This is a genomic window from Lysinibacter sp. HNR (assembly GCF_029760935.1).
Classification (GTDB): domain Bacteria; phylum Actinomycetota; class Actinomycetes; order Actinomycetales; family Microbacteriaceae; genus HNR.
Map to the genome: position 1 here is coordinate 2,592,173 of NZ_CP121684.1, position 57,671 is coordinate 2,649,843.

At 56.3% G+C, this 57,671-nt stretch carries 31 protein-coding genes and 3 rRNA genes (2 of these 34 running past the window's edge); 11 read left to right on the plus strand and 23 right to left on the minus strand.

The features are described 5' to 3' along the window. Positions 1 to 1,091: the 5' portion of an NtaA/DmoA family FMN-dependent monooxygenase gene (locus FrondiHNR_RS11790; protein WP_279352969.1), read on the minus strand. 274 nt of this gene lie to the left of the window's left edge; the window shows 1,091 of its 1,365 coding nt (coding positions 1–1,091); its start codon is at positions 1,089 to 1,091; the stop codon falls past the left edge of the window. Beyond that, positions 1,088 to 2,305, minus strand: a complete 1,218-nt coding sequence (locus FrondiHNR_RS11795; protein WP_279352970.1) for an LLM class flavin-dependent oxidoreductase — start codon at positions 2,303 to 2,305, stop codon at positions 1,088 to 1,090. The genes FrondiHNR_RS11790 and FrondiHNR_RS11795 overlap by 4 nt, the downstream gene beginning before the upstream one ends. Before the next feature lie 281 nt (positions 2,306 to 2,586). On the opposite strand from FrondiHNR_RS11795, the gene FrondiHNR_RS11800 reads away from it, so the two are divergent. The 7 genes from FrondiHNR_RS11800 (at position 2,587) to FrondiHNR_RS11830 (ending at position 11,543) form a co-directional block, all read left to right on the plus strand. Beyond that, the gene (locus FrondiHNR_RS11800) at positions 2,587 to 3,573 is read left to right on the plus strand and encodes a hypothetical protein (protein WP_279352971.1); all 987 of its coding nucleotides are present in this window, start codon (positions 2,587 to 2,589) and stop codon (positions 3,571 to 3,573) included. A 213-nt stretch (positions 3,574 to 3,786) separates the two neighbouring features. After that, positions 3,787 to 4,779 (plus strand): hypothetical protein, encoded by a 993-nt coding sequence (locus FrondiHNR_RS11805; RefSeq protein WP_279352972.1) that lies wholly within the window; start codon positions 3,787 to 3,789, stop codon positions 4,777 to 4,779. Between the two features lie 374 nt (positions 4,780 to 5,153). Beyond that, positions 5,154 to 6,146 carry a hypothetical protein gene (locus FrondiHNR_RS11810; protein ID WP_279352973.1) on the plus strand — a complete coding sequence of 331 codons (993 nt, stop codon included), beginning with the start codon at positions 5,154 to 5,156 and terminating at the stop codon, positions 6,144 to 6,146. 241 nt (positions 6,147 to 6,387) lie between these two features. Beyond that, complete coding sequence (locus FrondiHNR_RS11815; protein WP_279352974.1) at positions 6,388 to 7,992, plus strand: hypothetical protein; 1,605 nt, start codon at positions 6,388 to 6,390, stop codon at positions 7,990 to 7,992. Then, entirely contained in the window at positions 7,989 to 8,774 is a 786-nt protein-coding gene (locus FrondiHNR_RS11820; RefSeq protein WP_279352975.1) for an ABC transporter ATP-binding protein, read from the plus strand. Before FrondiHNR_RS11815 ends, FrondiHNR_RS11820 begins: the two co-directional genes overlap by 4 nt. Beyond that, positions 8,771 to 10,060 (plus strand): ABC transporter permease, encoded by a 1,290-nt coding sequence (locus FrondiHNR_RS11825; RefSeq protein WP_279352976.1) that lies wholly within the window; start codon positions 8,771 to 8,773, stop codon positions 10,058 to 10,060. Before FrondiHNR_RS11820 ends, FrondiHNR_RS11825 begins: the two co-directional genes overlap by 4 nt. Positions 10,061 to 10,202: 142 nt before the next feature. After that, the gene (locus FrondiHNR_RS11830) at positions 10,203 to 11,543 is read left to right on the plus strand and encodes an aminotransferase class V-fold PLP-dependent enzyme (protein WP_279352977.1); all 1,341 of its coding nucleotides are present in this window, start codon (positions 10,203 to 10,205) and stop codon (positions 11,541 to 11,543) included. A gap of 545 nt (positions 11,544 to 12,088) precedes the next feature. Here FrondiHNR_RS11830 and FrondiHNR_RS11835 read toward each other — a convergent pair. The 6 genes from FrondiHNR_RS11835 to nrdH form a co-directional block, all read right to left on the minus strand. Continuing rightward, on the minus strand, positions 12,089 to 13,075 hold the full coding sequence (locus FrondiHNR_RS11835) for an FKBP-type peptidyl-prolyl cis-trans isomerase (RefSeq protein WP_279352978.1): 987 nt from the start codon (positions 13,073 to 13,075) through the stop codon (positions 12,089 to 12,091). 73 nt (positions 13,076 to 13,148) lie between these two features. Further along, entirely contained in the window at positions 13,149 to 28,439 is a 15,291-nt protein-coding gene (locus FrondiHNR_RS11840; RefSeq protein ID WP_279352979.1) for a fibronectin type III domain-containing protein, read from the minus strand. 481 nt (positions 28,440 to 28,920) lie between these two features. Beyond that, positions 28,921 to 29,895 carry a class 1b ribonucleoside-diphosphate reductase subunit beta gene (nrdF, locus tag FrondiHNR_RS11845; protein ID WP_279352980.1) on the minus strand — a complete coding sequence of 325 codons (975 nt, stop codon included), beginning with the start codon at positions 29,893 to 29,895 and terminating at the stop codon, positions 28,921 to 28,923. A gap of 76 nt (positions 29,896 to 29,971) precedes the next feature. After that, the gene (gene nrdE, locus FrondiHNR_RS11850) at positions 29,972 to 32,077 is read right to left on the minus strand and encodes a class 1b ribonucleoside-diphosphate reductase subunit alpha (protein WP_279354554.1); all 2,106 of its coding nucleotides are present in this window, start codon (positions 32,075 to 32,077) and stop codon (positions 29,972 to 29,974) included. A gap of 23 nt (positions 32,078 to 32,100) precedes the next feature. Then, positions 32,101 to 32,502 (minus strand): class Ib ribonucleoside-diphosphate reductase assembly flavoprotein NrdI, encoded by a 402-nt coding sequence (gene nrdI / locus FrondiHNR_RS11855; protein ID WP_279352981.1) that lies wholly within the window; start codon positions 32,500 to 32,502, stop codon positions 32,101 to 32,103. Positions 32,503 to 32,518: 16 nt separating this feature from the next. Next, a complete protein-coding gene (gene nrdH, locus FrondiHNR_RS11860; protein ID WP_279352982.1) occupies positions 32,519 to 32,752 on the minus strand; it encodes a glutaredoxin-like protein NrdH in 234 nt (77 codons plus the stop codon). 581 nt (positions 32,753 to 33,333) lie between these two features. Between nrdH and FrondiHNR_RS11865 the strand changes: the two genes are divergently transcribed. Both FrondiHNR_RS11865 and FrondiHNR_RS11870 read left to right on the plus strand, forming a co-directional pair. Next, positions 33,334 to 34,953: an N-acetylmuramoyl-L-alanine amidase gene (locus FrondiHNR_RS11865; protein WP_279352983.1), complete on the plus strand. Its 1,620-nt coding sequence runs from the start codon at positions 33,334 to 33,336 to the stop codon at positions 34,951 to 34,953. 779 nt (positions 34,954 to 35,732) lie between these two features. Beyond that, on the plus strand, positions 35,733 to 36,404 hold the full coding sequence (locus tag FrondiHNR_RS11870; RefSeq protein WP_279352984.1) for a transporter substrate-binding domain-containing protein: 672 nt from the start codon (positions 35,733 to 35,735) through the stop codon (positions 36,402 to 36,404). 80 nt (positions 36,405 to 36,484) lie between these two features. Here the strand turns inward: FrondiHNR_RS11870 and rrf are convergent. The 3 genes from rrf to FrondiHNR_RS11885 all read right to left on the minus strand — a co-directional run bounded on the left by rrf (position 36,485) and on the right by FrondiHNR_RS11885 (position 42,041). Further along, positions 36,485 to 36,601 (minus strand): 5S ribosomal RNA (gene rrf / locus FrondiHNR_RS11875). A gap of 216 nt (positions 36,602 to 36,817) precedes the next feature. After that, positions 36,818 to 39,958, minus strand: a 23S ribosomal RNA gene (locus FrondiHNR_RS11880). A 560-nt stretch (positions 39,959 to 40,518) separates the two neighbouring features. After that, positions 40,519 to 42,041: ribosomal RNA gene (locus FrondiHNR_RS11885) — 16S ribosomal RNA — on the minus strand. Together the 16S, 23S and 5S rRNA genes form the textbook arrangement of a ribosomal RNA operon. Before the next feature lie 1,007 nt (positions 42,042 to 43,048). Here FrondiHNR_RS11885 and FrondiHNR_RS11890 point away from each other — a divergent pair. Next, positions 43,049 to 44,416 (plus strand): lytic polysaccharide monooxygenase, encoded by a 1,368-nt coding sequence (locus tag FrondiHNR_RS11890; RefSeq protein WP_279352985.1) that lies wholly within the window; start codon positions 43,049 to 43,051, stop codon positions 44,414 to 44,416. A gap of 171 nt (positions 44,417 to 44,587) precedes the next feature. Here FrondiHNR_RS11890 and FrondiHNR_RS11895 read toward each other — a convergent pair whose 3' ends face one another. The 9 genes from FrondiHNR_RS11895 to FrondiHNR_RS11935 all read right to left on the minus strand — a co-directional run bounded on the left by FrondiHNR_RS11895 (position 44,588) and on the right by FrondiHNR_RS11935 (position 54,005). Beyond that, positions 44,588 to 45,370 carry an ABC transporter ATP-binding protein gene (locus tag FrondiHNR_RS11895; RefSeq protein ID WP_279352986.1) on the minus strand — a complete coding sequence of 261 codons (783 nt, stop codon included), beginning with the start codon at positions 45,368 to 45,370 and terminating at the stop codon, positions 44,588 to 44,590. Beyond that, positions 45,363 to 46,328 (minus strand): ABC transporter ATP-binding protein, encoded by a 966-nt coding sequence (locus FrondiHNR_RS11900; RefSeq protein ID WP_279352987.1) that lies wholly within the window; start codon positions 46,326 to 46,328, stop codon positions 45,363 to 45,365. The genes FrondiHNR_RS11895 and FrondiHNR_RS11900 overlap by 8 nt, the downstream gene beginning before the upstream one ends. Next, the gene (locus FrondiHNR_RS11905) at positions 46,325 to 47,209 is read right to left on the minus strand and encodes an ABC transporter permease (protein ID WP_279352988.1); all 885 of its coding nucleotides are present in this window, start codon (positions 47,207 to 47,209) and stop codon (positions 46,325 to 46,327) included. Before FrondiHNR_RS11905 ends, FrondiHNR_RS11900 begins: the two co-directional genes overlap by 4 nt. Then, a complete protein-coding gene (locus tag FrondiHNR_RS11910) occupies positions 47,206 to 48,294 on the minus strand; it encodes an ABC transporter permease (protein WP_279352989.1) in 1,089 nt (362 codons plus the stop codon). The genes FrondiHNR_RS11905 and FrondiHNR_RS11910 overlap by 4 nt, the downstream gene beginning before the upstream one ends. Beyond that, positions 48,278 to 49,846, minus strand: coding sequence for an ABC transporter substrate-binding protein (locus tag FrondiHNR_RS11915; RefSeq protein ID WP_279352990.1), 1,569 nt, complete (start codon positions 49,844 to 49,846; stop codon positions 48,278 to 48,280). The genes FrondiHNR_RS11910 and FrondiHNR_RS11915 overlap by 17 nt, the downstream gene beginning before the upstream one ends. Before the next feature lie 216 nt (positions 49,847 to 50,062). After that, positions 50,063 to 50,455 (minus strand): hypothetical protein, encoded by a 393-nt coding sequence (locus FrondiHNR_RS11920; protein ID WP_279352991.1) that lies wholly within the window; start codon positions 50,453 to 50,455, stop codon positions 50,063 to 50,065. Between the two features lie 45 nt (positions 50,456 to 50,500). Then, on the minus strand, positions 50,501 to 51,859 hold the full coding sequence (locus tag FrondiHNR_RS11925; protein ID WP_279352992.1) for an FAD-dependent oxidoreductase: 1,359 nt from the start codon (positions 51,857 to 51,859) through the stop codon (positions 50,501 to 50,503). 73 nt (positions 51,860 to 51,932) lie between these two features. Then, positions 51,933 to 53,006, minus strand: coding sequence for a polyprenyl synthetase family protein (locus FrondiHNR_RS11930; RefSeq protein ID WP_279352993.1), 1,074 nt, complete (start codon positions 53,004 to 53,006; stop codon positions 51,933 to 51,935). Further along, positions 53,007 to 54,005, minus strand: coding sequence for a class I SAM-dependent methyltransferase (locus FrondiHNR_RS11935; RefSeq protein WP_279354555.1), 999 nt, complete (start codon positions 54,003 to 54,005; stop codon positions 53,007 to 53,009). Between the two features lie 135 nt (positions 54,006 to 54,140). On the opposite strand from FrondiHNR_RS11935, the gene FrondiHNR_RS11940 reads away from it, so the two are divergent. Beyond that, complete coding sequence (locus tag FrondiHNR_RS11940) at positions 54,141 to 55,400, plus strand: isochorismate synthase (protein WP_279352994.1); 1,260 nt, start codon at positions 54,141 to 54,143, stop codon at positions 55,398 to 55,400. Here the strand turns inward: FrondiHNR_RS11940 and FrondiHNR_RS11945 are convergent. The 3 genes in view from FrondiHNR_RS11945 to FrondiHNR_RS11955 are tightly spaced (at most 5 nt apart) and all read right to left on the minus strand, a layout consistent with a single transcriptional unit that may run on beyond the window. Continuing rightward, complete coding sequence (locus tag FrondiHNR_RS11945) at positions 55,397 to 56,353, minus strand: AsnC family transcriptional regulator (RefSeq protein WP_279352995.1); 957 nt, start codon at positions 56,351 to 56,353, stop codon at positions 55,397 to 55,399. The genes FrondiHNR_RS11940 and FrondiHNR_RS11945 overlap by 4 nt on opposite strands. 5 nt (positions 56,354 to 56,358) lie before the next feature. Beyond that, positions 56,359 to 57,525: a UDP-N-acetylmuramate dehydrogenase gene (locus tag FrondiHNR_RS11950; RefSeq protein WP_279352996.1), complete on the minus strand. Its 1,167-nt coding sequence runs from the start codon at positions 57,523 to 57,525 to the stop codon at positions 56,359 to 56,361. Further along, positions 57,522 to 57,671: the end of a MaoC family dehydratase gene (locus FrondiHNR_RS11955; protein ID WP_279352997.1), read on the minus strand. It continues 273 nt past the right edge of the window; 150 of the gene's 423 nt are visible here — the last part of the coding sequence; its start codon lies off the right edge, out of view; the stop codon is at positions 57,522 to 57,524. Before FrondiHNR_RS11955 ends, FrondiHNR_RS11950 begins: the two co-directional genes overlap by 4 nt.

Below are 57,671 nucleotides of genomic sequence, written 5' to 3' on the forward strand. Positions count from 1 at the left end.
AGGTTCTTCTCTTCGCTGAGCGCTCGCCACCCGGCAACGGTCTCCGCCGCCCTGTGACCGTGGAATCCGGTACCTCGTGTTTCGTTTGACTGTTCCTGCGCCGTGGGAATATCCGGCAGCGGACCGTCGGGGTCGTACTCGCTCAGGTCGCGGCCCCAGGTCTGCTCCACAAAAGCTATAGCCGTCTGGGGGGTAATCTGGCTCTCCCGCACCCAGCGTGCCTTGTCCTGAGCCTCGGCGTCTGTATCTGCCAGGATAAACTCCTGGGCCGGAAAAATCTTGAGATCGTCGGCGGGCCGTCCCGCTTTCAGGGTTCGTCGACGAATATCGGCAGAGAACTCGGAGGCGCGTTCAAAGAGTGAATGAGCGGAGAAGATAACGTCCGCGTTGCGGGCCGCAAAGTCCCGACCCTCGGCGGAGTCCCCCGCTTGGAAGAGAACGGGATGCTGTTGCGGGCTGCGCGGCACTCGGGAAACCGCATCCACTCGTGAATACGCGTCAGAGGTTGACACCGCAGCAGCACCATCCCTCTCGTATGAGTCCCACAGGGCTCGCACCGTGTTCACCACAAACTCGGCGTGGGTATAACGGTCGGCATGATCAAGATACCCTCCGCGGCGAAAGTTCTCTCCCGTCCAGGCATTATCGGTTGTCACGATGTTCCAGGCGGCGCGCCCCCCGCTAAGAAAGTCGAGCGACCCCAGCCGATGGGCTATAGCCGTCGGTTCATGGTAGGTCGTGTTCTGAGTTGCAACCAAACCGATCCGCTCGGTTACCGCGGCGAGCGCCGCCAGCTGAATCGCCGCGTCGGGACGGCCCGCAACGTCCAACTCGTGTAGGTGTCCCAGGTGTTCTCGAAGCCGCAGCCCCTCTCCAAGGAAAAACGCTGCAAAGAGGCCCCGCTCTGCGGTCTGGGCGATTCGTCGGAACGATTCAAAGTCGGTCTGCGACCCGCTCTCGGGAGAATTCCAGATGGTGGAGAAGTTTACCCCCTGGAAAAAGGCTCCCAATTGAATCTGGTGGCGCCGATTTTTTTGCCGCGATGCTGAGACGGGCGAAGCCGGTACCGAGGATGCGGATGTAACGCTCATGACTGTGTGACCTCTCGTTTATCGGTGCTGTCCAGTTGCTCTGAACCGCCGGAGCGCGGGGAAGCGTCCCTCTCACGTTCTTGCTGTTCACTCGCACGCACCTCAAAGGTGTTGGATGGACGGTGAAGTCCGAGGGTTTCGCGGAGCGTTTTACCCCTCACGGGAGAGGTAAAGGCCTCACGGCGACGCAGCCCGGGAAGCACAATATTCTCCAGCTCAGGAAGTTCCAAATCCAGAACCGCGGGCAGGAGGCGCACCCCGTCTACCCTGTCACTGGCGTCAATAAGGTAGTCGATGAGATCCGAGGGAGAACCCACAAAGCGGCTTCGGTGAGATTCCCAGGGAGAATGAGAGTCCAGGGCGGCCAATCGCCGCGCCGCTTTTTCGCCGCGAGAGTCGAGAATCACCTCAAGTTCAAGGATCACAGGGGTGCTGTCACCAGCTCGTTCTCGAATATCGATAACCCTTTTTTCCGTGCCCTCTCCGCTCACCAATACGGCATCCAGCTTCTCTAATTCCAGGTCACCGTCCCGACCAAAAACCACCGGGTGCCCTTGAGTCGGGCGCGGGTTGATCGCGGGTCCCGTCAACGAAAAGCGTGTTCCCTCGTAACGGACGTGGTACAGCCTCTCACGGTCGAAGTAGGCTCCCCGGGTGATGTCTCGCACAACCGCGTTATCTTGCCAGGAGTCCCAGAGAAGTCGCACAACTTCAACCACCTCGGAGGCCTCCGCGGGTATCTCATCGCCCGCAGCCGCAACAAAACTCACCGCTGCCGCGGCGAGGGCATCCTCTTGAGCGCGAACAACCCATCCGGCACGCCCCCCCGAGAGGATATCCAGGCTTGCCAATTGCCCCTGCAGGTGAAAAGGTTCGGCGTATACGACATCAGCCACGGGAACAAGGCCAATCGCGCCGGTGTGCGGAGCCAGGTATGCGGCCCTCACACCCGCGTCAAGACGGGCACCCGTACCATCGGGCGCGGTGGGGGCATCCTCAAGGGTGAGGTAGCTGAGTCCCGCACGATCCGCACAACGCCCCTGTTTGGCCAGGTAGTTAGAGCTCAGTGATTCTGACAGGGAAACTCCGGCCTGTGTCAGGGAGGCTGGGTGAGCTCCCGCCCCGTCAAGTTCAATTCCGAGAGAAAAGGGAAGTGATCGGGAGGGCTGTGGAACAGGCGAGGATCGGAGATTTTCAGATTTCACTGAGTACATGTATGGATGCTAGACGCTTCCTGCCGCCACGTCACGGAGAATGAAACATCACGTAATGTTCGTCACGCGACCCGAGCCCACCTCGTGAGCTTGATAACTGCCAAGAGTTTTCTTTTAAAAGACCGCATAAAACCACAAAAGGATGCTTTTTGATAGCGACTCAAGACAGTATCCGCTAACTTGTGAAAAGCCCCTCTCCCCCTTCTCCCACTCACCCTGAGCAATTGCTACGGGCAACACGTACACACGGGTGTGGTCGTCACACCGACAGAAGGAATACTATGCATCGCCACCGCTTTCTCACATCAATTGGTGCTGTCACCGCAGCGCTATTTCTTTTGGTCGGGTGTGGGACAGGTAATCACAACAAGAAAACCGCGCAGGATAGCCCGCTTCGCTCCTACATAGCGCAGGTTTTTGGCGATAATTTCTACCTATCCGATACTGATCTCGACAGGGGGGAGGAAGAGGTTCAAAACACCATCTCCTCCTGCATGGCCTCTCAGGGTTTTGAATACACCCCCTATATCGTGGAGAGTACCGTGAGTAGCGGCCGGCTACACGACGGCAGCGAGACCCTCGAGTGGGTTCAAGAAAACGGATACGGGTATACAGAGTCCAACAGTTCAGGTAGCAACTATCAGGGTGACCCTAATGAGGCATACGCATCGACCCTACCCGCGGCAGAGAAAAAAGCGTACTACTACGCACTCCACGGTGAGCAGTCCACGCTCGTACCCGGCAATGAAGATACCACTAATAAGGCGCACGAGGCCTGGGTTTATGACTGGACTAAGAGCGGCTGTCACGGTGCCGCGCGGCACGAGCACCAGGAGAGCTCCGTCGACCCCTACACTGACCCCGAGTATCAAGATCTTTTTAGCAAGATGAAGGCTCTCTACGGGCAGGCTCGTAGCGCGCAGCCCGTGGTCTTGGCCGCTGAGGAGTGGAGAGGCTGCATGGCGGATGCAGGATATCCCGACCTTCAAGAGCCCTCCGATGCCCTGCGTCTGGTATCGACAAGATACGCCTCTGCGCGCCACGATGGGAACCCCGCGGCCACGCCAGATCAGCAAGAAAAAAACTCCTCACAACCGGACGCACTCAAGAGTTACGAGGTTGAGGTTGCTGTTGCCGACTTCACCTGCAACGAAAAAACTCGGCTGCTACAAACCCAGCTTGAAGCTCAGTTTAAACTCGAGGACGAATTCATCGCGAAGAATAGGGCGCGACTTGATGCGTTTGTCGCCGAGTATCGGGACAAATAGCAGCTATTTGTCATCGCAAGATCCTGGTACTACAGTACCGGTTTCCCCGCGAGACTCCGCTCCCCCGGTACCAAAACCGGTCGTGGGGCCGCATCCTCGGTACCAAAGAATCATACTTCTATTCCGGCGAAGCATGAGGCCAACTAAATTATGAGGAGATTCACCAAAAAAGGTCTTATTTCACCAGAGAGACCCACACAGAAAGATCCAGTCATGCGTCGCTATTTACTCACTCCCGTCACACTTGCGGCTGCCGCAGCGCTCGTGCTCTCCGGCTGCTCCACCGGCAGCACCGAAAAGAAAACCACTGAGAACAGTCCCCTCGCCGCTTATGTCGGCAAAGCATTTCAACCGGATGAGGCAAAATTAAAAGCCCAGCAAAAAGAAGTTGAGGAGGCGGTGGCGGTCTGCATGGCGGATCAGGGCTTCACCTACACGCCAAACACAGACACCTCCCACCTCGTAGGAGCCGACCTTGACTCCGATTTCTACAAGGGTCGGGGCACACTTGAGTGGGCAGAGAAAAATGGTTACGGCGTAACCACTCAGGCATCATCGCAGGACTCCGAGGAACCCACGTCTAACCCCGACGAGGAGTATCTTGCGAGCCTGTCCGAGGATGAACGAGAAGCATACGACATCGCACTCTTCGGAGCACCCTCCGGCAGCGAGGAGGGAGACAGCCCCGACGAGGGTTCCTCCGCAGAGGAGTTCGATCCGGCAACTGCCGGATGCCACCAGAACGCAACCCGAGAGATCATGTCCGAAGGGATTGGAGAGGCCTTCACGGATCCCACCTACACAGAGCTTATGGAACAAATGGGAACTCTCCAGGAAAAGGTCATGAAAGATCCCGCGTATCTTGCGGCACGCAAACAGTGGGGCGAGTGTTTGGCTGACGCCGGTTACCCCGACGTAGAGGGTGTAGAGGGTACAGACGCTTTTGAACTTGTCCTCCAAAAACAAAACGAACTCTACGGCCTAGACGATACGGACAGCAGCGGGAACCCAGCGCAACCCACTCAGCAACAACTCAAAGAGCTCGCCGACTATGAGATTCAAGTCGCAACTGCCGATTTTAAATGCGGAGAAAAAACAAAAGCTAACGAGATACTCCTGGATCTCCAGTACAAACTTGAAGAAGAATTCATTGCAAAAAATAAGGCAAAACTGGATTCTTTTATAGCCACGTACGGCAATAAATAACATTCCGTAACGACGGTAGCAGCGACACCCGGCGTCCCGGCCTCTTATCGACCGTGTCCCGGTGGACACCACACACCCGCCACACCCTGTTTTGAACCGACACTACCGCGTCTCAGAAACAGTTGTGGCGGGTTTTCTGCGTTTAAAAACAGTTAATAGCGGCAGTGTGAGCTTCTCACAATAAGAATCATCCTAAAGTACTAAATATTTTTTAAAACCACCTTCTAAAGGTTGAAAACCCTTTATTTCTCAGCCTTATTTAGAAATGTCCCATTAGGTTTTATAACGCAATTCTTCCACTATCGCGGAGAATTTCATTTATTTGCGAGCAGCGATTTTCTCCCAAGATCGCGCCAATCATAGAAAGACCCCACATGCGTAAATTCATTTTTGCCTCCACCGGCACCGCCGCAGTTATAGCTCTTCTCCTCACCGGATGTTCCGGCGACACAAACAGCGCAAAAGACACGGCAGATAGCCCTCTCACCCCCTACTTCGAAAAAATCTTTGGTGATAGCGACACGGCAGAAAACAAACAAAGAGAAAAGAAAGTGGAGGATGCAATCGCTTCGTGCATGGCCGACGAAGGTTTCGATTACACTCCTCAAGTTCGTGACTCTTCCATGGACGCGGAGAACGCAAGTTTTTTCGAGGGGAGAGGAACCCTGGAGTGGGCTGAAAAAAACGGTTTTGGAATCAGTACAGGCCCCATGATGGAGGAGCGCGCGGAGGGAAATAGCTCCAATCCCAACGAGGAGTACATTGCGTCCCTGTCGGAAGGTGAACAAACCGCGTACAACACCGCACTCTATGGCAATTACGCCCTACCCTCGGGTGACGAAAACGACAGTGATTCGGAAGAGGGCAACTCTACCGACGACGCAGTATATGAGTACGATCCGGAAAAAGCCGGTTGCGCAGGTTCTGCACAACACAAGGTTGACCAAGAACTTGGAGACCCCACCACCGACCCCGAGTACAAAGAACTTTTTGAGGCGATGACCTCGGGTCTCTTCGAGAAAGTAGATGCCGAACCAAAAGTTGTCGCCGCCTCCAAGGAGTGGGGCGCCTGCATGGCGGATGCAGGCCATCCCGGTCTAGAAGAGCTTCATCAGGTTCAGCAGCTTATCTTCGATCGGCTACCCCAGACGGGACCATCCGATGGCGACGATACCCTCGAGCAGTCCGCGCAAAAAGAAGAAACCAAAGATTATGAAATCAAACTAGCGGTTGCGGATCACAAGTGCCAAGAAAAAACACAGGCCGAGAAAATCCGTTCTGAGGCGAAATTTGTACTTGAGAAAGAGTTTATCGCTAAGAACACGGCAAAACTTGACGCTCTGGTTTCAACCTACGGCAAAAAATAACAACGCTCAGGCGCTGATAACCACACACGGTCTTATCTTTGTCATGAAAGTGTTGGTACTCCGGTACCATATCCCCCCAAACCCCTCCTCCCCCAAGCTGAAAAAGCAATATTTTGGGCAAAAAACAGCCCTTAGCCAGTTACCTTTGTAGCGAGGTTCTTCGAATTTCCGATATGCCCTCGTCCACAAAGCACAAAGCACAGCGGAACCGTAACAACGCTGACAGAAAGAATTTTGAAAAATGAGTGACACACCAGATCCAACGAATATCCTGGATACTCTCGCCGAGGAGGATGACGAGACGCGCAGCGAGGGTGAGTCCGCATCAAAAGAGTCTAAAGTCCGTAGCCTAAGTGGGCACAAACTTGTTTATGTAATGGCCAGCGTAGCGGTTGTGGCAATGGTCGCCGGAATCGTCCTCTCAAGGTTTATTATCTCTCCCGCACAGGCCGCAGCGGATGCAAAAGCCCCCGATGCCGGTCTCATCAGCGTTCCCGTTGAAGAACGGGTGGTGTCTAACGTTATTTCCACGCGAGGCGATGTTCGTTTTGCGGACGCGGTTGAGGTCAAATTGCAAACCGGGGAGATATCCGGTGGTTCCCCCATTGTCACGGGCCATGTTCCCGCGGTGGGAAGCACGTTTAATGCCGGATCTATTGCCCTTGAGGTTGCTGGACGTCCCGTTCTTGTGCTTCCGGGCGACCTACCCGTGTACCGCTCACTCAAGGTGGGGCTCTCGGGACCGGATGTGCAGCAGCTCAAGCAGGCCCTCACCGCCCTCGGCATCGGAGCCGGTGACGCTAGCTCCCCGGTGTATGACGCGGCCACTGCGGCGGGAGTCAAGACGCTCTATGAGCGGGTGGGATATGCGCCGCCCCAGGGCGGTGGTGCGGAAGGAGAAGGAGTCGTTGAGGCCGCACAGGAAAGTGTGAACTCGGCAAAAACGGCTCTTACCCAAGCGCAGAGCAATCTTGCAAAAGCGCAAAACGGCGGTGACCAGTCCGAGAAAATTAGGGCTGATAGCGAAGTTCGTAGCGCCCAGATCGCACTTGCCGAAGCCCAGGCTTCGGGAGAGGGTGTTGCTCAGGCTCAAGAAACACTGAACCTCAATCGGGCGCTCCGGCAGGCACTTGATGCCCCCAAGGATGTCGCCGCGGAAAGGCAAATGGTTGAAAGCGCTCGAACATCCCTCGCCACGGCAGAGTCAAAGCTGGCTCAGGCCAGGTCAGATGCTCTCACCCCGCTCCCCGCCGGTGAGGTGCTGTTTTTAAGCAACCTTCCCCGTCGAGTCGACGAGGTCAAAGCCGAGCGAGGCGTCCTACTGGAGGGTCCCGCAATGACGGTCTCCGGCGCTACCCTCCAGATTGCTGCAAATGTATCCAAGGCCGACTCCGAATTAATCGCGGAGGGAATGCCGGCCGAATTTCCCGCTCCTGACGGAAGCACGGTCAAAGCAACCATCACCAGTGTTGGCCCCAAGCAGGCAAAACAGGGTGATGGTAAAGAAGATAAAAAGAGCAAAGAGGGTGGTGCCAGCGGAAGGTACGAGGTCAAAATGAATCCCGCAGAGATCACCGAGGCACAGCTAGAGGCCCTCAAAGGCCAAAACGTTAAGGTAAGCATTCCTATCTCCGCCACCGACGGTAAGGTCCTGGCGGTTCCGCTAGCAGCAGTACAGGCCGGTGCCGGAGGCGAGAGCCGCATTGAGATCATCACTGACGAGGAGAAAGAAACCACGGAACTTGTCACCGTAAAAACGGGTCTGGCAGCAGACGGCTTTGTGGAGGTTAGCGCCGACGACAGCTCCCTGCTTAAAGCGAAGAAACGCGTTGTGGTTGGACGATGACAACAGCGCACAACCCGGCCACGCCGATTCCAGCAGAAGCAAACCCGGCCTTGCTGGACCCCACCGCAGTAGATTCCGCCGCGCCGGCCCCACTCCCGACAGGCCCGACACCCCCCGTTGTTGAGTTTGTGAGTGTGGCCCGCAGCTTCCCTGGGCCGCCAACCGTACACGCACTGCACGCAACCGATCTCATCATCAACACGGGGGACTATCTCTCGATTGTGGGACCCTCCGGTTCCGGAAAATCTACCATGCTCAACCTTCTAGGACTGCTTGATCGCCCCACCAGCGGCGATTATTTGCTCAATGGTGAACTCACCTCAACCCTGACAGAGGATGAACGCGCCCACCTTCGAGGAACAACAATCGGGTTTGTCTTTCAGTCGTTCCACCTGATGCCCAGGCGCTCCGTGCTTGACAATGTCATACTCGCCACCATGTACAGCGGGTTACCCCGTTCCGAGAGGGAACCCCGTGCCGTCGAGGCCCTGGAGCGGGTCAACCTCTCTCACCGCCTCAATTTTCTCCCGGGTAACCTCTCGGGTGGAGAAAGGCAGCGCGTTGCGGTTGCTCGCGCGGTTGTCACCGGGCCACGCCTACTCCTGGCAGACGAGCCCACGGGAAACCTTGACCACACCAATTCCCGCGAGGTGATGAATCTCTTTGATGAGTTACACGCGGACGGCCTTAACCTCGTTGTGATCACACACGACACAGCCGTAGCAGAACGAGCCGCACGCCAGGTGCGCATCACTCATGGAACGCTGAGGGAGGAGCGATGAAAAACGTTTTCTCGCGACTCCTCGCAAAACCACTTTCGCACTTCCGCAAAGACACCGCACCACCTAACGGCTTTGATAACCGCGACCTGCTCAACGAGGCCATCCACGGAATCGGTGCCAGGCCATCACGGCTCATCCTTACGCTTCTGGGCACCGTCCTCGGAATTGCCTCCCTGGTAATCACCGTCGGGCTCGCCCAAACCGCTGCCGTTCAAATTTCACAGCAGTTTGATGCGGTAGCTTCAACCCAGGTTGTTGTTTCTCCGGGAAAGGTGGGAAAGGCGGGTGACTCCGATAACAAGAAGTCCATCACCGCTTTACCCTGGGACTCCACCGAGAGGGTGAGCCACCTTAACGGGGTAAAAGCCTCCACCCTCTTGTCAACTGTAGACATTGCCGGTCAGCCCGTTATGGCAACGGCAATCTACGATCCCGCTGCGGTTGCAACCTCCCCACCCACCGTGATGGCGGCAAGCGGTGATGTCTTGGGCACGATGCGGGGTGAGATCCAGACCGGTCGTTTTTTCGATAACGGTCATGATGCCCGTCACGACCGAGTTGTTGTGCTGGGATCTGAGGCCGCAGAAAAGCTGGGAATTAACCGGGTGGATACCCAACCGGCCATATTTATCGGTGAGACCAGCTACACCGTTATCGGAATCCTGGGAGAGGTGAAGCAGCGCGAAGATCTGCTTGATGCGGTGATCATGCCCACGGGAACGGCCCGCACTTTTTTTGAGCTCTCTCAGCCGGAAGAGCTACAGGTGCACATCGAAACGGGTGCCGGTCCACTCGTAGCCGAGCAGGCCCCCATTGCGCTTGACCCCAACTCGCCAGACACCCTTGAGGTGGCAGCCCCCTCATCGGGCAGCGACCTGCAGGAGGGGGTGCAGGCGGACATGAACGTTATTTTCCTCGCGCTCGGAGGCATCTCACTGCTCGCGGGAGGTCTGGGAATTGCAAACGTTACCCTCCTCTCCGTCATGGAAAGAGTGGGCGAGATCGGCCTCCGACGGGCACTGGGTGCTCGAGGAAAACAGATTGCCCTGCAATTTATACTGGAGTCTGTTGCTACCGGCCTCTTGGGAGGACTCCTCGGCGCGGCCTTCGGGGTGTTTACGGTTGTTGGAGTGGCGGCATTCCAAGGGCTTACTCCTGTACTCGATATTTGGGTGGCTCTGGGCGGGGCTGTCCTGGGAGGTGTTGTGGGTCTTATTTCGGGAACCTACCCCGCCCTTAAAGCCTCTCGCATCGAACCCGTGTCGGCACTGCGCGGTGGGGTCTGATCGGTCATCTGAGCGGAACACAACTCGTCTGATGACGAAATGCTACGTGCCGTGCGGCGGGCGGGAACAAAACGGATACCCTGATTAGAATAAAACACCGTTTTACCCCCGCCGCGGCACCGACCGTGAGAGATGAGTTCCCATGAAAACCCGCACCCAACCCGCACAGGCCGCGCCACTGCTCACTGTTACGGGTGCGGAACTCATGGTTCCTCTCCTGAACGGTAACAGCACCCGGTATGTCAACCTCGACTACGCCGCTAGCGCTCCGGCCCTCGCAAGCACCGCGTCCCACCTGACAGAAACCCTCAGTTTTTATGCAAGTGTGCACCGGGGCGCGGGGTACGCTTCGGACATCAGCACAACGGCCTACGAGAATGCGCGGGACACGGTTGCTCGCTTTGTGGGAGCGCGTGTGGGCGATCCGGTAATCTTCACACGCAATACCACCGACGCCCTCAATCTCTTAGCCACGGCGGTTCCCGGCGAGACCCTGGTACTTGATATCGAGCATCACGCTAACTTTCTTCCCTGGAACGAGCGCGGGAGGCGTGTTCTTGCCGCGGGTGAGACCCTGGAGCACACGCTGGAATTGCTGCGAGCCGAGCTTGAGAAGCGTCCTGCAGCGCTCGTGGCGGTCACGGGGGCGAGTAACGTCACGGGAGAGGTCCTTCCGCTGCGGCGAATAGCCGATATTGTGCACCGGTTTGGTACGCGTCTTGCGGTAGACGGCGCCCAGCTCGTTCCGCATCGCCGTGTTAATATGCGAGCACTGGGTATCGATTACCTCGTTTTTTCCGGACACAAAACGTATGCTCCCTTTGGTGCCGGAGTTTTGGTCGGACGTCGTGACTGGCTCGACAGGGCCGACCCCTATCTTCGCGGCGGTGGGGCAGTAACCACGGTCACTCTCGAGGATCAAACCTGGCGTTCGGGACCGCATCGCCATGAGGGCGGCACTCCCAATGTGCTGGGAGCACTGACCCTGGCGCACGCGATTCAGGAACTCGAAACGCTCAACCCAGACGAGTGGTACTCACACGAGACGGCACTCCGCGATGCTCTCCTGTCCGGTTTAGAACAGATCCCTGGCATCCGGATACTTCGGATCTTTGACGACCTAGACGAAACACCGGTTGGTGTTGTGAGCTTTGCGCTTGAGGGTGTGGATTCCAGACATCTTGCCCTGGTTCTTGCCGCTGAGTTTGGGATTGGGGTTCGTGATGGAAAGTTCTGCGCACATCCCCTTCTGGCACGACTGGGACAGACAACCCCCGCGCTTCGGGCGAGTTTTGGCGTGGGTTCCACCCTGGAAGATGTGGAAGCCCTTCTTGCGGCAATACACTTCTATCTCACGCATGGCCCCACCGGAGTGTATGAAAGAGTCGACGGGGTATGGAACATTGTCGGGGATACCAGGCCTCGCCCCGGATGGGCGCAGCTTCCCGAAGAAGGCCGTGAATATCTGGGTTGTGCTGGATAGAGTTCTCTCTTTTCCAAAAGGCACACAGCTTCTTTGGGCCTCGGCGGTGAGCTCTGGGAAAAGCTAGGTGACAATCAGGTTACACGCGGTATTCTCAACCGACACAGTACATCTGCCTTGAGAAGCAGCACCCCTCTACCGCAAATATAACATGTTGATAACAAGAACCTTTGGTAGCTAACATTATTATTTTGCCTATATATTCTTGCAATTGACACCCATATTGATCACTAAATATTGGACACGAACTAATCCCTTAGTTCGTGTCCAATAACGTAGAAAAGAGGACAATCAACGAAAAAATCCGATCCCTAACCGCGGCAACGACCCTCGGGCATACTATGCCTCGCAACACCAGCGAAGTCGATAGCCGACATTAACTCTCTAAAATATCAATAACACCAAGAATAGGAGATAACAATGCGACCTCTCTTCCGTTTTTATCGATAGCCTCCAGTCAGCACACAAGCTATTCGACCGCAACACAGTCGATTGGCAACAATGAGAGCATCTCGCTTGGGTAGCATAAGCGCTCTGTCTGATTGTTAACGCTTGGTTGCGAGAATATCAACCACAAACGCTATGTAGCCGGTGGAAGCGTTCTCCGTGACCGCCTCGCCGTAGCCGTTTTCAGGGTTGATTAAAACAACAACCTGCGAGCCAACACTCTGGCCGACGAGGGCCGCACTGAACCCCGGGATCACACCCTCGGTTGTGAATTGTGCGGGTTCGCCACGCGACCAACTCTCATCAAAGATTTCGCCGGTAACCTGGTTGATTCCCCTGTATTGCACGGTAACACAATCACCCTCTTCTACCTTTTTGCCGTCACCCGTAATTGAAACGGCGATTTTGAGTTCATTGGCGGGCTCAAAACCCTCGGGGAAGGTAATCGTGGGTTCTCCGTTATCACCACGGGTCACCTCGGGGAAGTCTTCGGGCAGAGCCTCGGCCCTGCCCTCTGCATGCATTGTGAGATCCGCAGGAATATCGTCAGTACAATTCGCGGGTTCTACGCCTTTCGCAATCGCGTCAACAACGATGATGAGGCTCGTTTCCGCTCCAATGTCAAAGTTTTCGTTGCCCGTTTCTCCATAAAGATCTGCCCCGGTCATAGTGCTCACGGCACGACTACCGACCGGCATACACTCCATAATTGTGAGCCAGTTTTCGCTTGCTAACTGCTGCACTTCAAGGGGAAATGAGAGCTCCTCCGAAATGATCTGGTCACCAGATTCACCATTGAACAGGCTAATCCGTGACTCAATAGTGTCGCCCCCTACGATCATTGCGCCGTCACCCCGCGTAATGAGGGATCGTTGAATGCCGTCTACGGTCAAGGGCGCATCAAATTCGATCTGCGGTTCCTCACCAAAGTTACCCGTGACTTTAATGGAGTCGCTCTGTTCTCCAGAGGGAGGAATCACGCAGCCCGCGTCTCTTGCCTGTTGCTCGAGGTCACCCCCGGCGCTACACCCCGCTAAGGTGAGCGCCAGTGCGGTAATAAGTATTGGGACGGAACGAATTTTCACTTTTCTCGTTTCATTTCAGGGAAATTGCTGAGAGGTCACGCCATGGGAACCGCCTCCTGGCGCGACCTCATGATCAACGTGGGCGTCGTCTCACCATAAGTAAGATTCCGGCCACAAGCAACAGGGAGGCAAGCAGCGAGATCGCTAGCGTGTCATTACCGGTGTGGGCAATCTGGTCTGTTTCGTTTTTGTTTCGGTGCCCATCACCGTCAGGATTACCAGGTCGATGCTCCTCGGTAGGGGGAGGCGGCCCCTGGGGCCCGTCGCCCCCTTCCGTTACGGTCACGGTATAGGTGAGGGTTACGCTCTGTCCCAGATCATCGTAAACGGTCACGGTGAAGCTTGTTGTTCCTACCCAACCTTCCTCAGGAATGTACGCAACCATCGTGTCACCGCCCGGTCCGGTCACTATTCGCACCTTCCCGCTTCCAGGAGCACCCAGATTCGCCTCGGTCAGCCCCTGTAGGTTCACACCCACGGCATCGCTGAGCGGATCAAGTACGATTTCTGTTGTCCCCTGCCGCACAGTGAAGTCTTTACCCGATCCTGCGGGAGGAGCCTGCACGGTGACCCGGTAAGTAGCGGCGGCTTCCATACCCTTGTCGTCCCGATAGGTCACGTCAAAAGTGTAGACTCCGGGCTCCAAACCGTCGGCATCAAACGATACGTTGGTGCCGTCAAGGGTCGTTCGATCAGAGTGCCCGCCACCAAGAATACGATCCGTGATCTTTCCCGGGGTTGTTACCCGCTCGGTGAAGGTGTGGCTACCCCCAACGGGAACACGAATCGCCTGATCGTGAGCGGTCAGTCCCGCAACCACGGTTACCGTGTAGGTGACGGCGGTGCGCTGTCCCAGGTCATCCACGAACTCCACCGTGAAGGTGTAGTCACCCGGTTTTGCATCGCCCGCCTCAAACGTAATCGTTCCGGTGTCCGGGTCGATCACAACGCTTCCGCCACTCTCACCGTTTTCACCGGTGGGGCCGTTGGCCAACGCAATATCCGAGAGGGAACCGGTCGTCTCTACCTCGGGAGTGAAGACGTAGCTACCACCCTCCGGGGTTTCACCCGTGGTTGGTCCGGTCACTGAGGGCCTCTGTTGTACCTCAAAGAGCACGGTATCCGAGTTCTCCAGACCCAATTCGTCGGTCACCGTGAATTCGACCTCGTCGGGGTCGTAGTTTCCGAGGAAGGGTGTGTAGTGCACAACACCCTGGGATGTCGCGATCACCGTTTCACCGTTCACCGTGGCCCCCAGAGCGGTGAGGGTTTTTGGCGCGTAGATGGTACGCCGAACCTGCAGCACATCCTCAAGGAGCTCGTGTGTGGTGGCTGCTGCTTTCGCTTCCGCTAGGCTGGTCTCTGCCGTCGGCAATTCCTCGTCTGCCTCGTCCACGGAGAACACGTTGTACGCGGTCAGCACATCCTGGGGGACGATGACTGTCTGGTGGTGAGCCTGCGGCACAGCGTACACGTTGATCCGCACCACAGAGGAGCTTTCCTGACCGTATGCGTCACGAACCGTGTAAACAAAGGCATCGTGTCCGGTGAATCCGGTCTCGGGGGTGTAGGTCACCACACCGGGTTGGGCATCCTCGTTATCGATATCTTCTGTATCGATGGACACCTCACCAAAGAGGGTTCCCGTCACTCCCACCAGCTCTGCGTTGGCAAAGAGCTTGGTGAGGTCTACCTGAACCGCAGTACCAATAGAGGTATTTGCCACGGTGTCGTTCGTAACCGGTCCCCCCACCAGGGTTACCGTCACGGTTTTGGTGACCGTCTGGCCCAGGTCGTCGGTGAGGGTGTAGGTGAAGGTGTCCTCGGTAACCGACGAGGGAATTTCCGCGTTGGCGGTGTAGGTGACCAACCCGGTTTCTTCGTCGTATGAGACGGTTCCGTAGACTCCGCCGCTGACCGTAATCTCGCTGTTGGCAAGGTCGGCAATCGACGAGAATGCCGAGTTGGCGGCCAGATCGAACACCCCGGTTCCTGCGCGGCCGGCGTTAATCGCGCTGTCCTGAGCGGTTGGCACACCCTGTAGTTGCAGGGTGACGGTGGCACTGACCGCACGACCGCCGGAGTCCCGCACCACATACACGAGCGTGTCTGATGCGGTGCTCTGATCCTTTGCCGTGTAGACCAGCGATTGGCCGTCGATGGTTACCTCACCGTTTGTGGGTTCGGTCGAAATCTCGTCGAGCGCGAGTTCGTGTCCCGTGTCGTTGGCGAGAACGGGGAGCGTCACCGCCCGGTCGGTGCGGATCTTGATCGAGTCGTTCACCGCAACCGGAACAACCAAAACCGTAATGGTGACGGTTCCTGTTGCTTCGGCTCCCGATGCGTCCTTCATCGTGTAGGTAAACGTGACCTGTTTTGAGGTGCTTCCCGCCGTAAAGTCTGCGGTGGGAACGTATGTCACCACACCGGTCTTGGTGTCGAAGCTCACCGTTCCGTCGTTTGGAGTGACGGCGGATACGGCGTTGATCACACGTGAGTCATGGCCCTCAGATACGGCCTTCGAGTCGAAGGTTGCGTTCGTGTCGGCGTGAACCGTCAGCGTTACATTGTCGGCCGTGAGCACGACCATCGGTGTTGCTGTCGCGGTGTTACTCTCGTTACCCGCACCCGACGTGTTCGTGGGAACAACCACAAACTCATACTCCGTACCGTTCGTGAGACCCGTCACCGTATACGCAGCATCCGTCGACGCGTGAACAACCTCAGTCCACGCACCCGGCAAAACACCCTTCACACGGTACTTCACCACATAACCCTGAACCGGGTTCGCGGCATCCGCATCCGGTGCCGTCCACACCAGATCAACCCGCGAGTCACCCGGGGTGGCCGCAAGATTGGTCACATTCGAATCCTCATCGGGCGCACCAATCGGAGTTGCCGTCGCGGTGTTACTCGGGTTTCCCGAACCGCTCGCGTTCGTGGGAACAACCACAAACTCATACTCGGTACCGTTCGTAAGACCCGTCACCGTAAACTCAGCATCCTTCGACGCGTGAACAACCTCGATCCACTCGGTCGCACCGGTCGCACGGTACTTCACCACGTAACCGGTCGCAAGAGAGCCCTCCGGCGCGGACCACTTCAGATCCACCACGGTGTCACCGGGTGTTGCCGCCAAATCGGTAACCGTGGACTCCTCGCCCGGCGCACCAATCGGAGTCGCCGAAACCGTGTTACTCGGGTTACCCGAACCGCTCGTGTTCGTGGGAACAACCTGGAACTCGTACTGAGTACCGTTCGTCAGACCGGTCACCGAGTAAGCAGCATCCGTCGACGCGTGAACAACCTCAGTCCACGCACCCGGCAAAATACCCTTCACACGGTACTTCACAATGTAACCCTGAACCGGGTTCGCAGCATCTGCCTCGGGGGCAGTCCACACCAGATCAACCACGGTATTACCCGGAGTCGCCGCAAGGTCTGTTACGTTCGAATCCGCATCGGGCGCACCAATCGGGGTCGCCGAGAACGGTTCGCTCCACTCACTCTTCAGGTCGGCGGCGTTCACCGCGGCCACGCGGAACTCGTACTCCGTACCGTTGCTGAGCTTCGTTACGACCGTGCTCAGGTCCGACGCGGGAAGGCGCTCCCCCGCGTCTGCCCACTCACCGTCGGCAGTACGAACCTGCAACACGTAGTAGGTGAGCTCAGCGCCCCCCGTGTTGGAAGGAGCGGTCCAGGTCACACGCGCCTCGGTATCACCGGGACGAACCTCCGTAATCACGGGGGCATCCGGGGTGCCCACGGGAGTTGCCGTGAGCACGTTGCTTTCCGGACCCACACCGGCGGTATTCATACCCGAGACGCGGAAGGAGTATTCGGTTCCATTTGTCAATCTACCAACCGTGTAGCTGAGATCGCCATCCAGATCTTCCAGAGAAACCGTAATCGAATCCCACGTGACACCCGCATCCGCAGAATACTCAATGAGATATCCCGTCAGCGCTGAACCTCCCGTGTTTTCGGGGGCTTCCCACGTCAGCTTCACCTCGGTATCACCGGCTTCTGCCTCTAGTAGGACCGGAGCATCTTCAAGCGCGGGTGCCGGGGTGAGAATAAGCGTGTTGCTCCACTCACCCAATCCGGCACCGTTGCGAGCCGCAACCTGGAACCAGTGTTCGGTACCGTTTGTCAGCTGATCTTTAAGGGTCTCGCGATCCAGAGGCTCTTCCCCGGGGGCACGGGTGTGCGTCTGCCAGGTAACGCCACCGTCGGTCGAGTAGCGGATGCTGTACTCGGTAATCGCATCGCCACCGTCGCTCTCCGGCTGCGTCCACGAGAGCAAGGCTTCGCCGTCGCCCGCTCGTCCCGTGAGTACGGGAGCGCTTGCCGTGGTACGGGGAGTGGCCGTCACTATGGTCGACTCGGGGCTCGTGAAGCCGCCATCATTCGTAACCGTAATACGGAACCAATAGGGGGTGCCATTAATCAGGCCGCCCACCACACGAGCGGTATCCAGCTTGCCGTCCTCGGTTGCCGGAACAGGTGTCCACACCCCGTTTTCCGGGGTGCATTCGGTGTAAGCGGGGTTTTCGCCACCCGGCACCTGGCATATCTCAACCGTGTATTCAACCAGGTCGGATCCGCCGTCGTTGAGGGGCGCACGCCAGTTCAGCGTGACCTGCTCGTCACCCGGAACAACGTCTTCTTGGTTCTGTTCAATTCTGGGTGCCGTGGGGGAACCAACCGGCTTATTAATGGTTTTGGTGCCGGGAACGTTTGTTTCGGGGGTGTTCCACGGGCCTCGACCGTCGCGGGTCTCGCTAGAGTCCTCGGCGTCGTTCACCGCGGCCACTCGGAACTCGTACCACTGGCCGTTCATCAGGTCGGTCACGGTAATTTCCGTGTCGGTTGAAGGATCATGTTCAAATGTCTTCCAACCGATTTCGCCGGGAAGGCTCTCCGCTATCGATTGGAGGATGCCGGAGCTCTTGAGAACCCCTGACCCCTGCTGTGATGCGTCGGCACCCGGTGCGGAGGTCTCGCGGTACTGCACCACATAGTCCACAATCGTGAAACCACCGTTATTTTCCGGCGCTTCCCAGTTGAGATCAATCTTGCTGTCGCCGCTTGTTGTCTCAAGATTGGTTGGAGCGTCAGGAGTACCCATCGGGCGCGCCTTCACGGGGCCACCCCAGGGACCGGTACCGTATGAGTTTGCTGCGGCAACGCGGAACCAGTAGTCCCTGTTATTTGTCAGGTCAAGAACCGTTTCGGGGGAACCGAGTACCTGCCCCGGATCGCCCGTTATCGGGTCCGTGGGAACCCACTCCATCCAGCCCGTGAGGGGGTCGGTATTCGTGTCCGGACCGGGGAGAGAGGCCCCGCCATCTTCTAATTCGCTGAGGTCAACCCTGGTGTACTGCAACGCGTGATGCGTCACCCCGGATCCGCCCGCAGGGGCCGTTGATATCTCAACAACACCACCCACAAGACCGTTAGCTTTGAGGACACGCCACCCCTCGGCAGAAACTGCAACGCTACTGAGCGCAGGGGTTCCGGCAGGGTTAATCTGTTCAGACCAGGTTTGTCCGTTGTTATCCGACGTCCACACCGCACCCGTGTAATGACGCCCACCCACAACCAAACGAGAACCATCATACGACGAATCAACACTCACCCACGACCCCGCCGTCGCCTCCGTCCCCAAACTAAACGCCTGGAAACCCTCCGCATCCACCAACGACCCAGCCGTCCCCAAACCAGCCAAAGCATCCGAACGAGAAACAAACACCCGCGACACCACACCAGCACCAGAACCCGTGGTACGCACCACCATCAACGTCCGACCATCACCCGACAGCGATACCGCCCGAACATCACCAGCACCCATATCCGGACGATGCTGGAAAGCCCCACCACCCTCGGAAACATACACACCCGCATTCGCCGAACCATGATAACGAGCCGCAACAATCCGCGAACCATCACGCGAAATATCAACACCCGCCCACGACATCGTCGACGGAATATTCGTGCGATTCACCGTCCCCGCACTCACATCCTCCACCCACGACGCACCACCATCACGAGAAACATACAACGCCCTGTTATACCTCGTGGTGGCAGACGTAGTCACCCCCGACGGAGGAGCCGCAACAAGAACACTCCCATCCCCCGACACCGCAACCCGCCAACGAGAATCAGCCTGATTATTGGAATACTCCCAACCAGAACCAGTCACAACGTATGACCCCGTCGCAGGAACACCCCGCGCAATCTGACTCTCCCACACCACAGAAGAACCATCAGTCACATTCCGCGCAAGAGACACATACCCATTCGCACCCGGAGAACCCACAAGAATCGTCTGACCATCACCCGACACCGCAACAGCCATCTGGCCCCCCGCATACCGAGAACCACCCACGTTATAAGACCCAAACGACACACCCGCATCCGTGGAAACATACACCAAATTATCAAAGTTAACAGAACCGGGCCGCCCTAACGCAATAACCCGACCATCATCCGACATCGAAACAGCCCACTCACCCTCAGCCCCAGCAGCAGGAAGACCAGCCAACCCCGACCACGAACGAACCGCCTCAGACCACGACACCGTCGCCTCACGATCACCACCCAACGCAAAGAGATTCTGTGGTGCACCACCCGGAGCACTACTCCCCACCATCGTCCTCGCGAACACAGGCTCGGACCACCCACTAACACCCACACTATTCACCTGCGCCACCCGGAACCAATACACCGTATCCGATGCCAAGCCCACCCGAGGATCAGCACCCGTGACCACCTGCGACAACGCAGGCGACGGCTCATGCTCAAAAAGCGTCCACGACGACTCAGCAAACCCCTCACCCGACGGATCCTGATCCGTATACTGCACCAGATAATCAACCGGATTACTCCCACCATCAGCAGGAGTCGTCGAGATCTCAACATGACCACCCACAAGACCGTCAGCCCGGAGAACCTTCCACCCATCCGCAGAAATAGCCACACTGCTCAGCGCCGGGGTGCGCGTGGAACGCGTCTCCGCGTTCCAGGTTTGTCCGTTGTTATCCGACGTCCACACCGCACCCGTGTAATGACGCCCACCCACAACCAAACGAGAACCATCATACGACGAATCAACACTCACCCACGACCCCGCCGTCGCCTCCGTCCCCAAACTAAACGCCTGGAAACCCTCCGCATCCACCAACGACCCAGCCGTCCCCAAACCAGCCAAAGCATCCGAACGAGAAACAAACACCCGCGACACCACACCAGCACCAGAACCCGTGGTACGCACCACCATCAACGTCCGACCATCACCCGACAGCGATACCGCCCGAACATCACCAGCACCCATATCCGGACGATGCTGGAAAGCCCCACCACCCTCGGAAACATACACACCCGCATTCGCCGAACCATGATAACGAGCCGCAACAATCCGCGAACCATCACGCGAAATATCAACACCCGCCCACGACATCGTCGACGGAATATTCGTGCGATTCACCGTCCCCGCACTCACATCCTCCACCCACGACGCACCACCATCACGAGAAACATACAACGCCCTGTTATACCTCGTGGTGGCAGACGTAGTCACCCCCGACGGAGGAGCCGCAACAAGAACACTCCCATCCCCCGACACCGCAACCCGCCAACGAGAATCAGCCTGATTATTGGAATACTCCCAACCAGAACCAGTCACAACGTATGACCCCGTCGCAGGAACACCCCGCGCAATCTGACTCTCCCACACCACAGAAGAACCATCAGTCACATTCCGCGCAAGAGACACATACCCATTCGCACCCGGAGAACCCACAAGAATCGTCTGACCATCACCCGACACCGCAACAGCCATCTGGCCCCCCGCATACCGAGAACCACCCACGTTATAAGACCCAAACGACACACCCGCATCCGTGGAAACATACACCAAATTATCAAAGTTAACAGAACCGGGCCGCCCTAACGCAATAACCCGACCATCATCCGACATCGAAACAGCCCACTCACCCTCAGCCCCAGCAGCAGGAAGACCAGCCAACCCCGACCACGAACGAACCGCCTCAGACCACGACACCGTCGCCTCACGATCACCACCCAACGCAAAGAGATTCTGTGGTGCACCACCCGGAGCACTACTCCCCACCATCGTCCTCGCGAACACAGGCTCGGACCACCCACTAACACCCACACTATTCACCTGCGCCACCCGGAACCAATACACCGTATCCGATGCCAAGCCCACCCGAGGATCAGCACCCGTGACCACCTGCGACAACGCAGGCGACGGCTCATGCTCAAAAAGCGTCCACGACGACTCAGCAAACCCCTCACCCGACGGATCCTGATCCGTATACTGCACCAGATAATCAACCGGATTACTCCCACCATCAGCAGGAGTCGTCGAGATCTCAACATGACCACCCACAAGACCGTCAGCCCGGAGAACCTTCCACCCATCCGCAGAAATAGCCACACTGCTCAGCGCCGGGGTGCGCGTGGAACGCGTCTCCGCGTTCCAGGTTTGTCCGTTGTTATCCGACGTCCACACCGCACCCGTGTAATGACGCCCACCCACAACCAAACGAGAACCATCATACGACGAATCAACACTCACCCACGACCCCGCCGTCGCCTCCGTCCCCAAACTAAACGCCTGGAAACCCTCCGCATCCACCAACGACCCAGCCGTCCCCAAACCAGCCAAAGCATCCGAACGAGAAACAAACACCCGCGACACCACACCAGCACCAGAACCCGTGGTACGCACCACCATCAACGTCCGACCATCACCCGACAGCGATACCGCCCGAACATCACCAGCACCCATATCCGGACGATGCTGGAAAGCCCCACCACCCTCGGAAACATACACACCCGCATTCGCCGAACCATGATAACGAGCCGCAACAATCCGCGAACCATCACGCGAAATATCAACACCCGCCCACGACATCGTCGACGGAATATTCGTGCGATTCACCGTCCCCGCACTCACATCCTCCACCCACGACGCACCACCATCACGAGAAACATACAACGCCCTGTTATACCTCGTGGTGGCAGACGTAGTCACCCCCGACGGAGGAGCCGCAACAAGAACACTCCCATCCCCCGACACCGCAACCCGCCAACGAGAATCAGCCTGATTATTGGAATACTCCCAACCAGAACCAGTCACAACGTATGACCCCGTCGCAGGAACACCCCGCGCAATCTGACTCTCCCACACCACAGAAGAACCATCAGTCACATTCCGCGCAAGAGACACATACCCATTCGCACCCGGAGAACCCACAAGAATCGTCTGACCATCACCCGACACCGCAACAGCCATCTGGCCCCCCGCATACCGAGAACCACCCACGTTATAAGACCCAAACGACACACCCGCATCCGTGGAAACATACACCAAATTATCAAAGTTAACAGAACCGGGCCGCCCTAACGCAATAACCCGACCATCATCCGACATCGAAACAGCCCACTCACCCTCAGCCCCAGCAGCAGGAAGACCAGCCAACCCCGACCACGAACGAACCGCCTCAGACCACGACACCGTCGCCTCACGATCACCACCCAACGCACGCACACCCTGAGGCACCAGCCCCACACTGGGACCATCATAGGTATGAGCACTCACGGGAGCGCTCCACACCCCCCGGCCGATTTCGTTCAACGCAGCCACCCGGAACCAATAGGTTGTTCCAATTGCAAGTTGATCAATAGTTCGAGAGAGGGTTTCCGCATCGTATTCCCCAGCTGAGATCCAATCGTCTTCGGTTGCCTCTTCCGGGTCCACCGCAGAGTAGCTGAGCGCATAACCCGTCACGGGGGAACCACCGTCCGCAGGTGCCGCGGCCCCGCGCACCCGTCCGCCAGAGACTCCACTGCCAATATAGGTTGCCCAACCGTTAGAGGATATGGCAACCGTACTCGAGGCGGTCATGGCACGGGCAAAGGGCTGTATCGTCGACCACGTTTGGCCGTGGTCAACGGACTCCCACACGAACCCGTCTACGTGCTGCCCACCCACCAGAATGCGCTGACCGTCGAACGAGATAGCCGCGTTCAACCACGACCCGTTAAGACCCTGAGCCAAAAGACCCGAGGGGTTCACAAGCGAAGCCGTGGTACCGAGCCCCGAGGGGATTTCCGCCCGTGAAACAAAGAGCGTTGATACGCCACCGGTTCGCTTCACGATGGCAAGCGTTTTTGCGTCTCCCGAGAGCGCGACATCCCAATTGGTGCCCATGTTGACGCCCGAAACAGCAACAAGACCCATATCGGGCCGCGCGCTAAACGTAGCACCGGCATCCTCGGAAACATAGAGGCCGCCGTTATCGGTGCGCGCCACAACAATCGTGCGGCCATCGGCCGAGACATCCACGCTCCACAGTCCACCGGCAACCAGGCCGGAGCCGTTGGCCCAGGTTCGGCCACCGTCACGCGATACCGTCACGGTTCCGTCGACCCGGCCCACGGCGAGCACGTTGCCGTCATGCGAAGAAGCAACCGCCCAGCGGTCCACCACCCGGGAGGCCAAGTTGGGGAACGTCGCAACGGATTGCTGCTGCCACGACACATTGCTAGCATTGGCCACGTCACGCGCGACCCACACGTTACCGGCGGGGCGACCCACAATGAGGGTGCGGCCATCACCCGACACATCAACACCCCACGAAAGGTTTGCGGCCAAAGAACCAAGGGCAGCCTGCTCCGTATAGGTGCGACCAAAGTTAGTGGATACGTAGAGTTTTCCGCCCGGCTGACCCATAATAACCACCCGACCGTCCTCGGAGGTTGCGGTTGACCAGTGACCGCTGGCCCCATTGGCCCCCGCAAGCGTGGGGTCGGCAATCTTCATCTCGTTGCCCAGAGCTTTCCAGCGAACATCCGCCGATTCGGAAAGGCCCCTCGCGCTGAGACCACTCGGTGCTTCAATGGGTGCGGATACCGAACGATCCGTGCGCGTAGACTCCACGCTCGACCACTCGCCCGGGCCAAAGGAGTTCACCTCGGCCACCCGGAACCAATACTGCGTATCACGGTTGAGCCCCGTGAAGAGACGGGACAGATCCAAGCGATCAACCTCGGCGTGGGTCTGCCACGACACGGCTTCGGGGTTCTCCCCCGGATTTTCGCTCGTGATCTGCACCCGGTAGCCCGTAGCAGCCTGCTTCGCTCGCTCATCCATGCTCGGCAGCCACGCATCCGCGCTCACGCCCCCGCTCACCCCGTTACCCGTGATAACGCGGCGTCCTGAACCGGAGAGGGCAACGGCCGTTGTTGCCTCACCCTTTACCCGAGTACGCTGCTCTGTCCACGAGGAGCCTCGATCGTAGGATGCCCAGATTGAGCCCTGTGCGTGATACCCACCGGCAATAATGCGCGAACCGTCTCGCGATACGCTCACCGACCCGAGAGTGCTACCCGCACCGCCCGGGAAGAAGCCCTGGGGGTCTACCAGCGAAGCGGTCGTTCCGAGCTCGGCCGGGGAATCCGCCCGTGACACCAAAAGCTGTGACGACGCGCCCACCCGCTTCACCACGGCCAGGGTACGGCCGTCACCCGAGAGGTCAAGCTCCCAAAGGTTGCCCCAGGTGAGCCAGGTATTCGCGGGAATTGTACCCATATCGGGGCGCGTTGCAAACGACACCCCACCGTTGGTGGAGACGTAAAGCCCCCCGCCGGAGAACGCAGCCACAATCACCTGGCCGTTGTCCGAGATCGCGACCGACCAAAACTCGCTGCTCAGCGGGGGTGTTCCCACCCCAGCCGCCGGAGCCCAACTGGCACCCGCGTTACGCGAGACATAGAGAGGACCGGTCAAAGAGTTTGCCGATACGGGCCGAGCGGCAATAAGCGTCTGCCCGTCAAGCGACGAGGCAACATCCCAGCGAACCGTGGGATTGATATCGTTATTGGCCACGCTATTTCCGGTGAGCGGAACACCCTTGTTTGTTTGGATCTCCCACGACGCTTTTTGCGCATCGGTCACGTTCTGGGCAAGCCAGAGGCCCTGCGAGGCACCCGGTTTACCCACGAGCACCGTGCGGCCATCGCCAGACACGTTCACACCCCAGGTCAGCCCCTGCGGCGCGGTTCCCAGGGTCTCTTGGGGGTGAAAAGTCTTACCGGCATCAGTCGAGAGAAACACCCGACCGCCCGGCTGGCCCTTCACCACAACCCTGCCGTCGAGAGAGGAGGCAATAGACCACGACGAACGATCCGCGGCAAACCCCGTGTTGGAACCCGGCACTTCGGCGGGGTTCTTATCCCATTCCCAGGCATCCTCGACACCTCGATTCCACTTCACTTCCACCCGGTCAGAACCAGCGGAGCCCGATACCGAATGCGGGGTGACACCCTTGCGCTCAAAATCCAAACCGTCGGGCACCGTGTATGCAGAACCAGGAAGACTCCACGATCCCCTGCCGTTCACGTTGACCGCTGCCACCCGGAACCAATACTGTGTGGCGGCATCCAATCCATCGACAACCCTACGCTTTTCGAGCGACGGCGAGCCCTCGGAATCGACATCCTTCCAGTTCACCTCATCCGGTTTGTTCCCCGGATCCTCAGCCGTGTACTGGACCCTGTAGTCACTATTTGCCAGCGCGGCCAGAGCCTCAGCCCCCGGCACCCACGCCGTTCTTGCCACACCGTCTTTCAGACCGTTACCCACGATGGCACGCAACCCGTTATTGGAGAGCTCAACAGTGGTCGAGGATGCCTTACGCTCAAAGCCTCCCTGCTCACTCCACGAGATTCCACCGTCGACTGACAGCCACACACCGCCCCGGGCGCTATACCCCGAAGCGACCAAGCGCTGACCGTTTCCGGAAACCGAAACGTTCAGAATGTTCCCCGCAGGAACGGCTCCGGTGGGCTTCACGAGAGACCCGGTGGTGCCCAGCCCAGCCAGGTCGGCGGAACGCGATACCAGCACTTGAGAGCCCTCCGCGTTCGAGCGTTTCACCATGGCAAGAGTGGTGCCGTCATCCGAGAGGCTCAGGCTCCAATTCGAGGTGAATTCCGTATAAACCGAGTTGAGCGGCACCGTGCCCATATCGGTCTTTTGGGTGAAGGTCACCCCGGAGTCGGTGGAGATATAGAGCCCTCCCCCGGCGCGGGCCGCGGCCACGACGCGACCGTCGGCAGAAACATCAACGAACCAGTTACTATCCGATGCGTTTCCCGGGTTAGTTATCGTGCTCCAGGTGGCACCGCCGTTACGTGAAACAAAAATATTGGTGTGATAACGTCCCACAACAAGCACCTGCCCGTTGGCGGAGGAGGCAACCTCCCAGCGCACCCCGGCAGAACTCCAGGTTCCCGCGTTGGTCATTGCCGGAATCCCTCCCTGTACCGCCCAGCTCACCGCGTTCGCATCACTCACATTGTGGGCAACCCGCACGGTTCCGGCGGCACCCGGCTGACCAACGATGACCGTGCGGCCGTCAGCAGAAACGTCTACCGCCCAGCTCGTTGCGGCGGGGGCGGTACCCACATCCTGAGCAACAAAGTTTTTACCCGCGTCTGTCGAGAGGAACATCCGCCCACCCGGCTGACCCTTCGCCACGACCCGGCCATCGGCAGAGGAGGCAACCGCCCATGAGGAGAAGTTGTCCCCCACCGAACTATTCGAAGCAGGGTTATCCTGCGGAGCCGCATCCCATTCCCACGCATTAGCGAGACCGGCACCCCATGACACCTCTGCCTGGTGCTCGCCGCCAATAGCAACGACATCCTGTGGTGTTGCACCCTTCGCGGTAAACCCGTCACGACTTCCAACAAGCGCGCGCACGGGGGCAGACCACTCACCCTGACCGTTTCCGTTCACCTCGGATACCCGAAACCAGTAGTCCGAGCGCTGGGTAAGCCCCGTGACAACCCGGCTCTTTTCGAGAGAGGCGGTGCCTTCCCGGTCATAATCCGTCCAGCGCGCCTCGTCCGGCTTGTTCCCCGGGTTCTCCGTGGTGTATTGGATCTTGTAGTCGATGGGGGTGTAGCTTTCACGCGGCGGCGCGGTCTCATCCCAGTTGATATTGGCGGTCGAAACTTTTCCGCCGTTTAAACCGTTACCTAGGAGAAACTGGCCCGAGGGATCAATCGCAGAAAGAGCCATATACGAGACCGGCTTCTTATCAGCAGACGGTCTTTCATCCCACGTTTTTCCACCATCGGTCGAAGCCCAGAAAGACCCCTCCGCATGATAGCCACTCACCACTATGTGGTCGCCGCCGTGCGAAGTAGCCGCTTTCACCCAGTTGTTCCCGGTTCCCTGCGAGGCAAATCCTGCGGGCTCCACAAACGTTGCCGCGGTGCCCAGAAGGCTCGGATCATGTGTTTGCGAAACAAAAGCCACCGAGGAACCACTAATCGTGCGGGTTACCACAAGGGTGCTCGCATCACCAGAGATAGCTACACCCCAGCCTTGACCACCGGGGCCATCCGTTGCCGCACCAAAATCCGCTTTACGGGTAAAAGTAACACCGGAGTCCACCGATACGTACACACCGGGATTCGTTCCGTTTGCACGAGCCGCAACGATAACCTTGCCATCGTGTGAGATATCCATATCACTCCAGGAGGAGTCATATGAAGCACCCACCACGCCTGCTGTTGATGACACCCCCCACGTAGCACCCGCATCCCGCGAAACGTATAGGCCGCCACTGTAGTAACCACCCTCTACCATAACCTGGCCGTTACCGGACACCGCAGCAGAGCTACGGGCTCGAGGGTTAGCAGTTCCACCATCAGCCGGAGCGGTTGTGAGTGTCCAGGAAATCGCATTGGGGTCTTGCACATTCTTGGCAACCCACGGGCGTTCACCCTGGCCCTGTCGAATCGCAATGATGGTTTTACCGTCGGCGGAGACATCAACCCCCCACGACATACCGCTCTGCGGAACCGGCACGGGTTTACCCGTACCGGTCTGCGGCACAAATGTGACACCACCATCGGTAGACACGTAGAGTGATCCGCCGGGTTGGCCCAGCACCACCGTTTGACCGTCGGCAGAAGAGGCAACAGCCCATCGGGTAATGCCTGCGGCCTGGTTTGTTATTGCACTGGGAGAGTTTTCGAGTGTTACCGGCGGCACCCAGCCCCGAAGTCGGGGTTTACCCGCCTCCCACGAAACGGTAGCCTCGTTTTCGCCACCAACGGCAGAAACGTTAACGGGTATCGCACCCAGATCTTGGGGAAGTATCTCGACGCCAGAGTTGGCCGCACCCGCGCTGCCCTCCACCGAGAACGCGGGCTCAGCAAACGTGAGGGGTGCGAGCAGAGCAGCGGACAGCGCCAGTGCTGTCGATATCCGAAAGCCACGAAACTGATTCACCGAAATGTTGGTTAAAAAGCTCACTAAAATTCCCCACAATTGTTGCCATGTATGATCGCATTCCCCGCGAAGCGCTCATTCGTCCCCGTATAGCACCGTGCCTGCCATTCTTAAGGTTTTGATTTACCCCACAAATAACTACTCAGGTGTTAACAGGAAAAAGTTAACGCGTAGTTAAAGACTCAAAACAGCCACAGATACAACATAGTGTAATATTCTTTTGCCTTGTTTCAACTTTCTTGCGGCAAACTATCAGTAGACGAAGATCCGATTCAACGATCTGAGGGGTTCCACCAAGCCTCTAAACGATGATTGTACACTCACTCAGGGTACTGACCACGTAGCAGCATCACCCAGGCTTGTTCCTCAGGTTTCATCGAACTCAAATCCTCTGAACGGGTCGTGACATTGAGCGAAAGCACAAAAGGCTCGGAATCGCAATACCTTGCGATTCCGAGCCTCAGACTAGTTCCACTCGGGTGTCGTGTTGGACTACCTCACGACATTAAAAGTCCCAGTCTTCATCTTCTGTGACAACGGCCTTGCCGATCACGTAGGACGATCCCGACCCCGAGAAGAAGTCGTGGTTTTCATCCGCGTTGGGCGAAAGCGCCGACAAAATTGCGGGGTTGACATCGGTTATTTCCTTGGGGAAGAGCGCTTCGTATCCCAGATTCATCAGCGCCTTATTGGCGTTGTAGTTCAGGAACTTTTTGACATCTTCGGTGAGACCAACCGTGTCATAGAGGTCCTGTGTGTACTGCACCTCGTTCTCGTGGAGCTCGTGGAGAAGGCTAAACGTGTAGTCTTTGAGCTCTTCGCGCTCGGCCTCCGAGACTCTCTCCAGTCCCTTTTGATACTTGTAGCCGATGTAGTAGCCGTGTACGGCCTCGTCGCGGATGATGAGTCTAATAAGATCCGCAGTGTTGGTGAGCTTTGCACGGCTCGACCAGTACATGGGCAGGTAGAACCCGGAATAGAAGAGGAAGGACTCAAGGAGGGTTGAGGCAACCTTGCGCTTGAGCGGGTCGTCGCCTCGATAGTAGTCCACAATGATTTTGGCCTTCTTTTGAAGGTTTTGGTTCTCAACCGACCAGCGGAACGCCTCGTCAATCTCGGGTGTGGAACACAGCGTGGAGAAGATCGAGGAGTAGCTCTTGGCGTGCACCGACTCCATGAAGGCGATGTTGGTGTACACAGCCTCCTCGTGCGGGGTGAGGGCATCCGGAATGAGCGAAACGGCTCCGACCGTTCCCTGGATGGTATCGAGCAGGGTGAGTCCCGTGAACACCCGCATGGTCAGGGTCTGCTCCGCGGGGGTGAGGGTTGCCCACGATTGAATATCGTTGGACAGCGGCACCTTCTCGGGCAACCAGAAGTTATTGACCAGGCGGTTCCACACCTCCACGTCTTTGTCGTCTTGAATGCGGTTCCAGTTGATGGCCTGCACGTGATCGATCAGCTTAAGCCTCTCAGCCATGTCTCTTTCCTTTTGTCGTGTCAATCAAAGTGGCAGTATGCACGTTCCGATTGCTCGGATACGGTTATGAAACCGCTTACAGCATACAGCTCACGCAGCCCTCTACCTCGGTTCCTTCGAGCGCCAATTGACGCAGACGGATGTAGTAGATCGTTTTGATACCCTTGCGCCACGCGTAAATCTGAGCCTTGTTAATGTCGCGGGTTGTCGCCGTGTCTTTGAAGAACAGTGTGAGCGAAAGGCCCTGGTCTACGTGCTGGGTTGCGGCCGCATAGGTGTCAATAACTTTTTCGGCACCGATCTCGTAGGCGTCCTGATAGTATTCGAGGTTATCGTTTGTCATGAAGGGGGCGGGGTAGTACACACGCCCGATCTTGCCCTCTTTGCGAATCTCGATCTTTGACGCCACCGGGTGGATCGACGAGGTGGAGTAGTTGATATACGAGATTGACCCGGTGGGGGGTACCGCCTGAAGGTTCTGGTTGTAGATTCCGTGTTTCATGATGGAGTCACGCAACTCAGACCAGTCTTGCTGTGTGGGGATGGCGACGCCAGCTTTCTCGAAGAGTTCTTTAACCTTGGCGGTGGCGGGCAGCCACTCCTGATCAATGTATTTGTCGAAGTATGTTCCCGACGCGTAGGTGGAATCATCAAAACCGTCGAAGGTTTCGCCACGCTCGATGGAGAGCAGGTTGGATGCTCGAAGCGCGTGATACACCACCGTGTAGAAATACATATTGGTGAAGTCAACACCCTCTTCGGAGCCGTAGAAGATACGTTCGCGAGCCAGATAGCCGTGCAGGTTCATCTGTCCAAGGCCGATGGCGTGTGACATGTCGTTGCCACGCTCAATGGAGGGCACCGAAGAGATGTGGCTCATGTCGCTCACCGCGGTTAAACCACGGATAGCCGTCTCGACGGTTTGGCCGAAGTTGCCCCCGTCCATCGACGCGGCGATGTTCATCGAACCAAGGTTGCAGGAGATGTCTTTTCCGACCTGATCATAGCTAAGGTCGGCGTTATAGGTGGTCTGTGCGTTGACCTGCAGTATCTCTGAACACAGATTGGACATGTTGATGCGCCCCTTGATGGGGTTGGCACGGTTGACGGTGTCTTCATACATGATGTACGGGTATCCCGACTCGAACTGGATCTCGGCGAGAGTCTGGAAAAACTCACGGGCGTTGATCTTGCTCTTGCGGATGCGCGAGTCGTTGACCATCTCGTGATATTTCTCGGTGACCGATATATCGGAGAGAGGAACCCCGTAGACCCGCTCTACGTCGTAGGGCGAGAAGAGGTACATGTCCTCGCCGTTCTTGGCCAGCTCAAACGTAATGTCGGGAACTACCACGCCGAGTGAGAGGGTCTTAATCCGGATCTTCTCGTCGGCGTTTTCGCGTTTGGTATCGAGAAAACGCAGGATGTCGGGGTGATGCGCGTTCAGGTAAACGGCCCCCGCTCCCTGCCGAGCGCCCAGCTGATTTGCGTAGCTAAAGGAGTCTTCCAGCAGTTTCATGATGGGAATAATTCCGCTGGACTGATTCTCGATTTTTTTGATGGGGGCGCCCGATTCACGCACATTGGTGAGCAGGAACGCGACACCACCACCGCGCTTGGAGAGTTGCAGGGCGGAGTTAATGGATCTCCCGATGGACTCCATGTTGTCCTCGATACGCAGGAGGAAACAGCTCACGAGCTCTCCTCGCTGCTGCTTGCCCGAGTTGAGGAAGGTGGGGGTTGCCGGCTGGAAACGGCCGGAGATAATCTCTTCTACCAGGGAGGAGGCAAGCTTCTCGTCGCCCTGTCCCAGCGCAAGAGCGACCATCACCACGCGGTCTTCGTAGCGCTCCAGGTAACGCTTGCCGTCAAACGTTTTCAGTGTGTAAGAGGTGTAGAACTTAAACGCCCCCAGGAATGTGGGGAAACGGAACTTCTTTGCATAGGCCTGGTCGTAGAGAGAGCTGATGAACTCAAAGCTGTACTGATCCAGCACCGCCTTTTCGTAGTAGTGATTCTCTACCAGGTAGTCGAGCTTTTCGGCGAGCGAGTGGAAGAAGACGGTGTTCTGGTTAACGTGCTGCAGAAAGAATTGACGCGCAGCCTCTCGATCTTTATCAAACTGAATGTTGCCGTCTTTGTCGTAGAGGTTAAGCATCGCATTGAGCGAGTGGTAATCCATCTGGCCCGTCTGAGGAGCGTCGATTACTGTTGCTTCCAAAATTCTTCCAATCCTTCGTGGACGACGTTCACGTCATCCGGTGTTCCAAAAAGTTCAAAGCGGTACATGTGTGGAACTTTGCATTTACCGCTGATTACATCACCTGCCAGGCAATAGGCTTCACCGAAGTTAGTATTTCCTGCCCCAATAACTCCCCGTATGAGGGAGCGGTTTGCTTCATCATTCAGAAATCGAATGACCTGTTTGGGCACCGCCTTCGAGGTGGGTCCGCCCCCGTAAGTGGGAACAATCAAAACATATGGTTCGGTGACCTTGAGCGGTTCGTCTCTGGGATAGAGCGGAATCCGCCGTGCGGGCATATCGAGTTTGCTCACAAACCGATGAGTGTTACCCGAAACACTTGAGAAGTAGACCAGGCTGCTCATGGCGCTGTTAAAATCGCTACGCTAGCCGGCTGGCCAGCTCGTCGATTTTGTCAGGACGGAACCCAGACCAGTGCTCGTCGTCTGCGACAACAACCGGAGCCTGAAGATACCCCAGTTCTTTTACTGTTTCTAGGGCTTTTTCATCAACCGATAGGTCGAGGATCTCGTAGTCGATTCCTTTTTTGTCGAGCGCACGGTAGGTTGCGGTGCACTGAACGCAGGAGGGCTTCGTATAAACGGTAATAGCCACAATGACCCCTTAAAAATAGTTGCGAGTAACGGATGCTCAGGGAAGGAAAATATCACCGCGCGGGCGATAATTCACCTATTTTTCTTTTACTTCGAGGCGACGCCAACGCCGCCCCTTAATACTACATATAGGTTCCGACATTGGGAACAACCACAAGATGATGTAGTTACACACTTGTAGTTTTACACTCGTTATCCACGAGTTATCCACCGTTCATCAACACCCAAAAAAGGCAGCTTCGGCGTCAAATCAAGCCTCTCGCAGAAACTATCCACAGGGTCTCGAATATGCAAAAAGTTTCAACCTTTTCTCCTCCTCGGCGTGTCGCAAACCACAACACCTAGTGGTTCCCAACGAGACACTCCACAACTCCTACCCTAAGAAGCCATCGGGAGAAAAACCATTAAAAGCCGGCGCTCTCCTTGAGCACCATCACATTACTTTGTCAGGGTGATTTATTGCTGAGCAGGGGTTAAATCCGCTCGAAAGATGCTTATAGCTCCTACGGCTTGGATAGACTTGCCGCTGCTTAGGCTCCAGTCCTAATAGAAAAATTGCCATATTTCGAAAGGAACACCCCCTTGTTAACACAGACTCTTCTCAGCGGCAAAAAGCCGCCCAAGTCTCGTCCGAAAAAAACCTCCAGCCTTTTCAGCGTCCTTGCCGTGTGTGCGGCCTCCACCCTCGTGATATCGGCTTCACCGAGTGTCGCTCACGGCGTCTCCTTCCCCACAAGTGACCTTAATACAGCGGGTATCTTCAACACGGTAAAGGATCCTGCCCGAGCTGCAACAACGTTTGACCCTCATTCCACCGAATCCTCAACAGCTGTACACCACCTCTCGGACATTACTGAGGAACCCCCCACACAAGCCGTCACCCTCGACTCATCAAACGAAAGGATTATTCAAACCACACCCCAGACCTCCATTCCCAAGTTCAACGCGATAGGGGTTTCCTGGAAAGATGCGGACCTAACCGACTCCACGGATGAAATCGTCATTAGAGCACGAATCCTTGAGGGCGACACCTGGAGCGCATGGGGGGATATGGAACAGGCAGATGAGCCCGAAAAGCCCGGAGCGAACCCAACATCTGTAACAGAGCCCTTCCTGTCACTCGGTGCAACCGGTTATCAATTTGCACTAGCCCTCCCAGAGGGACTCACTCCACAAGAGATAGAAATCAACCTCATTACGGTGGAGGACGAGAGTAAAGGCAAAAAGAACGGCTCTTCCCGACAACTCTCCACCTCATCTGACAACAACGCACCGCAGATCATTACACGCGAAAAGTCACAGTTAGACAAAGACGAAGACGGCAACGATGTTAAGTGCCCCCGAAGCGAGACTACTCCTGATGAAACCTGTTTCTGGCCGGAGGAACTCATGCCGGAGATGAAGGCAATGACCCTGCACCACACTGGCGGACCCACGGATAACAACTACAACACGCCAGAAGAGGCCACACGACTGCTCCGCGCACTCTACGTTTACCAAGCCGCCGAGCAAAACTATGAAGATTTTGGATACAACTTTATTGTCGACAAGTTTGGAACAATTTACGAGGGCCGTAAGGGCAGCATTGACAGACCGGTTATAGCCGGCCACGCATATGGTTTTAACACCCAAACTATGGGTGTTGCAGTGTTGGGAAATTTCAACACAGAGCCAGTCTCGGAAGAATTAATTAAAAGCCTGGGAGACCTCTTCGGGTGGAGATTAGAGATGGCCGGAGTCAAGGCAGGCCCCACAAGCGAGACAACTCTCACCGTCGGACCGGATCACGTCGAAACAAAGACGGTAAACACAATTCACGGGCATCGTGACCTCAACCCCACAGAATGCCCTGGCGAAAACCTGTACCCACGTTTGGGGGAAATCCGTGAGTTGGCAGCCGCCTTTCAGGGCATACCACCCACAGACGACAACCCTTCCGAACCTGATCCAGAAGACAACACTTCACCAGGCACTCAGGACCCAAGCGACAATAACGATGCCGCTCTCCCCGCCGTCGGGCCCGGCCAGACGGCCAATGGCGGATCAACACCACCCAACCAGACCGGAGTTATCTCTGCAGCAAAATCGCTTGCCACAACTGGTGATCACTACACAGGATGGATACTTGCGCTTGCACTGGGGATTATCGTGACAGGAAGCCTGTTTGCGTTCCGCAGCTACGGTCGGAAAAAGTCCGCCTGAGACTCCCCGTAACACAATTAAAAGTTCCTCACCCGTGGACAGCAGCGCTCGCCCTCGCAGGGCCTTCCCTTGTACTGTGAGATTCACACAGTATAAGGTTTCACAACCGCAAGCTGAAGAACAATAGGCGCCGTCCCACTGTTTAAATCCGTTCGTTTGTGAGTTATTGGGTTTTTGTGCGTCAAGTGCAAGCTTGCGCCCACTCCACCGGAGGTTGGAACTCCCCCACAGGAGCGCCGACGCCCGGATTGTACTAGTCTCTGAGCTACTGGTTACAATCCGGGCATGACCATTCTCCGCGCTCCCACCCGGGCATCTTAAACCACCTTTTATTCCCCCTGCACAATATACATCGACGAGTTGCAGAGGAGACGGTGCGGCTTAACGAGGCTCTTGGTATTGTTTCGCAACTCGACTCTCCTGAGCTCCCACCTTCACCTCAAGGCAGGCCCCCCAACCTCGGATATCGTCCACTTTCGTGGGTAATAGAGCGAGAGATAATCGTAAAAACCGATATCGAGCAACGGCTCAGAATCAAACCCTCAAGAAGAATGCTTGCACACGCGAATTTATGTAGACTAAAATACTATCTCGACATGAATAAAATAATTACAAATTTACTAAGTCCTCGACAAGTACTCATTTGGTTGATAGCTTTCACCGCAGTAATTGCGGCCATGTTAATTATTACAAGCATATTATTTCCATCGGGTCTCACAGAACATAAAGCCTCCTCCGAAAAACACGAGAATAGGCTTACTCAGATACAGGAGTCCGGCGTGCTGAGAGTGTGTTCGCCCGGAGACTACCTCCCCTTCGCACTTCAAGACAAAGAATCGGGCGAGTGGACGGGAATAGATGTTGAGATGATGGATGACCTAGCCGATTCGTTGAGTGCAAAGACTGAATACATTACCTCACCCTGGTCGACCATAGCGGAAGATACACAGAAAAAATGTGATATTGGTGTCGGTGGCGTTACTATAACTGCCAACAGAGCGAAGCATTCTTACTATTCAATTCCTACGGTTCCCAATGACGGAAAAACACCCATTGTCCGCTGCGGAACAGAATCGGGTTACGACACCGTACAGAAAATCAATCAGTCAAACGTTCGCGTCATTACACCGATAGGGGGAACAAACGAGGCTTTTGTTCGGAGCAAACTGGAAAACACTCAGGTTATTCTACATCGAGACAACACCACTATCTTCCAAGAAATTCTCGAGGGGGCTGCGGACGTCATGATCACTGACGTGAGTGAGGTTAAGTGGGCCAGTAAAAAATACCCCGGACTATGCAGCGCATCACCTGACCAACCTTTTACCTTTACGCAAAAAGGTTATCTCCTACCCCTGGGAGACAATTCTTTCAAACAATATGTAGACGTGTGGCTCAACATCGCTCTGAACGACGGAACCTATAATTCGGTTGCTGCTCGTTGGGAATAAGCACAGCAGGAAAATTATTTACTCTTAAACACGTGAAGGGAATCCCTGTTTACTCGGGATTCCCTTCACGTTTAATTTTTGTTCGGCGGTGTCCTACTCTCCCACACGGTCCCCCGTGCAGTACCATCGGCGCTGTGAGCCTTAGCTTCCGGGTTCGGAATGTCACCGGGCGTTTCCCTCACGCTATAACCACCGAAACACTCGTGATACAACCAACCACCCACACCCCCACACACAAGGAAGAGGGGCGGGTTCTGGAGTAATCAACAACATGTTCCAATCACACATTATTTACTTACATCAGTTCTTGATCGTCTATCAAGAACCACAAAGTGGACGCACACAACACACAACAATAACTGTCTTACACAACCCCACCACCACCATAAAATACAGGCGGGGTGAGTAAAGAATTTTTTAAGTAATCGGCCTATTAGTACCGGTCAGCTCCACACGTCTTTAGTCCGTGCTTCCACATCCGGCCTATCAACCCAGTGATCTACTGGGAGCCTCACCCCCACAAGGGGGATAGAAATCTCATCTCGAAGCCGGCTTCCCGCTTAGATGCTTTCAGCGGTTATCCATCCCGAACGTAGCCAATCAGCAATGCACTTGGCAGCACAACTGACACACCAGAGGTTCGTCCAACCCGGTCCTCTCGTACTAGGGTCAGATCTTCTCAAATTTCTTCACGCGCGCAGCGGATAGGGACCGAACTGTCTCACGACGTTCTAAACCCAGCTCGCGTACCGCTTTAATGGGCGAACAGCCCAACCCTTGGGACCTACTCCAGCCCCAGGATGCGACGAGCCGACATCGAGGTGCCAAACCATGCCGTCGATATGGACTCTTGGGCAAGATCAGCCTGTTATCCCCGAGGTACCTTTTATCCGTTGAGCGACAGCGCTTCCACAAGCCACTGCCGGATCACTAGTCCCGACTTTCGTCCCTGCTCGACCTGTCAGTCTCACAGTCAAGCTCCCTTGTGCACTTACACTCAAAACCTGATTACCAACCAGGCTGAGGGAACCTTTGGGCGCCTCCGTTACTTTTTAGGAGGCAACCGCCCCAGTTAAACTACCCATCAGGCACTGTCCCTGAACCCGATTAGGGCCCGAAGTTAGATATTCACTATGACCAGAGTGGTATTTCACTTGTCGACTCCACACACACTAGCGTGCATGCTTCACAGTCTCCCACCTATCCTACACAAGCCACACCGAACACCAATACCAAACTATAGTAAAGGTCACGGGGTCTTTCCGTCCTGCTGCGCGTAACGAGCATCTTTACTCGTAATGCAATTTCGCCGAGTTCATGGTTGAGACAGCTGGGAAGTCGTTACGCCATTCGTGCAGGTCGGAACTTACCCGACAAGGAATTTCGCTACCTTAGGATGGTTATAGTTACCACCGCCGTTTACTGGGGCTTAAATTCACAGCGTCGAACCCAAAAGATTCTAACCGTTCCTCTTAACCTTCCAGCACCGGGCAGGCGTCAGTCCGTATACATCGACTTGCGTCTTCGCACGGACCTGTGTTTTTAGTAAACAGTCGCTTCCCACTGGTCTCTGCGGCCCTACCACGCTTCCCCCAGCAAGTGGGTTCACGTGTCAGGCCCCCCTTCTCCCGAAGTTACGGGGGCATTTTGCCGAGTTCCTTAACCATGATTCTCTCGATCTCCTTAGTATTCTCTACCTGACCACCTGAGTCGGTTTCGGGTACGGGCGGTTCAAACCTCACGTCGATGCTTTTCTTGGCAGCAGAGGATCACTGACTTCATCACTTAAGACTCCCCATCAGATCTCAGACACTTAAGAGCGGCGGATTTACCTACCACTCGTCCTACATCCTTAGCCCGGGACAACCATCGCCCGGGATCAGCTACCTTCCTGCGTCACACCTGTTAATACGCTAAACGCACTAGATAAGGGGTCGAGCGTTATCCCCACACCCACACCACCCCGAAAGGTGACACAGTATGTGGTCTTAGGACTCTTAGCACTACTAGATTGTTTCGGACGGTTTTTCACCGGTACGGGAATATCAACCCGTTATCCATCGACTACGCCTGTCGGCCTCGCCTTAGGTCCCGACTTACCCAGGGCAGATTAGCTTGACCCTGGAACCCTTAGTCTTTCGGAGGACGGGTTTCTCACCCGTCTTTCGCTACTCATGCCTGCATTCTCACTCGTGTAGTCTCCACGGCTGGGTCACCCCGCCGCTTCACAGCCCACACGACGCTCTCCTACCCATCCACACGGCTGGACCACGAAGGCCTACCCATGTATGAATGCCACAAATTCGGTGGTGTGCTTAAGCCCCGTTACATTGTCGGCGCAGAACCACTTGACCAGTGAGCTATTACGCACTCTTTCAAGGGTGGCTGCTTCTAAGCCAACCTCCTGGTTGTCTAAGCAGCTCCACATCCTTTTCCACTTAGCACACGCTTAGGGACCTTATTTGGTGATCTGGGTTGTTTCCCTCTCGACTATGAAGCTTATCCCCCACAGTCTCACTGCTACGCTCTCACTTACCGGCATTCGGAGTTTGGCTGACGTCAGTAACCCGGTAAGGCCCATCGGCCATCCAGTAGCTCTACCTCCGGCAAGAAACACGTAACGCTGCACCTAAATGCATTTCGGAGAGAACCAGCTATCACGAAGTTTGATTGGCCTTTCACCCCTATCCACAGCTCATCCCCTCAGTTTTCAACCTAAGTGGGTTCGGCCCTCCACGACGTCTTACCGTCGCTTCAGCCTGGCCATGGATAGATCACTTCGCTTCGGGTCTAGAACACGCAACTCAATCGCCCTATTCAGACTCGCTTTCGCTACGGCTACCCCACACAGGTTAACCTCGCTACGTATCACTAACTCGCAGGCTCATTCTTCAAAAGGCACGCCGTCACACCAACAAGGGTGCTCCGACGGATTGTAAGCAAACGGTTTCAGGTACTATTTCACTCCCCTCCCGGGGTACTTTTCACCTTTCCCTCACGGTACTTGTTCACTATCGGTCATCTGGGAGTATTTAGGCTTATCAGGTGGTCCTGACAGATTCACACGGGATTTCTCGGGCCCCGCGCTACTTGGGATACACTCACACGCCAAGGAACACGCATTTCGGATACCGGACTCTCACCGTCTACGGTCGACCTTTCCAAGCCATTCTCCTATACGCTCCCTGTCACGCTAGAGATCCGGCAGAATCCCTCCAAGCGTCCCACAACCCCACACATGCAACCCCTGCCGGGTATCACACACACATGGTTTAGCCTCATCCATTTTCGCTCGCCACTACTCACGGAATCACATATTGTTTTCTCTTCCTGCGGGTACTGAGATGTTTCACTTCCCCGCGTTCCCTCTACCCGCTCTATACATTCAAGCGGGAGTCACCAGATACCCCGAAAGGTCCTGGCGGGGTTTCCCCATTCGGACATCCTCGGATCACAGTTCGTTTATCAACTCCCCGAGGCTTATCGCAGATTACTACGTCCTTCTTCGGCTCCAGATGCCCAGGCATCCACCGTTCGCTCTTAACAACTTAAAAAATCACATGAATAAAGAACCAAAAAACATGAAACTCACACCCATCACCACAAAAGCAACAAGCGCAAACCATGCTTTTCAGACCAATACAATCAAAAACATTGTTTAAGATCAAAAATTATTGTATGAACACACACAACACACCAGCCCTCAATACGCCACACCCCATCAACCCTCAAACAAGAGCCAACAAAACATAACCATCAAAAACAAAAATGATGTTGCGCGCATTCACGATGCTCGCGTCCACTGTGTAGTTCTCAAAATACGATCAACACCCCCCACCACACAAAACACACGTTCCATGTCACAAGAGGCCTGATACATGAAGATACCAAACCAAACCGGTCTAGTCCCTCAGGACCCAATAGTATGCACACACCCCCACTACCAAACACACACGCCACACTTTCCCCACCACGAACCCGAAGTTTCCCTCGAACCCATGACCGTACTCACATCACGCGCACACCCAATACCAGGATAACTGTTATATGTTCCACCCAGTGCCGGCAAGAACACACTCGGCTCTTCAACCAACACCATAAATATTCTCCTTAGAAAGGAGGTGATCCAGCCGCACCTTCCGGTACGGCTACCTTGTTACGACTTAGTCCTAATCACCAATCCCACCTTAGACAGCTCCCTCCCAAAGGGTTAGGCCACTGGCGTTGGGTGTTACCGACTTTCATGACTTGACGGGCGGTGTGTACAAGGCCCGGGAACGTATTCACCGCAGCGTTGCTGATCTGCGATTACTAGCGACTCCAACTTCATGAGGTCGAGTTGCAGACCTCAATCCGAACTGAGACCGACTTTTTGGGATTCGCTCCACTTCACAGTATCGCAACCCATTGTATCGGCCATTGTAGCATGCGTGAAGCCCAAGACATAAGGGGCATGATGATTTGACGTCATCCCCACCTTCCTCCGTGTTGACCACGGCAGTATCCCATGAGTTCCCACCATCACGTGCTGGCAACATAGGACGAGGGTTGCGCTCGTTGCCGGACTTAACCGAACATCTCACGACACGAGCTGACGACAACCATGCACCACCTGTATACCGACCTTGCGGGGCCACCATCTCTGGCAGTTTCCGGTATATGTCAAGCCTTGGTAAGGTTCTTCGCGTTGCATCGAATTAATCCGCATGCTCCGCCGCTTGTGCGGGCCCCCGTCAATTCCTTTGAGTTTTAGCCTTGCGGCCGTACTCCCCAGGCGGGGAACTTAATGCGTTAGCTACGACACAGAAACCGTGGAATGGCCCCTACATCTAGTTCCCAACGTTTACGGCATGGACTACCAGGGTATCTAATCCTGTTCGCTCCCCATGCTTTCGCTCCTCAGCGTCAGTTACGGCCCAGAGATCTGCCTTCGCCATCGGTGTTCCTCCTGATATCTGCGCATTCCACCGCTACACCAGGAATTCCAATCTCCCCTACCGCACTCTAGTCTGCCCGTACCCACTGCAGGCTGGAGGTTGAGCCTCCAGTTTTCACAGCAGACGCGACAAACCGCCTACGAGCTCTTTACGCCCAATAATTCCGGACAACGCTTGCACCCTACGTATTACCGCGGCTGCTGGCACGTAGTTAGCCGGTGCTTTTTCTGCAGGTACCGTCACTTTCGCTTCTTCCCTACCAAAAGAGGTTTACAACCCGAAGGCCGTCATCCCCCACGCGGCGTTGCTGCATCAGGCTTGCGCCCATTGTGCAATATTCCCCACTGCTGCCTCCCGTAGGAGTCTGGGCCGTGTCTCAGTCCCAGTGTGGCCGGTCACCCTCTCAGGCCGGCTACCCGTCGTCGCCTTGGTAAGCCACTACCTCACCAACAAGCTGATAGGCCGCGAGTCCATCCTCAACCAAAAAATCTTTCCACTCCCAGACCATGCGGCCAGAAGTCATATCCAGTATTAGACACCGTTTCCAGCGCTTATCCCAGAGTCAAGGGCAGGTTACTCACGTGTTACTCACCCGTTCGCCACTAATCCACTAGAGCAAGCTCCAGCTTCATCGTTCGACTTGCATGTGTTAAGCACGCCGCCAGCGTTCGTCCTGAGCCAGGATCAAACTCTCCGTAAATGCATAAAAAGCAACAACCCCACCACCCACACAAGTGAACAGCACAGCTGCGCTAAACATAAAACAACACCACACACCCCCACAACAGCGAAAGCATGCAGCATCACGAGTTCAAAACTGACACACAAATCAAAAACTGACTTGCATAATCAAATAAATAAACCAAAAAGTCCCCACAACACACACCACAACCAACCACAACGATCAGCCACAGCACATGCCACAGAAACCAAAAAATTGGCATATAACATTAGTGCACACTATTGAGTTCTCAAAGACCAGACACACCACAACCAACAAGCCACCACACAAGCAACCCACCAGAAACGGCACACACCCACCAACAAAACAACCCCCACACAAGAGAGCATCCCACTAGCAAGCAAGAACCCCGTACAAGCCACAACACAACATCACGACCCCGGGGTACTTCGAATACACTACGCCCAAACCCCACCCAACACAAATCCCCACCACCCACCCACCCACCACACACCCCAAAAACCCCCAAAAAACAACACAAAACCCACCACAAACACCACCACCACAAACACACCCCGGGCGTGTCGCACACCACCACACCACCAACAACACAACACCCCAAAACACCCCAAAACACGAACGGCCACCCCTGGACGAGAGCCCTAACAAGAACATATCGGGCAGCAAGCAGGCAGAGAAGAAATACCTTATGGATCTCATGAACTATGCGTGAACGATACCAACACGGCCCACCAGCAACCCTAGGCAGCGCAATAGACACCACTCGCTGACTCGATCTTTAAGCTTCACGAAGAGCGAAGCCCTCCTTCAAGGAAAGAATCTTCCTGATTTATTAGATTTAGTTATAAATTAGATAACTTTTATTTACATTAAACATTACTTATTTAAGTTGATTTGGTACAAAGCAATTTTATATATTTTTTGTATCGACACCTAGAAATTTTCTTAGGTGCCGATACCGTAATTCAATCTCAATTACACAAGCCGAAAGAGGGCAAACATTAATGTCGATTAAAAAATTACGCTATGCCGCCATGGGTATAGCAGCCGCACTCATCGCCGGAGGAGCAACCTTCGGCGTCGCACTATCTGCATCAGCACACGGCTACGTCGGAGGCGGAGACAGCGACCTCATCGCCCGACCCGCGATAAAAGAAAACACCAACCTGGGTGCTGCACAATACGATAAGCACAGTCTCGAGGGGCCCAAAGGCTTCCCTGAGAATGGGCCCAAAGATGGACAGCTTGCCTCCGTCAACAGCCTCTTTGGTAAAGAATTAGACGAGCAAAGCTCAACCCGATGGATCAAAAACAAAATAAACACGGGCCCCAACACCGTGTACTGGACCTACACCCAAGTACACAGCACCTCCAAATGGCACTACTACATCACCAAGGACGGCTGGGACCAAAACGCCCCGCTCACCCGCGCCGCTCTAGAGCCTCTAGCAACTGTGATGCACGACGGAAGCAGCTCCGGGAATAATCCCCGCCACACTATCGATATCCCACAGACCAAGCACGGATATCACATCATCTACGCCGTATGGGACGTTGCCGACACACCCAATGCGTTCTATAACACTATCGATGTCGACATCAACGGTGACGCACCCATCGACAACGAAGCACCAACCACACCGCAAGAGGTGAAGAGCACCAAGGTAACCGACTCCGCCGTCACACTCACCTGGTCCCCCTCCACCGACAACGTCGGCGTCGCGGGATACGACATCTATCGCGACGGAACGTTCGTAGGTTCAAGCACCACCACCTCCTACACCGATAAACCACTCCAGGCCGAGACCAAGTACACCTACACCGTTGTCGCTTATGATCGTGCAGGAAACAAATCACCCGCAAGCGCACCACTCACCGTAACCACAAAGGTCGCAGCCGGACCCGACACGGAAAACCCCACCGCCCCCAGCGGTGTACACTCCATGGGCACCACCGCAACCAGCGTCGACCTCATGTGGACACCCTCCACCGATAACGTCGGAGTTGTTGGATACGACGTCCTCCGCGCAACCAACAACCAGAGCTACAACAAGATCGGCTCCACCGAAGACGCTCGATACCTCGACAAAACGGTTCGCCCCAACACAACCTACAACTACAAAGTTGTTGCTAAAGACGCAGCCGGAAACACCGCCACCAGCGAGCCCTTCACCGTCACAACCCCCGAAGCCCCCGCAACCTGCGACTACCCCGAGTGGGACGCCCGCGGAACCTACAGCAAAGGCGACCGAGTAACCCACAAGGGACTGGCCTATGAAGCGGTACAGGGCTACACGGGCAACGGTGACCCCAACTGGATCAATGCCCCCTCCCTCTGGAAGCAAATCGACGACACAACCAACTGCAAATAAACCGAACAGAAACGCCTACGATTTGTGAAACGTCAGCAATTTCGTCAGACGTCACAAATCAATGAAGCGGTGCGGGGTTCGTACTAACGGTACGGTTCCGCACCGCTTCTCTCTATCTCCTCAGGTTACGGACACCACCACAGCTACTATCCGTAGTATTAACCGCTCACGCTACCCGGGAAGCACTCCCAGCCCATCAACTCGGGGAATTGCCGCGAGCAGCCGCTGCGTATAAAAATCTTTGGGAGCCGACCACACCCGTTCGGTCGGACCTCGCTCAATAATCTGCCCCGCCTTCATCACAGCCACCTCATCCGCAATGGTGCGAACCACCGCCAAATCGTGGCTGATAAACAGCAGCGAAGCTCCGCTCTCAAGGGCTAGTTTACGCATGAGCGCAGCCACCTTAGCCTGCAGGCTCGCGTCTAGAGAGGCAATCGGCTCATCACCAATGAGCAGTTCCGGACCGCAGGCAATCGCACGGGCAATCGCGATGCGCTGCCTCTGACCGCCCGAAAACTGGTGAGGAAAGCGCGTGGCTGCCTCGGTGGAAAGCTCAACCTCAGTGAGAAGATCACCCACCGACCAACTCGTCTTGTCCGGGTTAATGCGCAGGCCATCCTCAATTTGACTGCCAATGGTGCGGCGCGGGTTAAGCGATGCGTAGGGATTTTGAAAGACCATCTGGATGCGCCTCTGAATCTCGGGTCTCTTACGCATCCCCAGCGGGGTAATGGGAACATCACGGAAATGAATACTGCCCCCGCTCATCGGCTCAAGGCCGCAGACGGCGCGAGCGAGCGTTGATTTCCCGCAACCAGACTCACCCACAAGGCCAAGAACCTGACGCGGCCGAACGCTCAGGTCCACGTTGTTCACCGCGGTGAGGCGACCACGACCCGGCAAACGATACGTCACAGAGAGACCCTCTATAGCCAATAAAACGTCAGTCATCTGAATCCTCCCGCTGGGAAACCCGCCCTGTCGCGGCGTGTGTAGGATGTTCTTGGGGAAGTGCATCGATGAGTGACCTGGTGTATTCGTGCTGGGGTTTACGCAGCACGCTAAACCGATCCCCCTCCTCCACAATCTCGCCGCTGCGCATCACCGCGATTCGATCCGCCAGGCTCGACATCACCCCCAGATCGTGAGTGATGAGCATAATTGCCAGATCAAACTCGTCGCAGAGCATCCGTAAAAGCTGAAGAATGCCCGCCTGAACCGTCACGTCGAGGGCGGTTGTGGGTTCATCCGCGATCAGAATCCGCGGCTCGCAGATGATCGCTATCGCAATAGCGATTCGCTGCAGCTGTCCACCCGAAAATTGGTGTGGATACTTTTTGAGCGCGGTCTCTGGGAGCGGAACCTTCACGAGTTGCAGCATCTCAAGTGCGCGTGCGGAGGCCTGGGCACGGCTCATTTTCTTGTGCACCCGCAGATGATCGGTGAGTTGCCTCTCAATGGTGAGCATGGGATGCAGGCTCGCGGTCGGATCCTGAAAGACCATACCGATCTCGCCGCCCCGAAAAACGTTCATCTGCTTCTCGTGAAGCGTCAGCAGATTGCGAGAGAGAAAATCGATGCTCCCGGAGGTTTGGGCACCCTCCGGCAGAAGGCCGCAGATAGAAAGACCCGTCATCGATTTACCCGAACCGGATTCGCCCGCCAGACCGGTAATCTGACCGGGAACCAGTTCAAGGTCAATACCGTGAATAATTTCCCGGGGATTCTTACGACCTCCCAGAGTGACCCGGAGATCTTTTATACGAAGCCCCTCGCGTACGGGGTGTGCGTCTTTCTCCCGCGTGGCACGCGCGTCGCCCTGCCTCGCGGAACCTATACCCTTGCCCCAAACGGAGCCCGTGTGATTTTCCCGGGCAAAGCTCATATCTTCCCTACCTGTGGAACTCACATCGTCCTCCCCTGTACGGAGTCTGCCGTGTGCGGATCAAGCGAATCACGCAGCGAATCACCGATGAAGTTAAACGCCATCACAACCGTAAAAATGGCGAGGCCGGGAAACGCCGCAATCCACCAGGACGAAAACTGTTGAACACCATCACCCACCATCGCGCCCCAATCGGGTGTGGGGGGTACCGCTCCCAGTCCCAGGAAAGAAAGCCCAGCTAACAGAAGGATCGCAGTTCCCACGTCAAGCATTGCAAGCACAAAAATCGGGGAGAGCACGTTGGGGAGAACATCCTTACGCAGCGAGGTAAAGGGGCCATTACCCATCAGACGACCGGCGATCACATACTCACGACCACGAGTGCTCAACACCAGAGAACGGGTTACCCGGGCATAGGCGGGCCACGACACTATAAGCATCGCTATCACCGCGTTGGTGAGGCTGGGGCCGAGAGCCGCGGCAATCACCATCGCAAGGATAATCGTGGGAAACGCAAACACCAGATCGGCAGTCCGCATGATGACCTCGTCAACGGCCTTGCCAAAGTATCCTGCTATCGCACCCAACAATCCACCAAGAATCATTGAGGCCGCCACCAGCATCAGGGCCAGCGGTAGCGAGATTTGTGCCCCGCTGAGCACACGCGAAAATACATCGCGCCCCACCTGATCCGTTCCGAAAAGGTGCTCCGCACTGGGCGGTTGGAGCCTCGGAAAATCCTGGGCTAGTGGATTAAACGGCACGATCCACGGGGCGAATATTGCCACAAGCACCCAGGCACCCGCGATTGTGATTCCCGCGATTGCCAAGGGGGTTCGGAACGACGGGGAAATTTTCAGACGGCGCTTACGCCGGGCCTGCACACTCAGAACGTCTGCGGTCATGAGACCCTCACTCTCGGGTCAATAACCCCGTAGAGAATATCAACAAGAAAGTTCAGCCCAATATAGACAACACCCACCACAAGGCCAACACCCATAATCGCGGGAAGATCAAGCCGGGTTGCCGCCGCATACGAGTACTCTCCCAACCCGTGCCACGAATACACCTTCTCCACCAGCACGGTCCCCGAGAGCAGAGCGCCAAATGCCAGTCCAAGAACCGTGATAATCGGCACCAGGGCCCCGCGCAGCACGTAACCAAAAATAACCGTGCGCCGGGGCAAACCTTTAGCACGTGCGGCCTTGACGTAGTCCATGTCAAGCACCTCCATCACCGACGAGCGGGCAAACCTCGTGAGCAACCCGATGGTGTAGAGCGCAAGCACGGAGGCCGGGAGCACTAGGTGATAAACGGCATCAACAAAGGTGGACCACTGACCCGCCAGGAGGGAATCCACGGTATAGAGACCCGTCACATGCGGCGGCGGAATAGCGGCAGGATCGAGCCGTCCTGAACCGGGGAAGATTCCGAGCACAAAGAAGAACACGTAGTACACCACGAGCGCCAGCCAGAAGGTTGGCCAGGACAACCCGATCAGGCTCACCACGCGGATAACCTGGTCGGTGATGGTGCGGCGCTTCATTGCCGCCCAGAGCCCCAGTCCAACTCCGATGAGGGCGGAAAAAACGATAGCACTCAGGGCCAGTTCAATGGTCGCGGGAAACGCCCTCGCCAACTCCTCGGCAACGGGCATCCGCGTCTGTGTTGAGGTACCTAAATCCCCCTGAAGAATATGTGCCAGGTAGGTAAAATATTGCACTATGAGCGGTTTGTCCAGCCCGGATTCCTCACGAAACTTCGCAACAATCTCAGGGTTTGACGCGGCCTGCTCGCCCAGCGCCGCCTGCACCGGATCCGCCGGAACCAGGTTGGTGAGGACAAAGGTCACCACCGTCACACCCACCATGAGCAGCGCCGTCAACCCCAAACGGATGCCTAGGTAACGCACCAGGGGCGGAATTCCCCTTCGTGGTGCGTTACCCTCGCGAGGTACGGTCGTGTTCTTTGCGCTATTTGATGAGCGCAAGATCAACCGTCCACACGGGGTTGGTCACAACCGACACAATTGACGAGACCGTCACCACATTTTGCGCGGGCTGTAGCAGCGGAACGAAGGGACCGGAGAGGTTCATCTGCTGCTGCATAGCCTCGTATGCGGGCGCACGCTCGTCACCCACAGCTGCCCGGGCCGCGGCGGCCAGATCCGTTACAACGGGGTCGGCTCCCGCCTCCCACCCGGCGCGCAAGCCCACCAGCTCGCCCGGGGCAAAGACCAGGTAGTTCGAGGGGTCTGGGAAATCGGGTCCCCAGTACCAGAGGCCAGCCTGCTCGGTTCCACCGCGATACGCATCAAGCTCGGTTGCAACGGGCGCGGGGGCCAGTTCAAGATTAATACCGATTGACGACACCTGAGCCTGGATGGCCTCCGCCACGCTCTGGAGCGAGAGTCCCTGAACCGTGATGTCGTTGGGGAAGCTCAGGGTGACCTTCTCACCGCTGTACCCGGACTCGCTGAGGGCAGTCTTCGCTGCCTCAAGATCGCGCTGGTTGCCCTGGCCTGCTGTGAGGGCACCCACAAAGATCGAGGGAATCACTCCGCCAGGACGTACCGAGCCGGTACCGGCCAGGTCGACTATCCTGTCATAATCGATCGAGTGCTTAACCGCCTCAACAAACTTGGGATTTGAAGTGACCTTACTCACGCTCTCCTGCTGGTTGAGGAAGAGAAAGATCATGTAGCGGGAGGCGTGACTAATAATGTTCACATCCCTGCCCTCAAGCTCCGCCACCTGGTCGGGGTTGAGGTCAAGAGCAACCTGGGATTCGCCTTTTTCAACGTTGAGCTTCTGGGTGGGTCCAGCAACGTTACGCAGGACAACCCGATCGTAGGCGGGTTTTTCCCCCGTGTACTCCGGGTTAACGGAGAGCACAACCTGTGAGGCCGCGTCAAACGATTCCAGTTGATACGGGCCGGAGCCAGCCGACTGCGAGTTCAGAAACCTCTCAGCATCGTCGGATTCCGTTGCTGAGCCACCATTTTGCTCCACGACGTCCTGATTTACCACGCTAAGCGCGGGGTTCGGCAGGATAAAGGGCAGCGCGGGGTTCGGCTCGTCCGAGGTGAGGGTGAGAGTGCTGTCGTCTACCTTCTCAACGGTCACTCCGTCAAGCAAAAACGAGGGGTTTCCCTGCACCCCCTGAACCCGCTGCAGGGAGAAGACCGCATCGTCAACCGTCACATCGCTGCCGTCGGAAAATTTTGCCCCGCCCTTCATAGTGAGGGTGAGAACGGTATTGTCCTCATTTGTCTCGTAGCTTGCCAGACCGTCAACGGGGGTCGTAACGTCGTCACCATCAAAGGTGAGCAGAGTTTCATAGAGGGCATGCGCGACTATTGCACCCGTTGTTTCGTATTGACGGTTGGGATCCGCCGTCTTGAGATCGAATGATGCGTCAACCACAAGCGACCGCGCACCGCCCCCACCCTCTGGGGAGCCTCCCGCACACGCGGTCAGAAAAAGAGCGGTTGCGGCAAGCACGCTGGTCACGCTCAGGGCACGTCTCAGAGACAGATTCATACAGGCCTCCCGGGGGGTGGAGCCATCTCACGCGGGACGGCGGGGTGTAAGACTAACTGTGTGGAAAAGAAATTCATATCCACTAGAGGAATCATATAGCAATATATAACTAGCTTTTTACGCTGAACCGCGCACTAAACTCAGCAATATCGTTTTGTGACCACCGGCAACGTGGAAAAATGAGGTCATCATTCACAAAACGCCAACAAAAACAGCCTAGACAACCTGCGTACACACGCTGACCTGCGGGGAACCATCCGCCGAGGTATAAAACTCCGTGAGCCGCAGGAGCCCGTCGGGTTGGCGCGAGATAACAGACTCGGCCTGACCCGCCGTAACACCGGAACCGTGTTGCCGATGGTGGTAGGACAGGCGTACGGTATCGCCGCTGCGAAGGCCGGAGAAGCGCCCCACAATCACGGTGTCACCCGAGTACTCCCCCCACACCACATCCCGATCCTCGTGATAGGTGAAACGGGTAGGTGTGCTACTCACGGCGCTTGTTGTGGATGACAACATCTCAAAAACGACCCCGTCGAGGGATACGGCCTCACGCACCCCGACAATCTCGGCGCTATCGGTCAGCTTTTCTGTTGAATGGTCCGACACGGACACACCTCCTGGTTGGGAAATACGGTGAAAAAGTGAGCAGCTCTAGTCTTCTTCGCGAGAAATACGTATCATCTCATCACGCGGAACAACTTTGATGCGGGGGCGATCACTCTGCTGACCCCGCTGAATCTCGTGCTCATCAAGCAAACGCCATCCCTCAACCGTGGTGTATTTAATCCCGCGGGAATCGAGCAGAGCGTCAACAGACTCTTCAGCGGGGTCCTCGGGAGTCCACCACAGTTCACGATCCTGCGTGAGGTGGCTCAGGGTCTCCATCGCGTCTGATTTGGTGTGGCCGATAAGCCCAACCGGCCCACGCTTAATCCACCCCGTGGCATATACACCGGGAATCACCTGTCCGGTCTCGTCAATAACCTGACCGCCGTTATTGGGAATCACACCCCGCTCAGAGTCGAACGGAATGCCGTCAACCGGCGATCCAAAGTATCCCACCGCACGATAGATCGCTTGAATGGGGAGCTCACGGATTTCCCCGGTACCGGTTACACCGCCGTCTCCGTCAGGAAGCATCCGCTCGTATCGAATCGCGCTCACAACACCGTCCCGGCTTACAATCTCAACGGGCTTGGAGTAAAAGTGTAAGTGCAGGCGGCGAGACGCCGAACCGCTCTCGCGCTCACGCCACTGCCTCATCACACGATCAATTACCATCACCTGCTTGTTCCCGGCGATCGCTGCTTCGGCGGAGGGGTCGTGAATCTCAAAGTCTTCTTCGTACAAGACCATGTCTACATCTCGCACCTCACCCAGCTCACGCAGTTCAAGGGGGGTGAACTTGACGCTCGTGGGACCGCGGCGGCCAAAAACGTGCACATCCGTCACGGGATTGTCTTTGAGTCCTCGGTAGACGTTGTCAGGGATCTCCGTGGGCAGTAAATCATCCGCGTGCTTGATAAGCATGCGCGAGATATCGAGAGCCACGTTGCCGTTTCCAATCACAGCGATCTTCTCGGCCTCAAGCGGCCAGGTACGAGGAACATCCGGATGCCCGTCAAACCAGCTCACAAAGTCGGCGGCACCGTAGGAACCCGGGAGTTCGATTCCCGGGATGTCGAGGTTGGCATCCCGAATCGCCCCGGTTGCAAAGATGACGGCGTGGTAGTGCTTTTTCAGGTCAGAAAGAGTGATGTCCGTGCCGTAGTGTATATTTCCGAAGTAACGAATATCACCCCCGTCAAGCACCTCGCGCAGGGCGTTGATGATCCCTTTGATTCGGGGATGATCAGGAGAGACTCCATAGCGCACCAGCCCATAGGGAGCGGGAAGGTGCTCAAAGAGATCGATGGACACGTCAAAGTCGCGCTCCCCCTTTACCAGAAGATCTGCGGCATAGATGCCCGCGGGTCCAGCACCAACAATTGCAAGCCTCAATTTTGTCATTTTTTCCTCACTCTAATGCCTGAACGAAAGAAACGTCACGACCTAAAATCGTGACTATTGTGAGCACACTGCCCTAGTGCGTACGGTTAATAACTGAGTCAGCCAGCTTTATGAGAGACTGTTTAACCTGACCGTCGGGCAGCACATCAAGAGCCGCAATTGCCTCGGCTCCCCATCGCTCAGCCACCCGCTGTGTTTCACGTGTAACTTCGTGTTGCCTCAGCGCGGTCACAACGGTTTCAAAATCAACATCGTTCTCGGCGGGCAGCGGTTCGCCCTCTTCTTGCGCCACAAGAGCTTGCGCTCTTTCCTCTTCGATGCGAGCAAGCAGTGTAGCGTCAGCAACACTGTTCTGGGCATTCTTCCGCAATAGAAGCAGCGGCAGGGTGACAACACCGGCCCGCAGGTCGGTTCCCGCACGCTTGCCTGTCTCGCCGGAGGAGGGTGAGAGGTCGATAACGTCATCAATGAGCTGGAACGCAACACCCAATTTATGACCGTACTCAACAACCGGCTTTTCATATTCGCTCGGAGCTTCAGAGAAAACCACGCCCATCTGGGCGGCGAGTGAGATAAGCGAACCGGTCTTGTCGCTCAGCACGCCCATGTAGTGCTCAACGGGATCCTCACCGGGCGCAGGGCCGACGGTCTCATGCAATTGTCCCAGGCACAGGCGCTCAAATGTGTCTGCCTGGAGCCTGATGGCACGTTCTCCCAGGTGTGAAATGAGCTTGGACGCACGGGCGAACAACAGATCCCCGGCAAGAATTGCAACGTTGTTAGACCAGGTCATATGGGCTGCCGTGATACCGCGCCGAAGTATGGCCTCGTCCATAACGTCGTCGTGATAGAGAGACGCAAGATGAGTGATCTCGATTGCCCTGGCCGCGATGATGACATTTTCGTTCGCTCCGGAACCGAGCTCGGAGGCCAGCAGGGTGAGCCTCGGTCGAATTCGTTTCCCACCGGCCTCCAGGAGGTAGCGGGCAACCGCGTCTGCAACGGGCGAGGCAAAGGCAACGTCTTCCCGTAGACCGTCTTCAATCCGCTCAAGTCCCCCATCAACCCGATCAGAGAGTTCTTTTTCGGCGGGAGTTAAAACGGTGGTGGGGGAAGCAAAGCCCTCCGCTTCATCGAATGCTGTCACCTATCTCACACTACCCGGTCTTGTATCAGTAATTTTATTATTTGCATCCTTGGGGGCTGCAGCAGGCTTCTTATGTCCACCCGTCGACTTTTTACTCGAGCCAGTTGATTTTTTATTCGGCTCAGATTTTTTGCCGGGCTCAGATTTTTTGCTGGACTCGGGGTTTTTGCTGGACTCGGGGTTTTTGCTGGACTCAGATTTCTTAGTCGAGTCAAATTTTTTGCTCGTTCCAGACTTCTTGGACAGCTCAGGTTTTTCGCCCGGCGCCACATCACGGTTATCTTCTCGCACAGTCTTCCCCATCGGAACAAAACCGCGGTGTAGGGCAACCACACCACACGTAAGATTACGGTACTCTACACGCTCAAAACCGGCCTGCCCTATCCACGAGGCCAGGGTTGTCTGATCGGGCCACTCTCTAATCGAGTCGTTCAGGTAGTCGTAAGCGTCTGTCGCGCCGTTGACCCACCCCGCAATCTTGGGCAGTACGTTTTGTGTATAAAAGTAATAGGTCTCACGGATGACCGTGTTGGTTGGCCGAGAAAATTCGCAGATAACCACACGCCCGCCGGGCTTGGTCACCCGATACATCTCCGCGAGGGCTTTCTGCGGCTCGTCAACATTACGCAGCCCAAATGAGATAGTGGTGACGTCAAAAGAGTTATCACCAAACGGCAGATCGGTCGCGTTGGCCTCGATAAAATCAATATTGTGTATGCCCGCACTACGTGCTCGCCCCACCGCAATCATTCCGGGTGAGAAGTCAGCGGCAACAACGTGCGCACCGCCGCGCGCAAAAGCCACACTCGAGGTACCCGTACCCGCGGCAATATCAAGCACTCTCATACCCTTACGCGGCTGAACGGCCCGAGCGGTACTCACACGCCAAAGACGAGAATTTCCCACAGATAGGAGGTCGTTGGTGAGATCGTATCGTGGCGAAACCTCGTCAAACATGCGGGAGACGACTCCCGCGTCCTTGGTACTGTCCGGGCGCATCACACTCTCTATGTTAGCGTCACGTCTTCCTACTTCGAGACAGAACGTAAGACCACACAGCCAACACTCACCTGACCGATCGAGAACCGAACCCCTTATACAGCAAAAATACTCATTCAGAGGTAAAGTTGTCAGGTGACTCTCTCCGGGCAGGCCACACCCCATGTACGGGTTCAAACAACCGCCGCAAGCCCCCATCCCAGCCTTATCCCCCACCTGGACCCACAGGGTCCTCAGTTATGGATGCGCAATAACAACGGCATTGCCGGAATCGGCACCCTGCTTCGCTTAGAATTCACCGGCCCTACGCGCTTCACGGATGCTGCAGACGCTTGGCGCAGTATCGTGTCTCACGCCACCATTGATGACCAGGTGCAGCTTCAGGGAACCGGACTCATTGCCTTTGGAACATTTGCATTTGCAGATAGTTCCGCCACCACAAGTGTTCTGCACATACCCCGCATAGTTATTGGGAGAAACGATACTTCCGCCTGGGTAACGCAGATCCGTTTTGCGCACGAAGATAGTTTCGACACGATTCCCCAAGCAATACCACTGGGAGAGAGCTACCGGGTAAGTTTCCGCAACGGCTCAATGAGTCCCTCCGCATTTTCTGAAGCGGTGTCCCGGGCCACCACACGAATCACCGCCGGTGAACTGGAAAAAGTTGTTTTATCACGCGAGCTGGTCGGAGAATTTCCGTTGGGAGCCGATCGCAGACTTCCCCTGGCCTACCTCTCACGTGAGTACCCCGACTGCTGGACCTTCTCCATCGACGGCCTGTTTGGAGCCAGCCCAGAAACGCTGATCGAAGCACAGAATGGTCTAGTACACGCCCGTGTCCTCGCGGGAACTACCGCGCGCGGAACAACTCAAGAAGAGGACGCATTTCTTGCCGAATCGCTCGCAACAAGCTCTAAAAACATCGCGGAGCACAAGTTGGCGGTGGGAAGCGTCTTAGAGACGTTAAAACCCTATGTCTCCCAGGTGAGCGCTAATGACCATCCTTTTCTTCTCAAGCTTCCCAACCTCTGGCACCTGGCAACCGACGTCAACGCTCGGCTGATAGACACAACAACTTCGCTTGACCTGGTTAGTGCGGTGCATCCCACAGCCGCAGTAGCGGGAACCCCCACACCTTTGGCCCTGCAGCTCATTGAAGAGCTCGAAAACTTTGATAGGGGTCGGTATGCCGGGGCGACGGGGTGGCTCGATTCCATGGGTAACTGTCAATGGGCGGTGACCCTGCGTTGCGCCCAAATCTGCGGCGACACAATCACCGCCTATGCCGGGAGTGGAATCGTCGCGGGCAGCGAACCTGAAGACGAATTGGCAGAGACCCAGATCAAATTTACCCCCATCGTCGACTCACTCACCCGAGGTGCGTCTCTTTAAGAGTCACCCCTTACGGGAACACCCCCGCGCATAAAGGGTGTTGTCACCAGAGAGGTCTTGACGGTGAGCACCGTGCTCGCCCATTCCGAATCGGTCAGAAACACTCTCAGGTGCTCCAGTGACCGCATGTTCACATGGACAAGAATCTGGAACTCACCCATGAGCATCACCGCATAGCGCACCGCGGGCTCTTCAGCAATCATCTGTCCCACCCACATCACACTGGATGGTGGAACCTGAATCCACAGCATGGCCTCCACGGGAAATCCCAGAGGCACGGGGTCGACAATGGCCCGCACCGAGACAAACCCCTCCTCCAACAGGGATCTGAGTCTGCGACGGGCCGTGGGCTGTGACAGGTTTGCCGCATCGGCAAGTTCTGTGAGAGAGGCCCTCCCATCCGTGACCAGTAGTTCGATGAGACGTCTATCGGTCTCTGACGGGGGAAACTCAGGTTCACCGGGCTCCACACGGGGGACCGCCGATGCGAGACGGGTCGTCTCTGCCTCTGAGAGAAGAGAGGGATGCCATCCAGCTACCGTGCGAAAATAGTGTAAAACGGGGCTTGCCGACACCTCACGCACCCCGTCAATGGCGGGAATCGCCTCGTGTACCAGGGCCGCTACACTGGTCTCGGCCTGCTGCGCCTCAACCATCAGACGGGAGGGGGAGGCAAGAACGTACGCAAAAACTATGCCGGGATATCGACTCACGCTGAGCGCGGCCTCCCTCATTTTCAGGGGGTCACACTCCACCTCAATGACAGAGGTATAACCGTAGTGGGCAAGCCCGACAACCGAAACTAACCGGGATTGCAGAAGCTCGTTGCCTCGGCGGCTCACTGTGCGAAGAGGCTCGCCAAGAACCTCGGCAATCGTCTTCCAGGATGCCCGTCCGTTAATCTGAAGCGCACCGATGATTCGCCGATCCAGCGCATCAAATTTCTTGGACATGATGTTCAGAGTTCCAGCCCAATCAGATGTGGTTCCGGCTGCAAAATCACGCCGAATTCCGCCTGCACTCGCTGCTGAACAAATCGCGCGAGTTGAACCACCTGTTCAGCCGTGGCACCGCCCCGATTGGTGATTGCCAGGGTGTGCTTAGTTGATATACCCGCTAACGATCCGGGTAGGCTATACCCGCGCGAAACGCCCGCGTTTTCGATCAGCCAGGCCGCACTGAGCTTGACATGTCGGGGGCCGGGATTTAGCTGAACCTGTCGTATCGGCAATCCCTGAGCAATATCCGCGAGGGGAGTAACGGCAACCGCTTCCTCCTCAGCCTGCATGGGCCACCGGGGGGCTTCGGAGGGCAGCTCACGCGCAAAAGCCTCAGAGACAATCGGATTGGTAAAGAAGGATCCAGCGCTCACCGAGTCGGCATTCCCCTCCTCAAGAACCATTCCCTTGTCCTGGCGAAGGGACAGAACCGACCGGCGAAGCTCCGCAAGCGAAACCCTATCCCCGAGGCTCACGCCCAGAGAATCGGCCAATTGGCCGTAGAGCACGGGAGCACTGGGGGACAGTGCGGCACTTTTACCCCGGGTGAGTTCCACATCGATTGACAGCACCACACCCAAGCGTCCCTGCTTAATGGCGGAGGTACGGTATCCCAACTCCAGTTCCTCCGCGGGAACGACGCTCACGGCACCGGTTTCGTAGTCGAGAAAAGTGATGGAGCGCAGCACCTCTGACAGTTCGTGTCCATAAGCACCAATGTTTTGCACGGGGGCCGCACCCGCTGAACCGGGGATACCCGAGAGCGCCTCAAGCCCTACATAACCACGCTGCACGGTGTGTTTTACCAGGGCGTCCCACGAGTGCCCAGCCTGTACACGCAAACGTACGACATCAGGACTACCAGATTCGACCTCATTGATTCCCGTTGTGCGCATCAGGATGACACTGCCGTCAAAGCCCTCGTCCGCAACCACCGTATTGGAGCCGCCCGCAAGCAGCATCCAATCTGTCCCGGACTCCCACGCGCTCGTGCTCATACGCACCACGTCGTCACTCGTCAGGGCAACCCAAATATCTGCGGCTTCTCCGCCAACATGCAGAGTGGTAAGCTCTCGAAAAATTCCCGGTCGTCCGGGTTCTGGGATGATCGTGATGGGGTCGGTCATACAACCCTCACGCGAGCCTGGGCCTTGCCTAAGACGGTTGCTCCATCGTAGGTGACGGTGAGGTCAACACGGGCAACCCCCTTCTCAAGGGCCCCAATCGTGGCGGTGATCTCCACCTCAGCCCCGATTTCGGGGTCAACAACAAC

What these genes read in the sequence shown, in the direction of transcription:
- FrondiHNR_RS11830 (WP_279352977.1), top strand. Translation starts at nt 10,203, where the DNA reads ATGAAAACCCGCACCCAACCCGCACAGGCCGCGCCACTGCTCACTGTT.
- FrondiHNR_RS11925 (WP_279352992.1), bottom strand. Translation starts at nt 51,859, where the DNA reads ATGACAAAATTGAGGCTTGCAATTGTTGGTGCTGGACCCGCGGGCATC.
- FrondiHNR_RS11810 (WP_279352973.1), top strand. Translation starts at nt 5,154, where the DNA reads ATGCGTAAATTCATTTTTGCCTCCACCGGCACCGCCGCAGTTATAGCT.
- nrdE (WP_279354554.1), bottom strand. Translation starts at nt 32,077, where the DNA reads ATGGATTACCACTCGCTCAATGCGATGCTTAACCTCTACGACAAAGAC.
- FrondiHNR_RS11895 (WP_279352986.1), bottom strand. Translation starts at nt 45,370, where the DNA reads ATGACTGACGTTTTATTGGCTATAGAGGGTCTCTCTGTGACGTATCGT.
- FrondiHNR_RS11815 (WP_279352974.1), top strand. Translation starts at nt 6,388, where the DNA reads ATGAGTGACACACCAGATCCAACGAATATCCTGGATACTCTCGCCGAG.
- FrondiHNR_RS11890 (WP_279352985.1), top strand. Translation starts at nt 43,049, where the DNA reads ATGTCGATTAAAAAATTACGCTATGCCGCCATGGGTATAGCAGCCGCA.
- FrondiHNR_RS11945 (WP_279352995.1), bottom strand. Translation starts at nt 56,353, where the DNA reads ATGTCCAAGAAATTTGATGCGCTGGATCGGCGAATCATCGGTGCGCTT.
- FrondiHNR_RS11905 (WP_279352988.1), bottom strand. Translation starts at nt 47,209, where the DNA reads ATGACCGCAGACGTTCTGAGTGTGCAGGCCCGGCGTAAGCGCCGTCTG.
- FrondiHNR_RS11950 (WP_279352996.1), bottom strand. Translation starts at nt 57,525, where the DNA reads ATGACCGACCCCATCACGATCATCCCAGAACCCGGACGACCGGGAATT.
- FrondiHNR_RS11825 (WP_279352976.1), top strand. Translation starts at nt 8,771, where the DNA reads ATGAAAAACGTTTTCTCGCGACTCCTCGCAAAACCACTTTCGCACTTC.
- FrondiHNR_RS11795 (WP_279352970.1), bottom strand. Translation starts at nt 2,305, where the DNA reads ATGTACTCAGTGAAATCTGAAAATCTCCGATCCTCGCCTGTTCCACAG.
- nrdI (WP_279352981.1), bottom strand. Translation starts at nt 32,502, where the DNA reads ATGAGCAGCCTGGTCTACTTCTCAAGTGTTTCGGGTAACACTCATCGG.
- FrondiHNR_RS11805 (WP_279352972.1), top strand. Translation starts at nt 3,787, where the DNA reads ATGCGTCGCTATTTACTCACTCCCGTCACACTTGCGGCTGCCGCAGCG.
- FrondiHNR_RS11915 (WP_279352990.1), bottom strand. Translation starts at nt 49,846, where the DNA reads ATGAATCTGTCTCTGAGACGTGCCCTGAGCGTGACCAGCGTGCTTGCC.
- FrondiHNR_RS11935 (WP_279354555.1), bottom strand. Translation starts at nt 54,005, where the DNA reads ATGCGCCCGGACAGTACCAAGGACGCGGGAGTCGTCTCCCGCATGTTT.
- nrdF (WP_279352980.1), bottom strand. Translation starts at nt 29,895, where the DNA reads ATGGCTGAGAGGCTTAAGCTGATCGATCACGTGCAGGCCATCAACTGG.
- FrondiHNR_RS11820 (WP_279352975.1), top strand. Translation starts at nt 7,989, where the DNA reads ATGACAACAGCGCACAACCCGGCCACGCCGATTCCAGCAGAAGCAAAC.
- FrondiHNR_RS11800 (WP_279352971.1), top strand. Translation starts at nt 2,587, where the DNA reads ATGCATCGCCACCGCTTTCTCACATCAATTGGTGCTGTCACCGCAGCG.